General features: G+C 62.6%; 57 protein-coding genes and 3 tRNA genes (2 of these 60 running past the window's edge). 13 read left to right on the top strand and 47 right to left on the bottom strand.

Features of this window, described 5'->3' with window-relative positions:
- On the top strand, positions 1-610 hold the 3' portion of the coding sequence (locus tag WFM45_RS19735; RefSeq protein ID WP_311265688.1) for a zinc-binding alcohol dehydrogenase family protein. It extends 392 nt beyond the left edge of the window; only the last 610 of its 1,002 coding nucleotides appear in the window; the start codon falls outside the window, past its left edge; its stop codon occupies positions 608-610.
- A 31-nt stretch (positions 611-641) separates the two neighbouring features.
- Here the strand turns inward: WFM45_RS19735 and WFM45_RS19730 are convergent, their stop codons facing one another.
- The 4 genes from WFM45_RS19730 to serB all read right to left on the bottom strand — a co-directional run bounded on the left by WFM45_RS19730 (position 642) and on the right by serB (position 5,924).
- Positions 642-2,075 (bottom strand): glycosyltransferase family 39 protein, encoded by a 1,434-nt coding sequence (locus WFM45_RS19730; RefSeq protein ID WP_033631746.1) that lies wholly within the window; start codon positions 2,073-2,075, stop codon positions 642-644.
- Positions 2,076-2,208: 133 nt separating this feature from the next.
- Entirely contained in the window at positions 2,209-3,483 is a 1,275-nt protein-coding gene (nadR, locus tag WFM45_RS19725; protein ID WP_015376596.1) for a multifunctional transcriptional regulator/nicotinamide-nucleotide adenylyltransferase/ribosylnicotinamide kinase NadR, read from the bottom strand.
- A gap of 58 nt (positions 3,484-3,541) precedes the next feature.
- Entirely contained in the window at positions 3,542-4,927 is a 1,386-nt protein-coding gene (radA, locus tag WFM45_RS19720) for a DNA repair protein RadA (RefSeq protein ID WP_025159617.1), read from the bottom strand.
- 19 nt (positions 4,928-4,946) lie between these two features.
- Positions 4,947-5,924 (bottom strand): phosphoserine phosphatase, encoded by a 978-nt coding sequence (gene serB, locus WFM45_RS19715; protein ID WP_004933052.1) that lies wholly within the window; start codon positions 5,922-5,924, stop codon positions 4,947-4,949.
- A 110-nt stretch (positions 5,925-6,034) separates the two neighbouring features.
- On the opposite strand from serB, the gene WFM45_RS19710 reads away from it, so the two are divergent.
- Positions 6,035-6,715: a YtjB family periplasmic protein gene (locus WFM45_RS19710; RefSeq protein WP_033631744.1), complete on the top strand. Its 681-nt coding sequence runs from the start codon at positions 6,035-6,037 to the stop codon at positions 6,713-6,715.
- 1 nt (position 6,716) lies between these two features.
- On the opposite strand, the gene yjjJ is transcribed toward WFM45_RS19710, so the two are convergent.
- The 14 genes from yjjJ to WFM45_RS19640 form a co-directional block, all read right to left on the bottom strand.
- Entirely contained in the window at positions 6,717-8,060 is a 1,344-nt protein-coding gene (gene yjjJ, locus WFM45_RS19705; protein ID WP_085337461.1) for a type II toxin-antitoxin system HipA family toxin YjjJ, read from the bottom strand.
- A gap of 137 nt (positions 8,061-8,197) precedes the next feature.
- Positions 8,198-8,929, bottom strand: a complete 732-nt coding sequence (deoD, locus tag WFM45_RS19700; protein WP_004933059.1) for a purine-nucleoside phosphorylase — start codon at positions 8,927-8,929, stop codon at positions 8,198-8,200.
- A 96-nt stretch (positions 8,930-9,025) separates the two neighbouring features.
- Positions 9,026-10,249 carry a phosphopentomutase gene (gene deoB, locus WFM45_RS19695; RefSeq protein ID WP_004933063.1) on the bottom strand — a complete coding sequence of 408 codons (1,224 nt, stop codon included), beginning with the start codon at positions 10,247-10,249 and terminating at the stop codon, positions 9,026-9,028.
- A 70-nt stretch (positions 10,250-10,319) separates the two neighbouring features.
- Positions 10,320-11,642, bottom strand: a complete 1,323-nt coding sequence (deoA, locus tag WFM45_RS19690; RefSeq protein WP_004933068.1) for a thymidine phosphorylase — start codon at positions 11,640-11,642, stop codon at positions 10,320-10,322.
- Positions 11,643-11,708: 66 nt separating this feature from the next.
- Positions 11,709-12,488: a deoxyribose-phosphate aldolase gene (deoC, locus tag WFM45_RS19685; protein WP_004933072.1), complete on the bottom strand. Its 780-nt coding sequence runs from the start codon at positions 12,486-12,488 to the stop codon at positions 11,709-11,711.
- Positions 12,489-12,858: 370 nt separating this feature from the next.
- Complete coding sequence (locus tag WFM45_RS19680) at positions 12,859-14,136, bottom strand: NupC/NupG family nucleoside CNT transporter (RefSeq protein WP_019454990.1); 1,278 nt, start codon at positions 14,134-14,136, stop codon at positions 12,859-12,861.
- A 183-nt stretch (positions 14,137-14,319) separates the two neighbouring features.
- Positions 14,320-15,102 (bottom strand): TatD family hydrolase, encoded by a 783-nt coding sequence (locus WFM45_RS19675; RefSeq protein WP_033631742.1) that lies wholly within the window; start codon positions 15,100-15,102, stop codon positions 14,320-14,322.
- Complete coding sequence (locus tag WFM45_RS19670) at positions 15,099-16,217, bottom strand: patatin-like phospholipase family protein (RefSeq protein WP_033631741.1); 1,119 nt, start codon at positions 16,215-16,217, stop codon at positions 15,099-15,101. Before WFM45_RS19670 ends, WFM45_RS19675 begins: the two co-directional genes overlap by 4 nt.
- Before the next feature lie 10 nt (positions 16,218-16,227).
- Entirely contained in the window at positions 16,228-16,413 is a 186-nt protein-coding gene (locus tag WFM45_RS19665; protein WP_004933086.1) for a CsbD family protein, read from the bottom strand.
- A 68-nt stretch (positions 16,414-16,481) separates the two neighbouring features.
- The gene (locus WFM45_RS19660) at positions 16,482-16,643 is read right to left on the bottom strand and encodes a DUF1328 domain-containing protein (protein WP_004933089.1); all 162 of its coding nucleotides are present in this window, start codon (positions 16,641-16,643) and stop codon (positions 16,482-16,484) included.
- 160 nt (positions 16,644-16,803) lie between these two features.
- Entirely contained in the window at positions 16,804-17,418 is a 615-nt protein-coding gene (gene osmY, locus WFM45_RS19655; RefSeq protein WP_004933091.1) for a molecular chaperone OsmY, read from the bottom strand.
- Between the two features lie 515 nt (positions 17,419-17,933).
- The gene (gene prfC / locus WFM45_RS19650; RefSeq protein WP_004933094.1) at positions 17,934-19,523 is read right to left on the bottom strand and encodes a peptide chain release factor 3; all 1,590 of its coding nucleotides are present in this window, start codon (positions 19,521-19,523) and stop codon (positions 17,934-17,936) included.
- A gap of 151 nt (positions 19,524-19,674) precedes the next feature.
- Positions 19,675-20,118: a ribosomal protein S18-alanine N-acetyltransferase gene (gene rimI, locus WFM45_RS19645; RefSeq protein WP_033631740.1), complete on the bottom strand. Its 444-nt coding sequence runs from the start codon at positions 20,116-20,118 to the stop codon at positions 19,675-19,677.
- Entirely contained in the window at positions 20,063-20,500 is a 438-nt protein-coding gene (locus WFM45_RS19640) for a DNA polymerase III subunit psi (protein ID WP_085337463.1), read from the bottom strand. Before WFM45_RS19640 ends, rimI begins: the two co-directional genes overlap by 56 nt.
- A gap of 146 nt (positions 20,501-20,646) precedes the next feature.
- Here WFM45_RS19640 and rsmC point away from each other — a divergent pair, with 146 nt between their 5' ends.
- Positions 20,647-21,687 carry a 16S rRNA (guanine(1207)-N(2))-methyltransferase RsmC gene (gene rsmC, locus WFM45_RS19635; protein ID WP_336956969.1) on the top strand — a complete coding sequence of 347 codons (1,041 nt, stop codon included), beginning with the start codon at positions 20,647-20,649 and terminating at the stop codon, positions 21,685-21,687.
- Positions 21,688-21,738: 51 nt separating this feature from the next.
- Here rsmC and WFM45_RS19630 read toward each other — a convergent pair whose 3' ends face one another.
- Entirely contained in the window at positions 21,739-22,731 is a 993-nt protein-coding gene (locus tag WFM45_RS19630; protein ID WP_033631738.1) for an aldo/keto reductase, read from the bottom strand.
- 118 nt (positions 22,732-22,849) lie between these two features.
- On the opposite strand from WFM45_RS19630, the gene WFM45_RS19625 reads away from it, so the two are divergent.
- The 4 genes from WFM45_RS19625 to WFM45_RS19610 all read left to right on the top strand — a co-directional run bounded on the left by WFM45_RS19625 (position 22,850) and on the right by WFM45_RS19610 (position 24,205).
- Complete coding sequence (locus WFM45_RS19625; protein WP_048326054.1) at positions 22,850-23,794, top strand: LysR family transcriptional regulator; 945 nt, start codon at positions 22,850-22,852, stop codon at positions 23,792-23,794.
- Between the two features lie 72 nt (positions 23,795-23,866).
- A tRNA-Leu gene (locus WFM45_RS19620) sits at positions 23,867-23,953 on the top strand.
- 36 nt (positions 23,954-23,989) lie between these two features.
- Positions 23,990-24,076: transfer RNA gene (locus WFM45_RS19615), tRNA-Leu, on the top strand.
- 42 nt (positions 24,077-24,118) lie between these two features.
- Positions 24,119-24,205: transfer RNA gene (locus WFM45_RS19610), tRNA-Leu, on the top strand.
- A gap of 89 nt (positions 24,206-24,294) precedes the next feature.
- Here the strand turns inward: WFM45_RS19610 and WFM45_RS19605 are convergent.
- Positions 24,295-24,579: a DUF1435 domain-containing protein gene (locus WFM45_RS19605; RefSeq protein ID WP_004933115.1), complete on the bottom strand. Its 285-nt coding sequence runs from the start codon at positions 24,577-24,579 to the stop codon at positions 24,295-24,297.
- Positions 24,580-24,836: 257 nt separating this feature from the next.
- Between WFM45_RS19605 and WFM45_RS19600 the strand changes: the two genes are divergently transcribed.
- Positions 24,837-25,916 (top strand): GGDEF domain-containing protein, encoded by a 1,080-nt coding sequence (locus WFM45_RS19600; protein WP_033631737.1) that lies wholly within the window; start codon positions 24,837-24,839, stop codon positions 25,914-25,916.
- 37 nt (positions 25,917-25,953) lie between these two features.
- Here WFM45_RS19600 and WFM45_RS19595 read toward each other — a convergent pair whose 3' ends face one another.
- Complete coding sequence (locus tag WFM45_RS19595) at positions 25,954-26,550, bottom strand: TetR/AcrR family transcriptional regulator (RefSeq protein WP_242141316.1); 597 nt, start codon at positions 26,548-26,550, stop codon at positions 25,954-25,956.
- Between the two features lie 137 nt (positions 26,551-26,687).
- Between WFM45_RS19595 and WFM45_RS19590 the strand changes: the two genes are divergently transcribed.
- Positions 26,688-27,884, top strand: a complete 1,197-nt coding sequence (locus WFM45_RS19590; protein WP_336956964.1) for an MFS transporter — start codon at positions 26,688-26,690, stop codon at positions 27,882-27,884.
- Positions 27,885-27,894: 10 nt separating this feature from the next.
- Here WFM45_RS19590 and WFM45_RS19585 read toward each other — a convergent pair whose 3' ends face one another.
- Positions 27,895-28,806, bottom strand: a complete 912-nt coding sequence (locus WFM45_RS19585; protein WP_060558525.1) for a LysR family transcriptional regulator — start codon at positions 28,804-28,806, stop codon at positions 27,895-27,897.
- A gap of 108 nt (positions 28,807-28,914) precedes the next feature.
- Between WFM45_RS19585 and WFM45_RS19580 the strand changes: the two genes are divergently transcribed.
- Positions 28,915-30,117: an MFS transporter gene (locus WFM45_RS19580; RefSeq protein ID WP_336956963.1), complete on the top strand. Its 1,203-nt coding sequence runs from the start codon at positions 28,915-28,917 to the stop codon at positions 30,115-30,117.
- Position 30,118: 1 nt separating this feature from the next.
- Here the strand turns inward: WFM45_RS19580 and fucP are convergent, their stop codons facing one another.
- The 7 genes from fucP to WFM45_RS19545 are packed head-to-tail and all read right to left on the bottom strand — an operon-like array spanning position 30,119 to position 36,280.
- Positions 30,119-31,348 carry an L-fucose:H+ symporter permease gene (fucP, locus tag WFM45_RS19575; RefSeq protein WP_135637767.1) on the bottom strand — a complete coding sequence of 410 codons (1,230 nt, stop codon included), beginning with the start codon at positions 31,346-31,348 and terminating at the stop codon, positions 30,119-30,121.
- Between the two features lie 40 nt (positions 31,349-31,388).
- The gene (locus WFM45_RS19570) at positions 31,389-31,748 is read right to left on the bottom strand and encodes an L-rhamnose mutarotase (protein WP_015376547.1); all 360 of its coding nucleotides are present in this window, start codon (positions 31,746-31,748) and stop codon (positions 31,389-31,391) included.
- On the bottom strand, positions 31,745-32,521 hold the full coding sequence (locus WFM45_RS19565; RefSeq protein WP_044029740.1) for an SDR family oxidoreductase: 777 nt from the start codon (positions 32,519-32,521) through the stop codon (positions 31,745-31,747). Before WFM45_RS19565 ends, WFM45_RS19570 begins: the two co-directional genes overlap by 4 nt.
- Complete coding sequence (locus WFM45_RS19560; RefSeq protein WP_099982018.1) at positions 32,499-33,362, bottom strand: amidohydrolase family protein; 864 nt, start codon at positions 33,360-33,362, stop codon at positions 32,499-32,501. Before WFM45_RS19560 ends, WFM45_RS19565 begins: the two co-directional genes overlap by 23 nt.
- A gap of 14 nt (positions 33,363-33,376) precedes the next feature.
- Positions 33,377-34,654, bottom strand: a complete 1,278-nt coding sequence (locus WFM45_RS19555; RefSeq protein ID WP_033631729.1) for an L-fuconate dehydratase — start codon at positions 34,652-34,654, stop codon at positions 33,377-33,379.
- Between the two features lie 14 nt (positions 34,655-34,668).
- Positions 34,669-35,514, bottom strand: coding sequence for a fumarylacetoacetate hydrolase family protein (locus WFM45_RS19550; RefSeq protein WP_336956958.1), 846 nt, complete (start codon positions 35,512-35,514; stop codon positions 34,669-34,671).
- Positions 35,515-35,539: 25 nt separating this feature from the next.
- Positions 35,540-36,280 carry an SDR family oxidoreductase gene (locus tag WFM45_RS19545; protein WP_015376542.1) on the bottom strand — a complete coding sequence of 247 codons (741 nt, stop codon included), beginning with the start codon at positions 36,278-36,280 and terminating at the stop codon, positions 35,540-35,542.
- A 236-nt stretch (positions 36,281-36,516) separates the two neighbouring features.
- On the opposite strand from WFM45_RS19545, the gene WFM45_RS19540 reads away from it, so the two are divergent.
- Together WFM45_RS19540 and ampH are read left to right on the top strand one after the other, a co-directional pair.
- Entirely contained in the window at positions 36,517-37,275 is a 759-nt protein-coding gene (locus WFM45_RS19540) for a FadR/GntR family transcriptional regulator (RefSeq protein WP_033631726.1), read from the top strand.
- A 126-nt stretch (positions 37,276-37,401) separates the two neighbouring features.
- Positions 37,402-38,544 (top strand): D-alanyl-D-alanine-carboxypeptidase/endopeptidase AmpH, encoded by a 1,143-nt coding sequence (gene ampH, locus WFM45_RS19535; protein ID WP_015376541.1) that lies wholly within the window; start codon positions 37,402-37,404, stop codon positions 38,542-38,544.
- Positions 38,545-38,577: 33 nt separating this feature from the next.
- Here ampH and hpaC read toward each other — a convergent pair whose 3' ends face one another.
- The 11 genes from hpaC to WFM45_RS19480 form a co-directional block, all read right to left on the bottom strand.
- Entirely contained in the window at positions 38,578-39,093 is a 516-nt protein-coding gene (gene hpaC, locus WFM45_RS19530) for a 4-hydroxyphenylacetate 3-monooxygenase, reductase component (protein WP_004933156.1), read from the bottom strand.
- 16 nt (positions 39,094-39,109) lie between these two features.
- Positions 39,110-40,672: a 4-hydroxyphenylacetate 3-monooxygenase, oxygenase component gene (gene hpaB / locus WFM45_RS19525; protein WP_004933158.1), complete on the bottom strand. Its 1,563-nt coding sequence runs from the start codon at positions 40,670-40,672 to the stop codon at positions 39,110-39,112.
- 178 nt (positions 40,673-40,850) lie between these two features.
- Positions 40,851-41,747 (bottom strand): 4-hydroxyphenylacetate catabolism regulatory protein HpaA, encoded by an 897-nt coding sequence (hpaA, locus tag WFM45_RS19520; protein WP_004933161.1) that lies wholly within the window; start codon positions 41,745-41,747, stop codon positions 40,851-40,853.
- Positions 41,748-41,781: 34 nt separating this feature from the next.
- Positions 41,782-43,152 carry a 4-hydroxyphenylacetate permease gene (gene hpaX, locus WFM45_RS19515; RefSeq protein ID WP_033631725.1) on the bottom strand — a complete coding sequence of 457 codons (1,371 nt, stop codon included), beginning with the start codon at positions 43,150-43,152 and terminating at the stop codon, positions 41,782-41,784.
- A gap of 3 nt (positions 43,153-43,155) precedes the next feature.
- A complete protein-coding gene (gene hpaI, locus WFM45_RS19510; protein ID WP_033631724.1) occupies positions 43,156-43,950 on the bottom strand; it encodes a 4-hydroxy-2-oxoheptanedioate aldolase in 795 nt (264 codons plus the stop codon).
- 76 nt (positions 43,951-44,026) lie between these two features.
- A complete protein-coding gene (gene hpaH, locus WFM45_RS19505; RefSeq protein WP_004933170.1) occupies positions 44,027-44,830 on the bottom strand; it encodes a 2-oxo-hept-4-ene-1,7-dioate hydratase in 804 nt (267 codons plus the stop codon).
- A gap of 14 nt (positions 44,831-44,844) precedes the next feature.
- Entirely contained in the window at positions 44,845-45,231 is a 387-nt protein-coding gene (locus tag WFM45_RS19500) for a 5-carboxymethyl-2-hydroxymuconate Delta-isomerase (RefSeq protein ID WP_004933172.1), read from the bottom strand.
- A gap of 50 nt (positions 45,232-45,281) precedes the next feature.
- Positions 45,282-46,355, bottom strand: coding sequence for a 3,4-dihydroxyphenylacetate 2,3-dioxygenase (gene hpaD, locus WFM45_RS19495; RefSeq protein WP_099032679.1), 1,074 nt, complete (start codon positions 46,353-46,355; stop codon positions 45,282-45,284).
- Between the two features lie 37 nt (positions 46,356-46,392).
- Positions 46,393-47,847: a 5-carboxymethyl-2-hydroxymuconate semialdehyde dehydrogenase gene (gene hpaE / locus WFM45_RS19490; protein ID WP_033631722.1), complete on the bottom strand. Its 1,455-nt coding sequence runs from the start codon at positions 47,845-47,847 to the stop codon at positions 46,393-46,395.
- Positions 47,844-48,608: a fumarylacetoacetate hydrolase family protein gene (locus tag WFM45_RS19485; protein WP_004933177.1), complete on the bottom strand. Its 765-nt coding sequence runs from the start codon at positions 48,606-48,608 to the stop codon at positions 47,844-47,846. Before WFM45_RS19485 ends, hpaE begins: the two co-directional genes overlap by 4 nt.
- Positions 48,605-49,237 (bottom strand): fumarylacetoacetate hydrolase family protein, encoded by a 633-nt coding sequence (locus WFM45_RS19480; RefSeq protein WP_336956950.1) that lies wholly within the window; start codon positions 49,235-49,237, stop codon positions 48,605-48,607. Before WFM45_RS19480 ends, WFM45_RS19485 begins: the two co-directional genes overlap by 4 nt.
- 326 nt (positions 49,238-49,563) lie before the next feature.
- Between WFM45_RS19480 and hpaR the strand changes: the two genes are divergently transcribed.
- Positions 49,564-50,016: a homoprotocatechuate degradation operon regulator HpaR gene (gene hpaR, locus WFM45_RS19475; protein ID WP_046898065.1), complete on the top strand. Its 453-nt coding sequence runs from the start codon at positions 49,564-49,566 to the stop codon at positions 50,014-50,016.
- A gap of 93 nt (positions 50,017-50,109) precedes the next feature.
- On the opposite strand, the gene WFM45_RS19470 is transcribed toward hpaR, so the two are convergent.
- The 7 genes from WFM45_RS19470 to WFM45_RS19440 all read right to left on the bottom strand — a co-directional run.
- Positions 50,110-50,901 (bottom strand): SDR family oxidoreductase, encoded by a 792-nt coding sequence (locus WFM45_RS19470; RefSeq protein WP_242141308.1) that lies wholly within the window; start codon positions 50,899-50,901, stop codon positions 50,110-50,112.
- Positions 50,902-50,905: 4 nt separating this feature from the next.
- Positions 50,906-51,703 (bottom strand): molybdenum cofactor biosynthesis F family protein, encoded by a 798-nt coding sequence (locus WFM45_RS19465; protein ID WP_085337473.1) that lies wholly within the window; start codon positions 51,701-51,703, stop codon positions 50,906-50,908.
- Positions 51,704-51,714: 11 nt separating this feature from the next.
- Complete coding sequence (locus WFM45_RS19460; protein ID WP_033631717.1) at positions 51,715-52,497, bottom strand: SDR family NAD(P)-dependent oxidoreductase; 783 nt, start codon at positions 52,495-52,497, stop codon at positions 51,715-51,717.
- Positions 52,490-53,080 carry a DUF3156 family protein gene (locus WFM45_RS19455; protein ID WP_021505405.1) on the bottom strand — a complete coding sequence of 197 codons (591 nt, stop codon included), beginning with the start codon at positions 53,078-53,080 and terminating at the stop codon, positions 52,490-52,492. Before WFM45_RS19455 ends, WFM45_RS19460 begins: the two co-directional genes overlap by 8 nt.
- A complete protein-coding gene (locus WFM45_RS19450) occupies positions 53,055-54,548 on the bottom strand; it encodes an APC family permease (RefSeq protein WP_082997226.1) in 1,494 nt (497 codons plus the stop codon). Before WFM45_RS19450 ends, WFM45_RS19455 begins: the two co-directional genes overlap by 26 nt.
- 129 nt (positions 54,549-54,677) lie before the next feature.
- Complete coding sequence (locus tag WFM45_RS19445; RefSeq protein ID WP_336956945.1) at positions 54,678-55,862, bottom strand: anaerobic sulfatase maturase; 1,185 nt, start codon at positions 55,860-55,862, stop codon at positions 54,678-54,680.
- Positions 55,859-55,888 carry the 3' end of an arylsulfatase gene (locus WFM45_RS19440; RefSeq protein ID WP_274851535.1) on the bottom strand. It continues 1,683 nt past the right edge of the window, so the window shows 30 of its 1,713 coding nt (coding positions 1,684-1,713); the start codon falls outside the window, past its right edge — the gene reads right to left on this strand; its stop codon occupies positions 55,859-55,861. Before WFM45_RS19440 ends, WFM45_RS19445 begins: the two co-directional genes overlap by 4 nt.

Raw genomic sequence — 55,888 nt, 5'->3', positions numbered from 1 at the left:
CTGGGAGGCGCTGTTCGAACACCTGAACATTCAGGACGCGCCGGAGCACAAGACGCTGCTGATCATCGGCGGCGCCGGCGGGGTCGGCTCGCTGGCCATTCCGCTGGCCGCACTGCGCAGCAAGGTGAAAGTGATCGCCACCGCATCAAGACCGGAATCCGCCGCCTGGTGCCGTGAGCGCGGCGCCGATCTGGTGGTGGACTACCGCAATCTGAAAGGTAACCTGGCGCAGCAGGGCATCGAGCAGGTGGATTACATCCTGTGTCTGAACGATACCGACGGCCACTGGCCGGCGATGGCCGAACTGATCGCGCCGCTCGGCCATATCTGCACCATCGTCGAGAACGCGCAGCCGTTGGATCAAAACGCGTTGAAGCTGAAAAGCGCCGCGCTGCACTGGGAATTCATGTTCACCCGCAGCATGTTCACCACCCCGGACATCGCGCAGCAGGGCAAGATCCTGCAGCAGGTGGCGCAGCTGCTGGACGAGGGCAAGCTGAGCACCACACTGAGCGAAACCCTGCACGGGCTGTCGGTAGACACGCTGACCGCCGCGCATCAACAGCTGCTCGGCGGCCATATGCAAGGCAAGCTGGTTATCGCTTACTGAGCCTGAATCGCGGCGGCGCGCCGCGCCGCCGTTACTGCGGACGAACGAAGCCGACGCACAGCGTCTGCTCGTCGCTATGCGGATCGGCGCGGAACGTCAGCGTCTGCTGCCAATCGAGGCGCATCTTCGGCCAGTGGGCCAACTCGCCGCCGAAGTCGCTGCGCGCGCAGTCCTCACCCAACCGCCCGAACAGGGCAACGCCGTGCTGCGCAATCTGCGGATAGCTGATGTTGACGTTGTAGATATTCGGCCGCGTATGATTGGACCAACGCGTAATGGTTCGCGGCCGGGAACCGGCGTACACCGTCATCCACTGCGACAGGTATTCGCCGCCGACGTAGCGCAGTTCAACGCCATACCGCTCCTGCCACTGCCGCTCCACCTCGGCGCTGAACGTCTTGATACCCACCATTTTCTGGCCGGCGTTGCGCACGTTGCCCAGCATCACCGCGGCATACCCCAGGTAGACCGCCAGCGCCGCGCACATCAGACCAATGGTCGCCGCGCGCAGCGAACGCACCGGCGGCTGGCGCACGCAACCGACCAACAGCGCAGGCGCCAGCATGAAGAACGGCTGCAACCATTCGGTCAGCCGGCCGCCGACGTTGAAAGAGAACCAGAAGGTAATGATGCCGAGCGGCAACAGGTAGACCCACAGCAACACCCGCATCGGCAACGCCGATGGCCAGGCCAGCACCGCCCCGCTGCGCCGCAGGATCCCCCACAGCACCAGCGACGGATAGAACACCAGCAGCAGCGACTGCAGCATGTCGAGATTGAGCTGCATCTTGATCTGCGAATCCACCCACTTGAAGGCGGCGAAATCGTGGTTCCACAACCAGAACACGTTCGGCAACACCAGCGCCAACCAGATCGCCACCGCCAGATAGAACTGCGGCTGGCGATAACAGCGGCGGATCTGCGGTACGAACAGCGTCGACAGCGCGGCGAAATAGACGAAGGCGAAAGTCGAGTACTTCGCCATCATCGCCAAACCGGCCGTCAGCGCGAAGGCCGGCCACCAGTTGGCCGAACGCGAAATAGCCAGGTGGAAAAACAGCGCCATCCACGGCCACAGCATCACCAACAGGTAATTGTCGTTGTAGGGAATGATGTCGAAATTGATGATGCCGGACAGGTTGAGCGTCAACAGCGCCATCCAGGCCAGCGAGGTGCTGCCGCTCAGCCGGCGCGCCAACAGCCAGACGCCCAACATGCCGATGGCGATGGCGATGAAGTGCCCGCCATACCAGTACAGGTTCAGCGGCAGCCACGAGAACCCGATCGCCGGCTGCATCGCCGCCCCGACCAGCCACGGGTTTTTCGGTGAGCCCCATTCGCCGTTGAGACCCCAGTTGAGCGCCTCGACGGCGTCGTAAGGCAGGGTAGGATCGAGATGAACAGTCAGCAGCGTCCAGGCTGCGGCATAGCAGACCAACCAAAGAGCGAGCAAGCGATAAGACATGTCTTCTTCTAAGCGTTATTGTAAAGAAAAGCTTAACGTAGTCGCTGTCGAATGAACCATGTTTAAACAAGCCGTTAAATGTGCGCCAGGGCGGCCGTTTCTGCCGCGCGATCGCACATTACGCTAATTTTGCTCAGCCTGCGGCGTGATGCTGGGCGGGCGCGTTCGCCAACCGGCCGGCGTCCGCCGCCAGCAGCTGTTGCACCAGCTCGACGCAGCGCAGGAAGCGCTCCTCGTAATCGCTGGACTCAACGTGCACATACTCGATATTGTTGGCGCGCAGCATCTCCTCCAGCAGGCGCTGGAACGCCAGCCGATCGGCGGTACTGCCCAGGCTGCGCAGGCCGTCCGCCACCCACGGCGTGTTGTTTTCCAGCAGGATCACCAGATCGAAACGGTATTCGTCGATCAGCGCCTGCACGAAGGGGTGTTCACGCCCCTCATACTTTTTGCAAAACGCCTGGGTGGTGACGAAATCGGTATCGATAAATGCCACCTTGTTGGCGTACTTGACCGCGAAATCCACGTATTGCGCCTGCCCGAGGGCAATTTTGTCGTAGTCGGAGTACTGCAGCGCCATCTCGTCGCCGCCCAGGTGCGAGAACACGTAATCGCGGCCATATTCCCAGGCGCTGGTGGTGTTGAAGATGTTGGCCAGCTTGTTGACCAGCGTCGATTTGCCGCTCGACTCGCCGCCGAGGATCGCCACGGTGCGCACGAAGAACGGCTTCACCTCGGTCGGGATGTAATCCCAGTAGCGGAACGGATCCTGGCGGATCTGATTGCCGCTGATGTTCATGAACGAACGCTCGGGGTCGACCAGAATGGTTTCGATGCCCAGATGCTCGCGGTAACGCGGCGCATCCTGCGCTTCGCTGGAATAGATAAAGCTCGGCACGATGCCTTTCTGTTCCATAAAGGCCTTCATGCCGTCGCTCCACACGTTCCAGCCGTGCGGGTAGGGCTCGATGCCCTGCTCGTCGAACGAGTGGATATGGATGTTTTTCTGGTACTTGAAGGTCTGCAGCAGCCAGCGCAGGCGATCGCTGACCGTCGGCTGTTGCGACATCGAACTGTTCTCGAACAGTTCGCGGTCGCGCGGCTCGTCGTGGCACAAAATGACGTGCAGCTCATCCACCTGGCTGCAGGCGCGCTGGATCAGGTAGATGTGGCCGGTGTGCAGCGGGTAAAATTTACCAAACACCACGCCGACTTTAACCTCTTTACGCGGGAACTCCAGCCCGAGAAAACGGTGCAGCGCTTCCAGCTTTTGCGCGCTCGGGCTTTTGATCTTGTCGTTCAACAGCTGGCTCAGATAGCCCTTGGTCATGCCGCTGGCATCCGCCACCTGCTGCAACGTGCAGCCTTTTTGCTTGATGGACGTCTTCAGGTAATCAAATTGCGGCATGGCCACCTCCGTTTAGTATGCTAAACAAAATAGCATATCTTGCTCGCCGTCGGCGACATTAATAAAACTCTTCCAGCACGTCCAGCGCGTCCGCCAGCTTCTTGACCCCGAACACCTGCATGTTGGCCGGCGGCTTTTTCGGCATATTGCCGTGCGGCACGATGGCGCGCTTGAAGCCGTGCTTGGCCGCTTCGGAGATCCGCTCCTGGCCGCTCGGCACCGGGCGAATTTCCCCCGCCAGCCCCACTTCGCCGAACACCACCAGATCGTTCGGCAGCGGCCGATCGCGCAGGCTCGAGACCAGCGACATCAGCAACGCCAGATCGGCGCTGGTCTCACTGACTTTCACCCCGCCGACCACGTTGACGAACACGTCCTGATCCGACATCTGCAGCCCGCCGTGCCGGTGCAGCACCGCCAGCAGGATCGCCAACCGGTTCTGCTCCAGGCCCACCGCCACGCGGCGCGGGTTGGACATCATCGAGTGATCCACCAGCGCCTGGATCTCCACCAGCAGCGGACGGGTGCCTTCCCACACCACCATCACCGAGCTGCCGGAAGTGACTTCATCGCCGCGGCTGAGGAAGATCGCCGACGGGTTGCTGACTTCGCGCAGCCCCTGTTCGGTCATGGCGAACACCCCCAGCTCGTTGACCGCGCCGAAGCGGTTCTTGTGGCTGCGCAGGGTACGGAAGCGGGAATCGGCGTCGCCGTCCAGCAGCACCGAACAGTCGATACAGTGTTCCAGCACTTTTGGCCCGGCCAGCGAGCCGTCTTTGGTGACGTGGCCGACCATCACGATCGCCACGCCGCGCGTCTTGGCGAAGCGCGTCAGGTAGGCGGCGGTTTCCCGCACCTGCGCCACGCTGCCCGGCGAAGACTGAATGTCCGCCATGTGCATCACCTGAATCGAGTCGATCACCATCAGCTTCGGCTGTTCCTGCTCGGCGATCAGGCAGATCTGCTCGATGCTGGTTTCCGACAGCATGTTCAGGCCGCCGGTCGGCAGCCCCAGACGGTGAGCGCGCATCGCCACCTGCTGCAGCGACTCCTCACCGGTGACGTACAGGGTTTTCATCTGTTCAGACAGCTTGCACAACACCTGCAGCAACAGGGTGCTCTTGCCGGCGCCGGGGTTGCCGCCGATCAGAATCGCGCTGCCGGGCACCACGCCGCCGCCCAGCACGCGGTCGAACTCGAGAAAGCCGGTAGTGAAGCGCGGCAGCGCCTCCAGGCTGATTTCCGACAGTTTCTGCACCTTGCTGACGCCGGCGTCGCCGGCATAGCCGCTGAGGCGATCGTTGCGCGCCGCGGCGGGCGACGCGGCCAAACGCACTTCCGTGATGGTGTTCCAGGCATGACAGGCGCTGCACTGCCCCTGCCAACGCGGATAGTCCGCCCCGCACTCATTGCACACAAATGCCCGTTTTGCCGCTTTTGCCACGTCTTACCTCAATCTTTCGTTATCGCACTTCGTGTTTCAGGCTGCCGGTGAGAATACACAGCACGCCCATCAAATCCGCATGCCGGATCGATACCTGCGCTTTTTCATACACTTTCGGCTTGGCGTGGTAGGCGATGCCCAACCCCGCCGCCTGCATCATTTTCAAATCGTTGGCGCCGTCGCCGATAGCCACGGTTTGCGCCAGCGGGATCTCCAGCTTCTCCGCCAGCCGCAGCAGCGTGTCGGCTTTAAACTGCGCGTCCACCACCGGCCCCAGCACTTCGCCGGTCAGCTTGCCGTCGCGGATCTCCAGCTCATTGGCCGCCGCCGCCACCAGCCGCAGCCGGTTGCGCAGGTATTCGGCGTAGTAGGTGAAGCCGCCGGAGGCGATCGCCACATGCCAGCCCATCGCCTGCAGCTTGCCCACCAGGCTGGTCAGCCCCGGCATCAACGGCAGCTCGTCGCGCACCTGCTTGAGGATGTTGGCGTCGGCTCCTTTCAGCGTGCCGACGCGCTGGCGCAGGCTGGCGGTAAAGTCCAGCTCGCCGCGCATCGCGCGTTCGGTGACTTCCGCCACCTGTTCGCCGACGCCCGCCAATTTGGCGATCTCATCGATGCATTCGATCTCGATCGCCGTTGAATCCATGTCCATCACCAGCAGCCCCGGCGTGCGCAGGTGCGGGATCTTGCCGAGCGGCGCCACGTCAAGCCCGCTCTCCGCCGCCAACAGCTTGGCGCGCGGCGTCAAGGTGCCCGCCAGGCGCACCACCTGATAGTCGTCCACGCCCCAGGCGGTGACGATCACCATCGCCGCGCCCAGCTTGCGTTGGAATTGGGTAATGCGCGCCTTGTCCAGCTTCCTGCCGTATAACAGCCACCCGGTATTGCCCGCCCGGTAGTCCAGCGGCATCACTTCGTCGCCGCTGAGCGAAAGGGGAAGACCCGGCCATTGAGAGATCTCCGCCGGAAGATCGCAATAGGTCAGACTGTTTGACATCATTGACTCCTGAATGGACAAAAACGCTGCATGATAAAACGACGCATCAAGCTATCCTATCGCCAGCGGTTCTGGCAACATAAAGTGTCCCCGATGCCCAAGGAACCTGCATGGCTCGCGCTAAACTGAAATTTCGCCTGCACCGCACCGCTATTATCCTGATTTGCCTGGCTTTGCTGGTGCTACTGATGCAGGGCGCCTCTTATTTTAGCCTGAGTCACCAAATGGCGCGATCCGAGCAGGTGGAAGAGCTGGCGCAGACGCTGACCAAACAGGTCGCCTACAGCCTGGCGCCGCTGCTGGACGACGACGGCAACAACCCGCGCATCGACGCCATCCTCAAGCAGCTCACCGATCACAGCCGCATTCTCGACGTCAGCGTGTATCAGTTGGACGGCACGCTGGTCTCCCACGCCGGGGAGCAGATAAGTATACGCGATCGCCTGTCGCTCGACGGCAAACGCGCCGGCAGCTACTTCAACCACCAGTTGGTCGAATCCATTCAGGGCAAAGACGGCCCGATCGGCTTTATCCGCATCACCCTCGACACCCACGTGCTGGCGACCGAATCCAAACAGGTGGACAACACCACCAACCTGCTGCGCCTGATGATCCTGCTGGCGCTGGCGATCGGCATCATTCTGGCGCGCACCCTGCTGCAGCACCGCCGCAGCCGCTGGCAGCAGTCGCCGTACCTGTTGACCGCCAACACGCCACTGGAAGAAGGCAATACGGTGGAAGACGACGAGGATGCGCCGGAGACAAAGCAGGAAGCGCCGAAGAAGGAGTAACTCAGGCCAGGCGTTGAATGCGTTCGTGCAGCTTCTGCAGTTGCGCCAGCATTTGCTCGGCAATCGCGCGGAAGGCTTCGCTGATGTCGTCATGTTGCGCCGTGCGCCGCCAGAACTCGAGAGCCAATAGCTCCGCTTGCCGCCAGACGGCGCCGCTCACCTCATTGCTCAAACGGATCTCCACCGCGTCATGGCGCAGATTGCCGCTGCTTGCCGGGGCAAAAGCCATCGGCAGCATATCGTACAAAGGCGCCAACATGACCGGCCGCTGCGTTGGCCGCAAGAACGACAGATTACCCTGGTGCATATCGCTATTGGCGATCAAGCGGCCAAAGGCCCAATACAGGGCAATCCGTTGGCAGGCAGAGCGATCGATCGCGCCTTGCTGCAATAACCGATTAGCCGCCACAACCCAGTTGGCATGGCCGCTGCCGCTGAACTCGGCATCCAGCGCCTCCAGTGACACCATCGCCACCCGCCCTTCTTCGCCGATGCGATCAAAGCGCTCTACCTCTAAAAAGCATTGTCGATCGGCGCCAAACAGGATTTGCGCCGTTGCGGCAGGCAATCCCGCAGCGGCGACCGTCTGCAACGCCAGCGACTCGGCGATCAGCAAATCGCTCCAGCGCTGTGCAATGGCATGCGTCGGCGCCAGACTGAACTTCACCAAAACATGCGCACGATGCCCAGGCGTCAGCTCAGCATAGGCGACAAATTTGGGTTGTTCGCCACCGGCGGAGGAACCCACCAGTTCCCCGGCCAGCGCCTGGACAGACAATGCGGCGTAACGCTCGGTTTTATCTTCCGCCGCGATAGCGACGGCAGTCTCCCGCATCAACCAACGCTGATAGCTGTCGGCGCCAGGCAGCAAATCGCCGGTCATGTCTTCGCCATAACGGCAGAGCGCCAACAGACGTTGGCCCTCATCCCATCGCCGCACATCCTCCGGCAAATTCAACTCGTGGGCCGCCGCTTTGCCCCAGGCTCGCCCAAGAAAGCCAATCGGCCTCAGGTCATTCAGATACCATGGCAGGCCGTCATAGAGCTGCCACTCTCCGCTGCGCTCATCGCACACCGCACAGTTATCGGCAGGATACAGCGGGCAAAGCGTGGCAAACAGGTGCGCCTTACCCCGTTCATCAACCCGATACAGCGGAAACTGCCTCTCACCGCCGATCCCGCGCCGCAATACATAGCGCGTCGCCTTACCTTTACCGAGGATCACTACGGCGCCCGCCAGTTCGCGGATACGGCGCGATAGCGTCGGCTGGCTGATGCCCAACGCTTCTGTCAGTTGACGAGCCGTGGCCGGCCCATGACGCAAAACTTGTTCAACGGTGAGCATCGGATGAATAGATTGGTGAATAGATTGATAGAGGAAGTAATAGCGTTAAATGGCAGGAAGGTAAAGCGTTAGCCAAAAACGGCCGTGCGGAGTGAATAGATTGACGGGCGGGCGCCATGACGACGCCCGCCGCGGTATTACGCTTTGTCGCCCAGCAGCACGGATTCCAGCGCGATAACGATCATTTCGTTAAAGGTGGTCTGGCGTTCCGCCGCCGTGGTCGCTTCGTGACGCAGGATGTGGTCGGACACGGTGCAGATGGTCAGCGCTTTACAGCCGAACTCTTCGTACAGCTCCGCCGCCACGCCGTAGATGCCGGCCGCTTCCATTTCCACGCCCAGGATGCCGTACTTCTTCATCACCTGGAACATGTCCGGATCCGGGGTGTAGAACAGATCGGCGGAGAAGATGTTGCCCACGCGCGCCGGGATGCCCTGCGCCGCCGCGGCGTCGACCGCGTTGCGCACCATGTCGAAGTCGGCGATCGCCGCGTAGTCGTTGTCCTTGAAGCGCAGACGGTTCACCTTGGAGTCGGTGCACGCGCCCATGCCGATCACCACGTCGCGCAGTTTGATATCGTCACGCACCGCGCCGCAGGAACCCACGCGAATGATCTTCTTCACGCCGAACTCGGCGATCAGCTCGCGCGCATAGATCGAGCAGGACGGGATGCCCATGCCGTGGCCCATTACGGAGATGCGGCGGCCTTTGTAGGTGCCGGTGAAGCCCAACATGCCGCGCACGTTGTTCACTTCCACCGCGCCTTCCAGGAAGGTTTCGGCGATGTATTTTGCGCGCAGCGGATCGCCCGGCATCAGTACTACGTCAGCGAAATCACCCATCTCAGCATTAATGTGCGGCGTAGCCATAATTCTCTTCCTTTAAATCGTATTAAATAGCGTTAAACGTATAAGCCGTGGTATGTCAGACGGCGGCCAACTGCGCCACCGCCTTAAACTCACGAATTAAAACAGGGTCTTACCATAATCCATCGGCGACAGGCCAAAATAATTGGCGACGGTCTGGCCGATGTCGGCGAAGGTCTCGCGGTGGCCCAGCGAGCCCGGTTTCACTTTCGGGCCGTAGACCAGCACCGGGATGTGCTCACGGGTGTGATCGGTGCCCGGCCAGGTCGGGTCGCAGCCGTGGTCGGCGGTGAAGATGATGATGTCTTCGTCTTTCACCAGCTTCAGCAGCTCCGGCAGGCGGCGGTCGAACAGCTCCAGCGCGGCGGCGTAGCCCGCCACGTCGCGGCGGTGGCCGTAAGAGGAGTCGAAGTCCACGAAGTTGGTGAACACGATGGTGTTGTCGCCGGCCTTTTCCATTTCAATCAGGGTCGCGTCGAACAGCGCGTCGATGCCGGTTGCCTTCACCTTCTTGGTGATGCCGACGTTGGCATAGATGTCGGCGATTTTACCGATCGACACCACTTCGCCGCCCTTCTCGTCCACCAGCTTTTTCAGCACGGTCGGCGCCGGCGGCTCTACCGCCAGATCGTGGCGGTTGCCGGTGCGCTGGAAGTGGCCCGGCTTGTCGCCGACGAACGGACGCGCGATCACGCGGCCGATGTTGTAACCGCCTTCGGTTAGCTCTTCACGCGCGATTTCGCACAGCTCGTACAGGCGATCCAGGCCGAAGGTTTCTTCATGGCAGGCGATCTGGAACACCGAGTCGGCGGAGGTGTAGAAAATCGGCTTGCCGGTTTTCATGTGCTCTTCGCCCAGTTGATCGAGGATCACGGTGCCGGATGAGTGACAGTTGCCCAGGTAGCCCGGCAGGTTGGCGCGCTCCACCAGCTTATCCAGCAGCGCCTGCGGGAAGCTGTTGTGCTCGTCCTTGAAGTAGCCCCAGTCGAACAGTACCGGCACGCCGGCGATTTCCCAGTGGCCCGACGGCGTGTCTTTACCGGAAGAGAGCTCGCTGGCGTATGCATAAGCGCCGATGATATCGGCATTGCGATCCAGCCCCTGCGGGAAGTTGCCGGTGGACTCTTCCGCCGCTTTGCCGAGCCCCAGGCGGCTCAGGTTAGGCAGCGTCAGCGGGCCCTGGCGGCCCACATTGGCTTCACCGCGCGCGCAAACTTCGGCGATGTGGCCCAGAGTGTCGGAACCCTGGTCGCCAAAACGTTCGGCGTCTTCGCTGGCACCGATGCCGAAGGAGTCCAATACCATAATAAATGTGCGTTTCATCTGTGCTCTCCTGCGTGTTCTCACGCTTTGGACGGCCGCGAAAAAGCCGCGGCCGTTCCTGATTCTTGGGTTATTCCGTGACGCGCTTATACACCACCGGCGTCGCCTCCGGCGCCTTGTCGCTCAGCGTCATTGCGCTACGCACCGCATCGGCCGCCTGCTGCCAGCTCTCTTCATCGTTGGCGTGGATCATCGCCAGCGGCTGCTGGGCATCCACCTTATCACCCAGGCGCGCCACCTCGGTCAGACCGACGCTGTAATCGATGGCGTCGCTCGCCCGGCGGCGGCCGCCGCCCAACGAAACCACCGCCATGCCCAGCGCGCGGGTATCCATGGCGCTGATGATGCCCGGATTTTCAGCATACACCGGCTTGCTCAGCGTTGCCGCCGGCAGATAGCTATCATAACGTTCGACGAAGTCTATCGGCCCTTGCTGCGCCGCCACCATGCGGCCAAACACTTCCGCCGCCTTGCCGTTGTCCAGTACCGCCTGCAGTTTGGCGCGCGCATCGGCCTCGTCATTCGCCAGGCCGCCGGACAGCAGCATCTCCACGCACAGCGCCAGCGTCACTTCCAGCAGGCGCGGGTTGCGGTATTCACCGGTCAGGAAACGCACCGCTTCGCGCACTTCCACCGCATTGCCGGCGCTGGAGGCCAGCACCTGGTTCATGTCGGTCAGCAGTGCAGTGGTCTTGCAGCCCGCGCCGTTGGCCACGCCGACGATCGCCTGCGCCAAATCTTGCGACAGGGCATAGGTCGGCATAAAGGCGCCGGAACCGACCTTCACGTCCATCACCAGCGCATCCAACCCTTCCGCCAGTTTCTTGGCCAGAATGGAGGCAGTGATCAGCGGGATAGAATCCACGGTGGCGGTGATGTCGCGGGTGGCGTAAAAACGTTTGTCCGCCGGCGCCAGCGAGCTGGTCTGGCCGATGATCGCCACGCCGACGTCCTGAATAATTTTGCGGAAGGCGTTATCGTCCGGGAAAATATTGAAGCCCGGAATGGCTTCCAGCTTGTCCAGCGTGCCGCCGGTATGCCCCAGGCCGCGGCCGGAGATCATCGGCACATAGCCGCCGCAGGCCGCCACCATCGGGCCGAGCATCAGCGAGGTCACGTCGCCCACGCCGCCGGTCGAATGCTTGTCGACGATCGGGCCGTTCAGCGCCAAACTCTTCCAGTCCAGCACGGTGCCGGAATCGCGCATCGCCATGGTGAGCGCCACGCGCTCCGGCATGCTCATGTCATGGAAATAAATGGTCATCGCCAGCGCGGCGATCTGCCCTTCCGACACCACATTGTCGCGAATACCGTTGATGAAAAAGCGGATTTCCGCTTCGCTTAACGGCTGGCCGTCGCGTTTCTTACGAATAATTTCTTGAGCCAGGAACAAGGCATCCCCCTGTGTCGCCGAGAGTCGGTGCAGACGGGCGCGCCTGGCGCCCGCCAACGAAATCGATCAGTAGCCGCCGCCGGCGGTCTGGGTCTGGTGGCCCAGCGCGGTCAGCAAGCTGGCCAGCAGGCTGGAAGCGCCAAAGCGGAAATGCCGCGCATCGGCCCACCCCTCGCCCAGAATACGATCGGCAAGTTGCAGATAATGCAGCGCGTCTTCCGCGGTGCGCACGCCGCCGGCCGGCTTGAAGCCCACCGTCTTTGCCACGCCCAGATCGCGGATCACCGACATCATCAGCTCGGCGCTCTCCAGGGTGGCGTTGACAGGCACCTTGCCGGTGGAGGTCTTGATAAAGTCAGCCCCGGCCTTGATGGCGATCTCGGACGCCTTGCGGATCAAATCGGCCTGTTTCAGCTCACCGGTTTCGATGATCACTTTCAGCAGCACGTTGGCCGCCTGGCAAGCCTGCTTGCACTGTTTCACCAGCTCGAAGCCGACCTGTTCGTTGCCGGCGATCAGCGCACGGTATGGGAACACCACGTCCACTTCATCCGCGCCATAGGCGATCGCCGCGCGGGTTTCCGCCAGCGCGATGTCGATATCGTCATTGCCATGCGGGAAGTTGGTCACGGTGGCGATGCGGATGTCCGGCGTGCCTTGCTCGCGCAGCGCCTTACGCGCCACCGGGATAAAACGCGGGTAGATGCAGATGGCCGCCGTGTGGCCGGCCGGGCTGTTGGCCTGACGACAGAGCGCGATCACTTTCTCGTCGGTGTCATCATCATTCAGCGTGGTTAAATCCATCAGGTTCAGCGCACGTTGCGCTGCTGCGGTTAATTCGGTCATAAAACTCTCCAACTGAGTACCTGGGTGTTGGCGAGCGGACTTGGTTCCATGAAGATAGCGCTGGGGAACGGCGTTCCCGCGGCGGCAACTGAGATCCTTCTCACCGCACATGGCCACCCGCCTTGCGGCCGGCCAGTAATAGCTATTTGAACACGAATGCCGGAGGCGATTCGCGTTCATCGTCACACTATATGAAATAGCACTGTAACAGACCGGAATTATATGTGAAGAGCATCACAAAATAACGCGATATCGTTCACAAATTCGCTAAAGAAGCGGCTGAAGATCGCGGGTGCGGCAAACACCCGCGTTGCTTAGAGTATAGGCGGAGTCCCGCGATCGGTCGCGCCGTCGCGGGCTCCGTGATGACTTACAGCGCCAGGAAGAAGCCGGCGATGGTGGCACTCATCAGGTTGGACAGCGTGCCGGCCGCCACGGCCTTCAGACCGAAGCGCGCGATGTCGTGGCGACGGTTGGGCGCCATGCTGCCCAGACCGCCCAGCAAGATCGCCACCGAGGAGAGGTTGGCGAAGCCGCACAGCGCAAAGGAGATGATCGCCTTGGTGTGCGCCGACAGCACCTGCAGGCCTTCCGCCGCCACTACGTCATCCGGGCGCAGATAGGCGCCGAAGTTCATGTAGGCGACGAATTCGTTGACGATGATCTTCTGGCCGATGAACGAACCGGCGGTCATCGCCTCGCTCCACGGCACGCCGATCAGGAAAGCGATCGGCGAGAACACCCAGCCGAGGATCAGTTCAAGCGACAGCTGCGGATAATCGAACCAGCCGCCGATACCGCCGAGAATACCGTTAAGCAAAGCGATCAGCGCGATAAACGCCAGCAGCATCGCACCGACGTTCAGCGCCAGCTGCATGCCGGAAGCCGCGCCGGAAGCCGCCGCATCGATCACGTTGGCCGGACGATCCTCTTCGGCGATCAGCTTCATCGCATCGTCTTTATCGTGGGTCTGCTCGGTTTCCGGCACCATCAGCTTGGCGAACAGCAGCCCGCCCGGCGCGGCCATGAAGGACGCGGCGATCAGATATTCCAGCGGCACGCCCATCTGCGCGTACCCCGCCAACACCGAACCGGCTACCGAGGCCAGGCCGCCGCACATCACGGCGAACAGTTCTGACTGGCTCATGGTGGCGATATAGGGGCGTACCACCAGCGGCGCTTCGGTCTGGCCAACGAAAATGTTGGCGGTCGCCGACAGCGATTCGGTGCGCGAGGTGCCCAGCAGCTTGTGCAGGCCGCCGCCCAACACGCGGATCACCAACTGCATGATGCCGAGGTAGTACAGCACCGCAATCAGCGAGGAGAAGAACACGATCACCGGCAGGACGCGCAGCGCGAATACGAAGCCGCCGCCGCCGAACACCTCGAACATCTTGTCGGACACCAGCCCGCCGAAGATGAACGAAATGCCCTGATTGCCGTAGGCGATAACGTTTGCCACGCCGTTAGACATACTGCCGAGAATGCTGCGGCCCAGCGGCACGTACAGCACCAGCGCGCCGATGCCGACCTGAATGATGAACGCCCACACCACGGTGCGCAATTTGATGGCCCGACGGTTGCTGGAGAGCAGCACCGCAATGGCGATCAGCACCGCCATACCGACCAGACTCATGATGAGTTGCATGCAAAGTTTCCCTGTTGCAAAAAATAAAATACATCCCTGCTCATGAAGAGAGGTCTGCTATTGGATAGTTTCGGGGGGATTATACTGAGCGAGGTCACCCTCGCACCGATTTATGTCACAAATGTATACAACGAGACGCAAATGAAAATCCTATAACGTGACACAAGTCACGTTATAAGCTCGTCAATCCGGCATGGCAAACAGTGACTGGGTATTGCGTTGCAGATGAGCGGCGATCTCGTCGGCCGGTTCCGGCCGCAGCTCGCACAGCGCGTGAAACACCTCGGCGGCGCGCTCGGGGCGATTCGGCTGCCCCTGATAACCGGCCAGCGGCATGTCCGGCGCATCCGTCTCCAGCAGCAGCGCCTCAAGCGGCAGCTGCGCCATCACGCCGCGCGTTTTCTGCGCCCGCTCATAGGTGATGGTGCCGCCCACGCCGATGTAATAGCCGAGGCGGATAAACGCCTGCGCCTGCGACAGGCTGCCGGCGAAGCCGTGCACCACGCCGCGACGCGGCAGCTGCATGCGCCGCAGCGCCGCGGCCAGCTGATCGTGGGTACGCCGCGAGTGCAGGATCACCGGCAGGTCATGCTGTTTCGCCAGCCTCAGTTGGGCCAGCAGCACGCTTTGCTGGCGCTCGAACTGCGGGTTGTCCATATACAGATCGAGCCCGATCTCCCCCACCGCCACCAGCTTGCGCGGCCGTTCGGCCAACAGCGCCGCCAGCTGTTCCAGCTGCGGCTCATGATGCTGCGCGATATACAGCGGGTGCAGCCCCAACGCGGCGAACAGCGGCGCGTGATCCTGCGCCAGCCGCAGCACCCGCGTGAAGCGATCGGCGGTGACCGTCGGGACGATGATGCGCTGCACGCCGGCGCTTGCCGCCCGCGTCAGGCTCTCGGCCTCATGTCCGGTAAAGGGCGGGAAATCGAAATGGCAGTGGGTGTCGGTAAAGGCGTAGCTCACAGCGCGCCCCCTTCACCCGGCGGCAGATCGCCCGGCAGAATGAGCTTCGGCGCCGCCACCGCAGCCTCCGGCTGCGCCGTGAGATCGGGCGACATGGCGATGTCGGTCACGATCGGCGAAGGCATTCTGACGTTCTCCGGCTGGATAAGGCGGCGCGACAACGATTTTTGCACCTTGATACCGTCCGGTTCCTGCTGCGCCATCCACTGGCCGACGGTGGCCAGGAAGTAGCGGCCGCAGCGGCGCCCCAGGTGATAATCCTGATTGAGCGCCCCCAGTCGGCTGCCCAGCGCATTGCTGGCCAGCGGCTTAGGCGGGAAGATCTCGAAGATGCGCAGCTTGCCCGGCGGCTTCTCGATAAAGCGCTGGATGCGGTGATAGCTTTGCTCATGATGCTGCAGGATGCGCACCATCTGCTGCAGGCTGCTGTCGCTCAGCCAGTGCTCCATGCGCTTCATCCACTGCGGGGTGTAGTACATTTGCGAAGGCACGGTGCGGATCACCACGATGGTGTCGGCGCCGCGGCGGTAGGCCTCTTCCACCGGGATCGCATCGCTGATGCCGCCGTCCTGATAGCTGACGCCGTCCAACTCCACGCCCTGACGGTAAAAGCCGGGAATGGCGCTGGACGCCTTGATGGCCGGCAGCCAGCGTTCACGCTGCGCCGGCAGATAGGCCGGTTCGAAATCGTCGCTGCGGCAGGCGCACAGCAGGAATTCGCGTCCGTCGATAAAATGCTGTTCCGCCACGTCCATCGCCAGCGGCATCTGCGCCGCCGCCGTATCAACCAGCCAATCGAGATCGATCAGATGCCCGCCGCGCACGAAGCGCAGCGGATTGAAGAACTGGGCCGAGGTGGTGTAACGGGTGATCACCCGGCGCGCGTAGCCCATCTGCCCGCAGATATAGGCGGACAGATTTTGCGCGCCGGCCGACGTGCCAATCAGCAGATCGAAAGGGTTAAAGCCCGCGCGCTGAAACTCGTCCAGCACGCCGGCGGTGAAAATGCCGCGCTGGCCGCCGCCTTCGCAGACCAACGCCATTTTTCCTGGTCGAAAAGGTTTAGACGCCAGCGGTTCTATATTGCCGAGCGTGATGGGTATTCTGTATCCCAACTTGGCATCCTCAGTGAGACGTTTTCTCCGAGGATACCGCGTCTCGCTCTCTTCCGTAATCCTCTTGCAGCACGCCGACGAGGAAATCATTGCTGCCGGCCAACCAGGCACCATCGCTGCCGGACCATTCGGCCCACGCCTGCCATACCTGACCTTTCAGCTGTTTCCAGCGCCCGACGATGATGTCGCTGTTCATGGCCGGCCCTCCCCGAGGTGAGAAAAGGAATTAAGCTTTGTTACAGTTTGCAGGAAAGTGCCGGCCGGCTAAGGGCGCCGACGGCCGGTGAACAGGCTGACCAGGAACAGGATGATGCCGACAACGAACACGACTTTGGCGGCCCAGGCGGCGGTGCCCGCCAGCGAACCGAACCCCAGTGCCGCAGCGATAAGCGCGATGACTAAAAAGATAATGCCCCAACGAAACATAAGCTTCTCCTTACCATTGTGAAAAAATTCGCTGCCGTCTACCGCCCCGACACCGGACGTCGACGGCAAATCAGTTTCTTTTTTTGGTGGTACACGTCGGGCCGCCTTGACGGCCCGACAGATGCGGCTTGTTGTTACTTGTTACGGGCGCCTGGCGGGATTACGGCTTGACCACCAGGTCGTTTTTCACGCTTTTCACGCCGTCGATAGCCTTGGCGATGCTTTCGGCACGCTCAGACTGCGCCTGCGTTTTCACCTCACCGGAAAGCTGCACCACGCCATCGGTGGTTTCCACTTTCACATTGCGCGACGGCACGATGTCATCGGCCAGCAGCTTGGCTTTCAGCTCGCTGGTGGTGGCGGTGTCGCCGGCATACGATTTGATCGACTGGTTGGCTTCATCTTTCACGTGCAGCTTGTCGCTGACGGTTTTGACGCCTTCCACCTTACCGGCAACCGCAACCGCATGCTCCGCCTGCGCCTGGCTGCCGACAAACCCGCTCAGGATCACGGTGCCTTTTTCGGTTTTCACCGAAATGTCAGTGCTTTTGATGGTTTTATCGTCCACCAACGCACTTTTAACTTTAGCCGTTATCGCGCTGTCATCCATGTAACCGTCAACTTTTTTCATGGAGCTATCGATTTTGGCACCGGCACTGTCCGCGGCGTTAGACGCCTTGTTGAGCAGACTGTCTTCGGCCAGCGCAGTGCCGCTCACCAAAGCAGAACCCAAAACAACAGCCATCAGCGAGTGTGCAAATTTGGTCTTTTTCATCGATCTCTTCCTTTTGTTGGGGGCCCCAGCGCCAGAGCGCCGGAACCCTTCAGCCGCCTTCACGCGGCCTCTCGGTAAATACTTCATCATCGCTATACGATTAAGCGTTCACGACAGGAATATTGCAACCGCCGTGCCAACTACATAAACACCTTAAAAATCAAACAAAAAAAGCATTGAGTCGGATTTTTAATCAAAAAACTGTCACCTATTGACGACAGACTAAGTGACACGAAACGGTAAAACAGTCATCTCATTGATATTTAAGGAAACAGACTGTCTCCTATCAGCAACACATCAGAATAACTCACCAAACAATCAGCGTATTACAGTGATTTACTCTCAAGCAATGTGCGGACATCTCGTTAAAGATAGACCATGCGGCGGAAAACGCAGGCCTAACGAACGCTGCCTGGCGATATCGGTTTGCGGCATAAAAGGTGAGGAAGTTTTATTAATTAGCGGAGTGAGGATGAGGGAGATTGGCAGGGCGCACCGGGCGCCCTGCCGATTTATCAGTGTTCGCGGGTTTTGCGGAAGGTCACGTCAGGATAGCGTTCCTGCGTCAGGTTGAGGTTCACCATGGTCGGCGCGATGTAGGACAGGTTGTCCCCACCGTCCAGCGCCAGGTTGATCTCGTTCTTGCGCTTGAACTCTTCGAACTTCTTCACGTCGTCGCACTCGACCCAGCGCGCGGTCGACACGTTGACCGACTCATACAGCGCTTCCACGTTGTACTCGCTCTTCAAGCGCGCCACCACCACGTCGAACTGCAGCACGCCGACCGCGCCGACGATCAGATCGTTGTTGGCGATCGGGCGGAACACCTGCACCGCGCCCTCTTCGGACAGCTGCACCAGCCCCTTCAGCAACTGTTTCTGCTTCAGCGGATCGCGCAGGCGAATGCGGCGGAACAGTTCCGGCGCGAAGTTCGGAATGCCGGTGAACTTCATGTCTTCACCCTGGGTGAAGGTATCGCCGATCTGAATGGTGCCATGGTTGTGCAGACCAATGATGTCGCCCGGGTAGGCTTCTTCCACGTGCGAACGGTCGCCGGCCATAAAGGTCAGCGCGTCGGAGATCACCACGTCTTTGCCAGTGCGCACCTGGCGCAGCTTCATGCCCTTCTCATAACGGCCGGACACCACGCGCATAAAGGCCACGCGGTCGCGGTGCTTCGGATCCATGTTGGCCTGGATCTTGAACACGAAGCCGGTGAATTTCTCTTCCGCCGCCGTCACTTCGCGGGTGTCGGTTTTGCGCGGCATCGGTGCCGGCGCCCAGGCCACCAGGCCGTCCAGCATATGATCCACGCCGAAGTTGCCGAGTGCGGTACCGAAGAACACCGGCGTCAGCTCGCCGCTCAGGAAAGCTTCCTGATCGAACTCGTGAGAAGCGCCCTGCACCAGTTCCAGCTCATCGCGCAGCTGCGCCGCCAGATCTTCGCCCACCGCCGCATCCAGCTCTGGGTTGTTCAGGCCCTTGACGATGCGCACTTCCTGAATGGTGTGGCCTTTACCGGTCTGGTACAGGTAGGTTTCATCCTTGTACAGGTGGTAAACGCCCTTGAACAGCTTGCCGCAGCCGATCGGCCAGGTGATGGGCGAGCAGGCGATCTTCAGTTCGCGCTCAACTTCATCCATCACTTCCATCGGATCGCGAATGTCGCGGTCCAGCTTGTTCATGAAGGTCAGGATCGGCGTGTCGCGCAGGCGGGTGACTTCCATCAGCTTGCGGGTGCGATCCTCTACGCCCTTGGCGGCGTCGATCACCATCAGACAGCAGTCGACCGCGGTCAGGGTGCGATACGTATCTTCGGAGAAGTCTTCGTGCCCCGGGGTATCCAGCAGGTTGACCAGGCTGTCACGGTACGGGAACTGCATCACCGAGGTGGTGATCGAGATCCCGCGCTGCTTTTCCATTTCCATCCAGTCGGATTTGGCGTGCTGGCTGGAGCCGCGGCCTTTTACCGTACCGGCGGTCTGGATCGCCTGTCCGAACAGCAGCACTTTTTCGGTAATGGTGGTTTTACCGGCATCGGGGTGCGAGATGATGGCGAAAGTTCTTCTTTTGGAGACTTCGCGGGCAAATTCACTAGGAGACATGGTTTTCAGGTTCTACGGTTAGTCCGCCCTGCGACATCATCAGAACGCGCCGATCGCGGCGCCGGGCAAAGCGGTGAATAAAAGATAACAGCCGGGCATTTTCGCCGATTTGCCAACCGGTGACAATCAATGCTTTTTCCGGCCGGGCTGATTACGCCAGCGGCAGCGCCATCACGATCGCGTCTTCGCGGCCGTGGGCGCTCGGGTAATAATTGCGGCGCACGGTGACTTCGTTGAAACCGAGATCTTCATACAGCGCGATCGCCGCCTGGTTGGAGGCGCGCACCTCCAGCCACAGCGTGACCACGCCGCGGCTCTCCAGCTGTTCGATCAACGCGTTGAGCAGCAGGCGGCCAAAGCCCCGGCGCTGGTGCTGCGGATGAATGGCGATGTTGAACAGCGTGGCTTCGTCCAGCACGATCTGCGTGATGGCGAATCCCGCCATCTCCCCATCGGCGCTCAGCTTCAGGTTAAGGTAGCGATCGCCCTGATTGCTGGCGAAGGTGGTTTCCGTCCAGGGGAAAGCGTGGCTGGCTTGCTCAATGTTGAAGGCCGTGGCCAGGTCGGCCGCCGTCAGGGTAGAAATCGTGTTCATGATGACAAATCTGCTGCCAGAGGGCGCGTTTGGCCCCCGCGTCTTGGGAAAGCTCGGCCAGCGCCGGGCTGTGTAGCTGCGCGCCGGCGACCGCGAGCGGTTCCGCCACGCCCAGCCGCCAACTGTTGCATGCGGTCTCTTCAGGCAGCATCGCCACCTGTTCCGGCGTCAGGCTGTAGGTTTGCGCCGGCGTCAGCCCCAGGCTGCGCAGCACGTCGCAAAACAGCGGATCGTCGGGCGCGGGCAGCGTCTGCGCCACCACCAGCAGGCGCGTCTCGGGCGGCAGACTGACCGCCACTTCGCCCTGCAACACGCCCGGGCGGCGCAATGTCCACTGCGTAATACCCAGTTGTTGTAACAGCCAGTCGCGTTTTGATGCCATGCCGATTCCTACCCGTTGTGGTGCGCCATGCCTGCCATGCGCCGCGCTATGCTAACAAACCCGCGCAGCCCGCGCCAACAAACCCGTCGAACATATCGCCACAAAGCTCTATAATCCCCGGTCTCATTTCCAGGAGCCAATATCTGATGTCTGCATTAACCCCCGCCAGTGAAATCATGCTGCGCCACAGTGATGAATTTATCGAACGCCGCGTGCTGTTTGCCGGCGACCTGCAGGACAGCCTGCCGGCCCAATTCGAGGCCGCGGACGTGCGCGTCCACACTCAGCAATACCATCACTGGCAGTTACTGAACCGGACGATGGGCGATAACGTGCAGTTCGGTTTGACCGTCGATCCCGCTTTCGTCGCCGACTGCGACACGCTGGTTTACTACTGGCCGAAGAGCAAGCAGGAAGCGCAATTCCAGCTGTGCAACCTGCTGGCGCTGCTGCCGGTGGGCGCGGACGTGTTCGTGGTCGGTGAAAACCGCAGCGGCGTGCGCAGCGCCGAGCCAACGCTGGAAGGCCACGTCACGCTGGTGAAAATCGACAGCGCGCGCCGCTGCGGCCTGTATCACGGCCGCCTGGACGCGCAGACCGAGTTCGACCTGAACGAGTGGTGGGACAGCTATCAGCTGCACGATCTGGAAGTGAAAACGCTGCCGGGCGTGTTCAGCCGCGACGCCCTGGACGTCGGCAGCTCGCTGCTGCTGTCGACGCTGGAAAAACACATGAAAGGCAAGGTGCTGGACATCGGCTGCGGCGCCGGCGTCATGGCCTCGGTGATGGCCAAGCTGTCGCCGAAGGTGAAACTGACCCTCAGCGACGTCAATGCCGCCGCGGTGGAATCCAGCCGCGCAACGCTGGCCGCCAACGGCATCGAAGGCGAAGTGATCGTCAGCAACGTTTACTCCGATATCACCGGCCGTTTCGACATGATCATCTCCAACCCGCCGTTCCACGACGGGCTGCAGACCAGCCTGACCGCTGCCGAAACGCTGATCCGCGGCGCGGTGAAACACCTGCCGATCGGGGGTCAACTGCGCATCGTCGCCAACGCCTTCCTGCCCTACCCGGACATTCTGGACGCCACCTTCGGCAGCCACGAAGTGCTGGCGCAAAACGGCCGCTTCAAGGTGTACCAGGCGACCGTCGGCCGCCCGCCGCGCGCGCCGAAGAAAAAATAAGTTTCCGTTGGCGGAAAACGACAGAGCGCGGCCCGAGGCCGCGCTTTTTTTTTAGCCGTTGATATAGGTCATCGACTCCGCGCCGTAGCGATCGCCGGCCGCCGCGCTCAGCGGAAACACCGCTTCTATCGCCGCCAGTTCAGCCGCGCTCAGCGCGATCTCCGCCGCGGCGACGTTCTCTTCCAGATAGCGACGGCGTTTGGTGCCGGGGATCGGCACAATGTGTTCGCCCTGCGCCAATACCCAGGCCAGCGCCAACTGAGAAGGCTTGACGCCCTTCTGCGCCGCCAGCTCGCTCACCTTCGCCACCAGCGCCAGGTTACGGGCGAAGTTTTCCCCCTGGAAGCGCGGGTTACTGCGGCGGAAATCGTCCTCGGCCAGATCCTCCGGCCGCCGGATAGCGCCGGTGAGGAAACCGCGCCCTAACGGGCTGTAGGGCACAAAACCGATGCCCAGGCGCTCGCAGGCCGCCAGCACGCCCTGCTCGGCGTCGCGCGTCCACAGCGAATATTCGGTCTGCAGCGCGGTGATCGGATGCACCTTGTGCGCCCGCTCCAGCGTGGCGACCGACGCCTCGCTCAGGCCGATGTGGCGGATCTTGCCTTCGCGGATCAGATCCGCCATCGTGCCGACGACGTCTTCGATCGGCACTTGCGGATCGACCCGGTGCTGATAATAGAGATCGATCTCCTCCACGCCCAAGCGCCGCAGGCTACCCTCTACGGAGCGCCGGATATACTCGGGCCGGCTGCTGACGCCGCGCGCCGAAGGATCCGCCGGATCGCGCAGGATGCCGAACTTGGTGGCCAGGAACACCTGTTGCCGCTTGCCCCTGATCGCCTCCCCCACCAGCTCTTCGTTGGTGTGCGGCCCGTACATGTCGGCGGTGTCGAGCAGCGTGACGCCCAACTCCAGCGCCCGGTGCAGCGTGGCGATGGCTTCCTGCCGATCGGCGCCGGTGGAATAGAAGTCGCTCATGCCCATGCATCCCAGCCCCAGGGCGGAGACGACGGGACCGTTGGAGCCGAGTTTACGTTGTTGCATTGTGCTGCCCTCATGCGGTGAATGGATAACGCAGCAAAGTCTGGTTGTTTACACGACAAAGATAAATAATGCAGATTGCACATCACTGTTCAAAAATCACCAACAATCCGGAGTGGACATGGATCAGGTTCAAGCCATGCGCATTTTTACCCGCATCGTCGAACTGGGCAGCTTCAGCCGGGCGGCCGAACGTCTGCAGCTGCCGCGCGCCACGGTCAGCAACGCGCTGAAACGGCTGGAACAGCGGCTGGGTGTGCGCCTGCTGATCCGCACCACCCGCCAGGTGCAGGTGACCAGCGAAGGCAGCCTCTATTACCAGCGCTGCGTGCAGCTGCTGGGGGCGCTGGAAGAGGCGGACACGCTGTTCAGCCAGCATAAGCTGCAGCCGTCCGGCAAGGTGCGCATCGATATGCCCCATTCGCTGGCGCGCGAGGTGGTGATTCCGGCGCTGGACGACTTTTATCGGCGGTATCCCGACATCACGCTGGCGCTGGGCGCCAACGACACCCACGTCGATCTGTTGCGCGAAGGCGTGGACTGCGTGCTGCGCGCCTGGGAAACCGAAGACGACGGCCTGGCGGCGCGGCGCATCGCCCAGCTGCCGCAGGTCACCTGCGCTTCCCCCGCTTATCTGCAGGCCCACGGCACGCCGCTTGACATCGATAGCCTGGAGCCGCATCGCGCGGTGGGGTATTTTTCACTGGCCAGCAACCGCGATTACCCGCTGGAATTCTGCCGCGGCGGCAAGCTGGAACTGCGCGAGCTGCCCGCCCGGCTCAGCGTCAACGGCGCCGACGCCTACATCGCCGGCGCACGCGCCGGCATGGGATTGATTCAGGCGGCGCGCTATTCGCTGGCGCCCTGGCTGAAACAGGGAGAGCTGGTGGAAGTGTTGGCGGACACGCCGCCTCCGCCGATGCCGATTTACATCATGTATCCGCCCGGCCGTTTCCTGGCGCCGCGGGTCAGGGTGTTGATTGATTGGCTGATTTGGCTGTTTGACCAGCAGAAAAGCGGCGATATGGCTGTTTTTCCAGCAAACGCCCGCAAAGCGGGGAAATAACTGTTGACGTGCCCGCCAAAATCTCTAGAATTCGCCTCCGTGGTAACGTTACTCCGGTAATGTTTCTGGTACGCGAAGGTGGCGGAATTGGTAGACGCGCTAGCTTCAGGTGTTAGTGTCCTTACGGACGTGAGGGTTCAAGTCCCTCTCTTCGCACCAAATAACCACATGATTTATATTGCACTCAGCATCGATGCGAAGGTGGCGGAATTGGTAGACGCGCTAGCTTCAGGTGTTAGTGTTCTTACGGACGTGAGGGTTCAAGTCCCTCTCTTCGCACCAAGCTGGCGACGTAATATAAATCAAAGCAACAACATCGACTGTGCGAAGGTGGCGGAATTGGTAGACGCGCTAGCTTCAGGTGTTAGTGTCCTTACGGACGTGAGGGTTCAAGTCCCTCTCTTCGCACCAATTGATGATCTCTCCGGTAGTTCCTTCGAAAAAATCCCAACGCATTGATGATAAACACGCTTAAGCGTGGTTTTGCCGTTTCTGGCGTTTCACCCAAAGCTGAAGTTGAGGCTGACTGCCGCCAGGCCGCCCGCCAGCGCCATGCAGGAAGGCAGCAGCAGATAGTGGCGCAGCCGGCTATTGAACAGCATCACCAGCGTGGCCAACATCGCTATCACGATCAGGGTGCGCAACTGCAGCATATCCAGGTTGATCAAGGCCAGCAGCGGCATCAACGCACAAGGTAGCAAAACGCCCCAGGCGCTGGCCAGGCGATCCCCGAGGCACCAACTGACGCCCCACAGCCCGCACGCGGCAATCATGGCAGTGAGCATGACCCCTCCTTAAGTGATAATGATAACCAATATCATATAACACTTTTTTGGCCGCTGCATCATTTTCACTGCGCTGACCAAACTCAGATGACACCAGCAGGAAAAAATGATAATTTGACATAAGAAAATTCCTAGTCCTGTTTGCATGATAATAATCACAATCCTCAACCATGCAATTCAAGTGGATATTCGCGCCAAAGGAATGCTTCTCAACCTTAATTATTCGACAGAACGACTTTGCAAAGAGTGACCTCCGTATGAACGCCCGTTCTTATCAGGAATTACTGAACAGCAAGCAGCGCCTGGCATTATTTCTTTTTCTGATAATGAATGCCGCCTCTTCCGTATTTACATTATTGTTCCCTTTTAGGGATACGCCCGCATTTACCCTACCTTTATTATGTATACCGCTATTTTGTCTGGTAGCGGCGCTATTTTCCCTGCAAACACCACGTAACTATTTGTGCAAACTCAACCTGTTCGCCAGCGTACTCGGCCTGCTCTGGGCCGCACATATTTACGTTAAAAGTCAATATTGCCTACCGAATAACCAAGATTTTTTATTAATTAGTTTGTTTAGCATCTTTTTTATCAGCGCTATTTCTCTGACGGATAACTTTACCGCCTTTTGTTTACACGCCGTACCTTCCGCAATGATGATCCTGGCTTTAGACGGCATGCATAATACCCTGCGGATATTATTCACCACGCTATTACCTATTATCGCTTTCTCCATTCATCACCTGATGTTGAAACGCAGTGAAATCTTTACCCACGCGCTGGTGGCCAACCTGTATAACGAGCGGGACAAATTCAATAATTTGAGCATGCTCGATCCCCTGACCGGCCTTTATAACCGACGTGGGCTGGAGAATAAGATCACTATGCTGCTGGAACCGCAAACCGGCCACCATTACGTGCTATTGCTGGATATCGACCACTTCAAGGTCTACAACGACAGCTACGGCCACGCCATGGGCGATCGGGCTTTGGTGCAGGTGGCGGTCGCCATCCGCGATGCGGTGCGTTCGCGCGATATCGTGGTGCGTTACGGCGGGGAAGAGTTTTTGGTGCTGCTGACCAACGTGCACGAAGGCTACGCGGCGCAGCTGGCCGAGCGGGTGCGCCAACGCGTGGCGGAACTGAACATCCCGCACGGCGCCAGCCCGCAGCACAGCGGCACGCTGACGCTTAGCGCCGGCATCTCCGCGCTGGAAAAACTGGACATCGAATCGGCGATAGGCGCAGCCGACGCCGCGCTCTATCTGGCGAAACACAGCGGCCGCAACAATATCCAGCTGGCGCAAAACGTCCAGCCCGTCGTCATTCACCCTTAAGCCGCCGCCGAAACGGCGCGGCGGCCGTCAGTAAAACTTAAGCAAAGGTGGAACGAAGCCCGTTCAACAACAGGTTCAAACTGGCCAAGGCCTGCTCCAGCGCCACGTCTTTTTCCGGCTGATGGGCGACCCACAGCGCAGCATCCATCAGGCCGCCATTGATTAAATGCGCCAGCGCTTCCGGTTCGGCGGTAGCGATACGCCGCTGCGCCATCAACGCCTGTAAGGCCCCCGTCATCCAGGTGATGCAACCCAGCTTGCTGGCCTGCAGATAGTCGGCTCCCAGCACCGAGGGCGAATCGCGTAACAGAATGCGCTGCGATTGCGGCTCCGTCATCATGATCAGATAACCGCGGCAACGCCCCGCGAAGGCCTCCCAGTCATCTGGCGTGCTGGCGGTAATGTCGGCGAGGCGCGCATCCATTTCGGCGTCGATTTCCTGCACGACGGCCAAAAACAATCCCTTCTTGTCGCCAAAATGGTGATAGAGCGCACCGCGCGTCATACCGGCTTGCGCAGTAAGCTCATCCATCACCGTCTCGGCATACCCCACGCCGCCGAACTGCTGACGGGCGGCCGCCACCAGCTTACGCCGGGTTTCTTCAATCATTTCTGTGCGCGCTTTACGTGCCATGGATTCACTCCCGTCTCGCCATTGATGACGTTATAATTGACATACGCCATGTATGTCAATTAACGTAACATACGTGGCGTATGTCAATGATGGGCATTGCGCGAATACCGAGCCGCCAACATTCAGGAGCCCTATTCATGGCTAATCCTTATTTCACACTGTTCAGCGCACCGGGCAGCAAGGCGTTTTCCTCTGCCGGGTTGATCGCGCGCCTGCCGATCTCAATGACCGGTATCGGCATCATCACCATGCTTTCGCAGGTACGCGGCTCCTATTGGCTGGCGGGTGCGGTGGCGGCGACATTCGCCTTTTCCATGGCGCTGCTCGCGCCGCAAATCGCACGCGCGGCGGACCGCTACGGCCAAAACCGCGTGCTGCCCTACGCCACCGGGGTCAGCGCACTCGCCCTGTTGCTGCTGCTGATCTGCACCCACTATCGGGCGCCGGACTGGACGCTGTTCGTCTTCGCCGCGCTCGCGGGCGGCATGCCCAGCATCTCCGCGATGGTCAGAGCCCGCTGGAGCGAAATTTATCGCGGCACGCCGCAGCTGCACACAGCGTTTTCATTCGAGTCGGTGTTGGACGAAGTGGCCTTTATCGTCGGCCCGCCGATCGCCGTGGGGCTCAGCGTTGCGCTCTTCCCTGAGGCCGGCCCTCTGGTGGCCGCGCTGCTTCTGGTGGCGGGCGTTTCGGCATTCGCCTGGCAAAAAAGCACTCAGCCCCCGGTTTATCCCCGCAATAACCAGCGGCAGCGCGCCATCCTGGCCATGCCGTCGATGCAGATCCTGGTGCTGGCGCTGATCGCGCTGGGCACCATCGTCGGCACCGTGGACGTCATCAGCGTGGCCTTCGCCGAGCAGCAGGGGCAGCCGGCCGCCGCCAGCATCGTGCTGTCGGTTTACGCAGGCGGCTCCTGCCTCGCCGGGCTGATTTTCGGCGCAATAAAGCTGCCGTCCCCATTGCCTCGGCAGTTCTTATACGCCGCCTTCGCCACCGCACTCACCACGCTGCCGCTGCTGTGGGTGCACAATGTCTTAACGCTGGCGGCGGCGATGTTTGTCGCCGGACTGTTTTTCGCGCCGACCATGATCGTCGCCATGGGGTTGGTTGAACGCCTCGTGCCGCCTTCACGTTTGACGGAAGGATTGACCTGGATGGTGACCGGCCTGGGGGTTGGCGTGGCGCTCGGCGCCGCCTTGGCGGGGCTGGCGATCGATGCGGTGGGGATCAAGGCCGGCTTTGGCGTCACGCTCACGGCCGGCCTGGTCGTACTGCTGGTGGCGGCCGGCGGCTATCGCTTAATGCGGCGAACGCTGGCCGTGCAAGCGGCATGAACCGCTCGCGCTAGGCGCTTTCCCAAATCGCCTTGCCCTGCCAGCGCCGTTCGATCGCCGCCAGAAACAGTTTCACCTTGGGGGAAAGGTGGCGCCGGCTGGGATAGACGGCGCAGATCGGCGGCCCCGGGCGACAATAGCGCTCCAGTATCGGCACCAGCGTGCCGGCCGCAATCTGCTCACCGACCAGAAACGCCCCTACCTGACACAGACCGGCCCCGGCGACGGCCGCATCCCGCAATGCCTCGACGTTGTTGAAACGCATCCGGCCGCGCACCGGCTGTTCGTGCAGTTGACCGTTAACCCGATAGCGCCAGGGCGCCGGCAATCCCTGGTGGCTGAAGACCAGCGTCTCGTGATCGCCCAACGCCTCCGGTTTCGCAGGCGTACCGTGCCGCGCCAGATAGTCCGGCGCCGCGCAGGTGATCAGGCGATGCGGCGCGAGCACCCGCCGCACCAGTCGGCTGTCGTCGCTGCCGCCGACGCGGATCGCCACGTCGATGCCGTCGCGCACCAAATCGCTGTAATCGTCGGAGAAGCTGACGTCGGCGTCCACCTCCGGCCACTGCGCCAAAAATTCCCGCAGAATCGGCAAAATATGCAACCGCCCCAACGAGACCGGCACATCCAGCCGCAGCCGCCCGCGCGGGGTTTGCCGCCGCGTATTGAGCGCCGTTTCCGCCTCTTCGGCCTGCGACAGGATGCGCTGCGCATACTCGTAAAATACCGCGCCGTCTTCGGTCAGGCTGACGCTGCGCGTGGTGCGCTGCAGCAGCCGGGTCGCCAATCGCGCCTCCAATCGGGTCACGCATTTGCCCGCCGCCGAACGGGAGATGCCCAGCCTCTCGGCCGCCAGCGTGAAGCTGCAGGCATCGGCGACGCGAATGAATACCAGCAGGTCGGTCAGGTTATCCAACGGCATAGACGGTAAATTAGCCACGATTTGTCCCCAATATTGCGCATTCAGGCCAGTTTATCAGCCATTTTGGCGCGGATACACTGAGGTTCTTCATCTGTTGGGAGAGTCATTATGAGTGCCTTACACGCCGACGGCGGCGCAAAAGCGTGGCTGGCGACCCTCACGGTCGGCCTGTCCACCTTTACCGTCGTCACCGCAGAAATGCTGCCCGTCGGGCTGCTGACCCCGATCGTCAATACCCTGAACGCGACGATCGGCCTCGCCGGGCTGCTGATTTCCCTGCCGGCCCTGTTCGCCGCGCTGTTCGCCCCGCTGGTGGTGCTGGGCGCCCGGCGCACGGACCGCCGCAGCCTGTTGGCAGGCTTTCTGCTGCTGCTGATCGCCGCTAACCTGCTGGCCGCCGCCGCCACCTCCCTGGCGCTGCTGTTCGCTGCGCGCATTCTGCTGGGCTTTTGCATCGGCGGTATCTGGGCCATCGCCGGCGGGCTGGCGGAACGCCTGGTGCCGCCGGTCTCCGTCGGATTGGCGCTGTCCATCATCTTCGGCGGCGTAGCGGCGGCCTCGGTGTTCGGCGTGCCGCTCGGGGTATTCCTCGGCGAAGCGCTGGGCTGGCGCATGGCGTTTCTGGCGGTCGCCGTTCTGGCGGCGCTGACCCTGCTGCTGCTGGTGTGCGTGCTGCCGCCGCTGCCGGTCACGCAGGCGATCGGCTGGCGGTCGTTCACCGCGCAGCGCGCGAATCGCCGGCTGCTGACCGGGCTGCTGCTGACGTTTCTGCTGGTCGCCGGTCACTTTATGGCTTACACCTTTGTCCGTCCGCTGCTGCAGACGGTCTCCGGCATCGAGAGCCGCTGGGTGGGGCCGCTGCTGTTCGCCTACGGCGTCACCGGCCTCGTCGGGAATTTCATCGCCGGCCAGGCCGCCGCCAAACGGCTGCGCCGCACCCTGGCGCTGATCGCCCTCGGGCTGGCGCTCGCCGTCCTGCTGCTGCCGCTGCTGGGCCACGCGCCGCTGAGCGGCGGTGCCTTCCTCCTGCTGTGGGGCATCGCCTACGGCGGCGTTTCCGTTGCGCTGATGGCGTGGATGCTCAAGGCGGTGCCCGATGCGGTCGAGGTCGCCTCTTCGCTGTATATCGCGCTGTTTAATCTGGCGATTTCCTGCGGTTCGCTGGCGGGCGGGCTGGTGGTGGATGCCGGAGGCTTGACGATAAACGGCGCGCTGTCCGGCATGGTGCTGCTGCTGGCGTTGGCCATCCTGATGGGAACCCGGCGGCGGATGCCAAAAGCGGCGGCGAAGGCCGATTCGCCGCCGGGTTGAATCAGCCGCGGCGCTGCCGCAGGCCGTAAACCAGCACCACCGCGAAGCACAGCAGCGGCAGCAGATAAGAGAGCGCGGTGCTGTAACGGTCGGCCAGCGCTCCCATAAAGTACGGCATGATGGCGCCGCCGACGATCGCCATGATCATGAACGAGCTGGCGCGCTTGGTGTGCTTGCCCAGATTTTTCACCCCCAGGGCGAAAATGGTCGGGAACATGATCGACATAAAGAAGAACACCGCGATCAGCGCCACTACCGACACCCCGTCGACGCTCAGCATCACCACGCCGCACAGCGCGATGTTGATCAGCGCATAGGCCGCCAGCAGCGTCGCCGGTTTGACCCGCCCCATCAGCCAGGTGCTGAAGAAGCGCCCGACCATAAAGCAGATCATGGCAATCGACAGCAGGTAAGAGGCGTTCTGGTTAGACACCTCGCGCCAGTGCTCGGTGGCGTAGTTGATGAAGAACGCCCCGACGCCCACCTGCGCCGCCACGTAGAAGAACTGTGTGATAACCCCGCCGACGAAATGCGGATGCTGCCACAATCCCTGCGCTATCACGCCTTGCACCGGTTTTTCCTCTTCGCGGATCGCCGGCAGCCGGGTGCGGCTGAACAACAGCGCGATCAGCAGCACCAGCGCGGCGATCGCCACATAGGTCATCTTCACCGCGCTCTGATCGCCGTCGCCGGCGGACTGGCCGGCGGAGAAGAACAGCGTGCCGCCGATCAGCGGGCCGATAAACTGCCCGAGGCCGTTGAACGACTGCGCCAGGTTGAGCCGCCGTTCGGCGCCCTGCGCGTCGCCCAGCACCGTGGCGTACGGGTTGGCCGCCGTTTCCAGGCACCCCAGGCCGCTGGCGATAACGAACAGCGCAAACAGGAATACGCCGAAGCTGTTGGCCGACGCCGCCGGCACGAACAGCAGCGCCCCCAGCGCGTACAGGCACAGCCCGACCAGAATCCCCGCCTTATAACCCTTGCGATCCATAAAGTACCCGGCGGGCAGCGCCACCAGGAAATAGGCGCCGAAGTAGGCCGCCTGCAGCAACCCCGACTGCGCCTTGGTGACGTGCAACGTCTCCTGAAAATGTTTGTTCAATACGTCCAGCAGGCCGTAGGACAGCCCCCACATGAAGAACAGGCTGGTGACCAGGATAAAGGCCCAGCGCAGATTGGCGGTCACGGGGACGCCCGGCTGCGCGGAGGCCGCACTTTTTTCAGCAAGCATGGTGATACCCTCGTATCGTCTGGCGATGATGATGTTGGCGTTATTGCTGTTGCAGAGAGAAAATCCGCGCCATTTCCACCCATTTTTCACCCTGCGGCGTCCAGGGGGTGGCGGCCTGGTAGTGCCACATCAGCGCTTCCCATCGCTGTACTTCGGGGTTGTTCAGGCTGGCGGCGTCAAAGCGCGCGGCGTCGAAATCGGCGCTGACCTCCACGATCATGAACAGCCGGGTGCCCAACCGGTAAATTTCCATGTCCAGAATGCCGTGCTCGCGCAAATGCGCGGCGATGCCCGGCCAAATGCGCTGATGATGCTGCTGGTACTCCGCAATCAGCGCCGGTGAGTCAATCAGATCGAGCGCCTGGCAGAAACGGCGCCGCCCTGCCGCCGCGCCGCTCACGTCAGCGCCCGATCGAGATGCAGGTAGCCGCCATCCACCGACAGCCACTGCCCGGTGGTGTGCGATGACCGCGACGACAGCAGAAACGCCACGGTGTCGGCGATCTCCTGCGGCGTGGTCATGCGCTGCCCGAGCGGAATGCGCGCAGTGATCTTCTCCATCTGCCGCTGCGGCTCGGCGAAGGTGTTGAGCCAGCGCTGGTACTGCGGGGTGATCACCTCCGCCGGCACCACCGCGTTCACCCGCACCCCGTCATGACGGAGCGATACCGCCCATTCGCGCGTCAGCGCCAGCACCGCGCCCTTGGCGGCGGTGTAACCGCTGGTGCCCCCCTGGCCGCTGAGCGCGGTCTTGGAGGCGATGTTGACGATGGCGCCCCGGCTCTCCCGCAGCGCCGCCTGGCACAGGTGCGCCATCAGGTAGTAGTGCACCAGGTTCTTTTCCAGCGAACCGACGAACGCTTCACGCCCCGCCTCCAGCCCGACGCCGTCATTGACCCCGGCGTTATTCACCAGTCCGTCGATGCGGCCGAAGGTCGCCAGCGTCTGGCTGACCGCCCGGCGGCAGGCCGCCTCGTCGCACAGTTCGGTGAGGATCACCCCGGTGCGCGGCTGCAGCCGCTGCAAATCGGCCAGCAGCGCCGCCTCCGGCGCGGCGTTAGTGACCAGCACCGGGATCGCCCCTTCCTCGGCCAGCACATGAGAAATCGCCGCGCCAATGCCGGAACCGCCGCCGGTAACCAACACCACCTTATCTTGCAGATACAGATCCATAACCAGACTCCGTTAAACCGTAAATTCGCCAGGCGGTGCCGCCCCAAATCGCCGCCTGTTCGGCGGCTCCCAGCGTCGACAGCGCCTGTTCGCACAGTTGCACCACCTGGCGGTAGTCGCCGGCCAACAGGCACACCGGCCAGTCGGAGCCGAACATCAGCCGCTGCGGGCCGAACGCCTCCAGCGCGGCGTCGAAGAACGGCAGCAGCTCCTCCGCCCGCCACCGCCCGCCCGGCGCCTCGGTGATCAGTCCCGAGAGCTTGCAGGCCACGTGCGGCAATGCCGCCAGCGGCCGGATTTGCTGCGCCCAGTGCCGCGCACCGCGCGCCACGTCCGGCTTGCCGAGATGATCCAGCACCAGCCAGTGTTGGTCGTGGCGGGCGGCAAACGCCGCCGCGGCCGCCAGATGCCGGTGCGTCACCAGGATCTCGTACACATACCCGGCGCGCTGCAGCGTTTGCATGCCGCGTTCCACCTCCGGCCGCGCCAACCAGGCCGCCGGATCCGCTTCGTCCTGCACCTGATGGCGCACCCCGCACAGCGCGCGATAAGGCCGCAAAGTTTCCAGACGCTGCGCCAGCTGTGGCGAAGCGATATCCAGCCACCCCACTACGCCGCATACGCCCTCGCTCTGCTCAGCCAGCGCCAGCAGGGCCAGCGTCTCTTCCTCGCTGGGGCGCGCCTGCACCGCCAGCGCGCCGTCGAAACCGTGTTCCTGCAACAGCGGCCGCAGCCGGGGCGGATCGAAATCCTGCCGCAGCACGCGCATCCGCTCGTCGATCCACGGGTAGTGCTGCGGGTGGTAGCGCCAGTAGTGCTGGTGAGCGTCGATGCGCGGCATGCGATCCTCCCGCTTCACCCGCGGAACCGATATTGCTCGATCGACGACGGATGCATCTCGATCGAGTAACCGGGCCGGCTCGGCGGCATGTAGGCCGCGCCCTTGATCACGCAGGGATCGACAAAGTGTTCATGCAAATGATCGACGTACTCGATCACCCGGCCCTCGTGGGTGCCGGCAATGCACAGGAAGTCGATCATCGACAGGTGCTGCACGTATTCGCACAGCCCGACGCCGCCGGCGTGCGGGCAGACCGGCAACTGGTATTTGGCCGCCATCAGCATCACCGCCAACACTTCGTTGACGCCACCGAGGCGACAGGCGTCGATCTGCACCACGTCCACCGCGCCGCGCATGATGAACTGCTTGAACATGATGCGGTTCTGGCACATCTCGCCGGTAGCCACCTTGACCGGCGCTACCCCTTCGCGGATGCGGCGATGCCCTTCCACGTCGTCCGGGCTGGTCGGCTCTTCGATAAACCAGGGTTTGGCGAACGCCAGATGCTTCACCCACGGAATGGCTTCATCGACTTCCCACACCTGGTTGGCGTCGATCATCAGCCGGCGATCCGGGCCGATCACCTCACGCGCGATGCGCACCCGGCGAATGTCGTCTTCCAGATCGCGCCCAACCTTCAGCTTCAGGTAGGAGAAACCGGCGTCGACCGCCTCCTGGCACAGGCGGCGCAGCTTGTCGTCCGGATAACCCAGCCACCCTGCCGAGGTGGTGTAGCAGGGATACCCTTCCTGCAGCAGCCGCTCCAGGCGGCGTTCTTTGCCCTCGGCCCGCTGTTTCAGCAGCGCCAGCGCTTCCTGCGGCGTGATGCAGTCGGTGATGTAACGGAAGTCGATGCAGCGCACCAGCTCCTCCGGCGTCATCTCTGCCACCAGCCGCCACACCGGTTTGCCGACCGATTTGGCCCACAGATCCCACACCGCGTTGACCACCGCGCCGGTCGCCAGGTGAATGGCGCCCTTGTCCGGCCCGATCCAGCGCAGCTGGCTGTCGCTGGTGAAGCGCCGCCAGAAGGCGCCCATGTCAGCGGCGATATCCTCCAGCCGCTCGCCGACGATCTGATGCTCCAGCGCGCGGATCGCCGCGCAGCAGATCTCGTTGCCGCGCCCGATGGTGAACGTCAGCCCGTGGCCGCTGAGATCCGCGCGATCGGTCTCCAGGATCACGTAGGCGGCGGAATAGTCGGGATCCGGATTCATGGCGTCGGATCCGTCCAGCCCCAGCGACGTGGGGAAACGAATGTCTTCAACCCGCAGTGCGGTAATGGTGGTCATGGCGGCGCTCCCAGTTAAGCCTGTACGGTTTGCTGGCGCTGTTCGCCCAGCCCTTCGATACCCAGACGCATCGTCTGGCCCGCCCGCAGGTAGATGGGCTGCGGTTTCTGCCCCATGCCGACGCCCGGCGGCGTGCCGGTGGAGATCACGTCGCCCGGCTGCAGGCTCATGAAGCGGCTGAGGTAACTGACGATCTGCGGAATGCGGAAGATCATGGTGCTGGTGTTGCCGTCCTGATAGCGCTTGCCGTCCACCTCCAGCCACAGGTTCAGGCTGTGCGGATCGGCGATCTCGTCGGCGGTCACCAGCCAGGGCCCGATCGGCCCGAAGGTGTCGCAGCCTTTGCCCTTGTCCCAGGTGCCGCCACGCTCAATTTGATATTCGCGTTCTGAGACGTCGTTGATCACGCAATAACCGGCGACGTGGCGCATCGCGTCCGTTTCGCTGATGTAGCGCCCGCCCAGGCCGATCACCACGCCCAGCTCCACTTCCCAGTCGGTTTTCTGCGAGCCGCGTGGGATCTCCACCCGGTCGTAGGGGCCGACCACCGCGCTGGTCCATTTGTTGAACACCACCGGTTCTTCAGGAATGGCCGCGCCGGTTTCCGCCGCGTGATCGGCGTAGTTCAGGCCGATGCAGATGAACTTGCCGATGCCGCCGACGCAGGCGCCGAGGCGCGGCTGCCCCTCGACCAGCGGCAATGCGGCGCTGTCCAGCGCGCGCAGTTTGGCGAGCGACGCCGGCGATAACTCGGCGCCGCCCACGTCGGCAATATGCTGCGACAGATCGCGCAGGCGGCCCTGTGCATCCAACATGCCGGGGCGCTCTTGCCCAGGTTGCCCGTAACGTAAAAGTTTCATGCCTTCCTCTCTCAAAAATGGCGGCTCAATTGCTCCAGCCGCCGTCGATGATCTGCACCGTGCCGGTGGTGTACGAACTGGCGTCGGAGGCCAGATACAGCGCCAACTGGGCGATCTCCTCGGTGGTGCCGATGCGCCCGATCGGCTGACGGGCGACGAACGCCTGATACACCTCTTGCTCGCTGCGCCCCTGTTCGCGCGCCTGCTCATTGATGCGCTGGCGCAGCGACGGCGATTCCACCGTGCCGGGGCAAATGGCGTTGCAGCGGATGCCCTGGGTAACGTAATCCGCCGCCACCGAGCGCGTCAGGCCGATCACCGCCGCCTTGCTGGCGCCGTAGGCGAAGCGGTTCGGCACCCCTTTCACGCTCGAGGCCACCGAAGACATGTTGATGATCGAGCCTTTGCCGCGCGCCAACATGCCCGGCAGGAAGGCGCGGATCATGCGGAACATCGCGGTCACGTTGAGATCGAGCGCGAACGCCCACTGATCTTCGCTGCAATCGAGGATCGATCCGCTGTGCACCACGCCGGCGCAGTTGAACAGCACATCGATCGGGCCGATCGCTTCCGCCGCCGCCGCGATGGCGGCCGGATCGGTGACGTTCAGCGCCAGCGCGCGGATCCCGGCGCAGCCCTGCAGGCGCTCGAGGTTGATGTCGCTGGCGATCACCTCGGCGCCGGCGGCGGCGAACAGCCTGGCGGTGGTGAATCCGATCCCTTGCCCGGCGGCGGTGATCAGTACGCGTTTCCCGGTTAAATCCATCTTGACTCCTCGGCCTAAAGGTCTAATGGTCAGGCCACTAAGGGCGGTTAAAGGTCAGGCCTCTAACATGACAAAAGACGCTTTACGCGTTATCGTTGGGGGAAGAAGTTAATAAAACAGCCTTGAAACCACATTTCAATTAACCATTTTTTTTACACTTGAATAACGATTACTCAAGCGCCTTGTCGCATAATTGTGCGCCAAATCACTGAACGCCGAATCGTCAAAGGTCAAAAATGCCGATTACCCGACTGGAAAACCCAAGGATTTACAGACAGATAGCCGACCAGCTCAAACGTCTTATCGAGAATAACGAATTTCCGCCTGGCAGCCGCCTGCCCTCGGAGCGCGATCTTGCCCAGCAGTTGCAGGTCAGCCGCGCGTCGGTGCGCGAGGCGCTGATCGCGTTGGAAGTGATCGGCCTGGTGGACGTCAAGGTGGGCAACGGGGTGATCGTGCGTTCGCAAACGCCGCCGCCAACGTCGCAGGAATCGGTGATGGCCCAGGCCGGCCGCAACCAGTGGGCGGAGATCGACGACGAACTGAATATCGAGCTGGATTTCAACGCCGAGCTGCCGCCGTTTTCACTGCTGCAAACCCGCCTGCTGATTGAACCGGAGACCGCCGCGCTGGCCGCGCGCCACGCCACCGACGAGGAGCTGGCGGGCATCCGCGCCGCCTATGAGCAGAACTGCCGCGATAACCGCGCCGGCTCCGCCACCCACCCCGGCGATCGGCTGTTCCACATCCGCATCGCCCAAGCCAGCGGCAACCCGGCTTACGCGTTCATCATCGGCCATCTGCTCGGCCACCGCTACGGCAGCATGTTCCGCGTGCTGCAGCGCCACTATACGCCGGACGACATGCCGCACCGCTCCGAGCTGGAACACCGGGCGATCCTGGCGGCGATCGAAGCGCGCGACGTGCGCGGCGCCCGCAAAGCGATGAAGGCGCACCTGGATGAAGTGATCGCCATTTTCGCCCGCGCGCAGTAAGCCGCCGGCGGTTAAAAAATTTTATCGCCACCGCTCTTTTTTCTACATGCAGCGGGGGGGCGGGCGCATTACACTGGGCGATGGATTACGCCCTTTCCCGCTGCATTGTTAAATGGATAACGACCGTTGAAGAACTCTGTCTCCGCTTTATTGCTGGCGCTGGGCCTGTGCGCCGCGCCGCTGGCCGTGCAGGCCGCCCCCCCGCAGCTGGCTTCGCAAATCGTCGACCAGTATGCCGAACATATTTTCTACAACAGCGGCGCCACCGGCATGGCGCTGGTGGTGATCGACGGCAATCAGGTGGTTAACCGCAGCTTCGGCGACACCAAGCCCGGCAACAACCTGCGCCCGCGCCCGGATTCGCTGATCCGCATCGCCTCGATCACCAAGCTGATGACCAGCGAAGTGATGGTGAAAATGGCGGCGGCAGGCCAGGTCAAGCTGACCGACCCGCTGCGCAAGTACGCTCCCAAGGGCGCCTATGTGCCGTCTTACAACGCCGGCCAGCCGATCACGTTATTGAACCTGGCCACCCACACCAGCGCGCTGCCGCGCGAGCAGCCGGGCAAGAAGCCGCCGAAAACGCCGGTGTTCACCTGGCCGACCAAGGCTCAGCGCTGGCAGTGGCTGGCGCATGCCAACGTCACGGTGCCGCCGGGCGTGCGCGCCGCGTATTCCAACCTGGCGTACGATCTGCTGGCCGACGCGCTGTCGCGCGCCGCGGGCAAGCCTTACAGCGCGCTGCTGAAAGAGAAAATCACCGCGCCGCTCGGCATGGTCGACACCACGTTGACGCCGAGCCCCGAACAATGCTCGCGCCTGATGGTGGCGGCGGCCGGCCCGAGCGCCTGTCGCGACACCACCGCCGCGGCCGGCAGCGGCGGCGTCTACTCCACCCCGCGCGACATGCAGCGCTGGATGCAGCAGTTCCTCTCCTCCAGCGCCAGCGGCCCGCGCAAAGCCACCGCCGCCAGCGAGCAAACCATGTACTTCCAGCGCCACGATCTGGTGTCGCTGAAGGGCATGGACGTGCCGGGGCAAGCGGATGCATTGGGATTGGGCTGGGTGTATATGGCGCCGAAGGACGGGCTGCCGGGCATCATTCAGAAGACCGGCGGCGGCGGCGGATTCATTACCTACATGGCGATGATCCCGGCGAAAAACGTCGGGGTGTTCGTGGTGGTGACCCGCTCGGAGCTGAGCAAGTTCACCAACATGAGCGATCCGGTCAACCGTCTGGTGAGCGATCTGGCGGCCAACAAGAGTTGAGATGAGGGGCGCCGCCAACTGCGCCCCCACGCCTCAGGCCGGCACCGCCATCTGGTGGATCACCGAATGGAAGTTGCGCTTGAAGTAGATCAGGCCGTTGCCGGCTTCGCTCAGTGCGATCTGCTTGATCTGCACCAGGTACATCTGGTGGGTGCCGATGCTCTGGATCTGCTCGATCTCCCCTTCCAGGCTGGCCAGGGTATTGCGCAATACAGGCTGCCCCAGCGCGCCAAGCTGCCACTCTTCCAGCCGGAAACGATCTTCCATGCTGACGCCGGTCATGCCGGCGAAGTGGCGCGCCATCAGTTCCTGTTCGTGGTTGAGCACGTTGACGCACAGCCTGCGATTTTCCTGAAATACCGGGTTCATCGCGCTGTTGCGGTTGATGCACACCAGCAGCGTCGGCGGCGTATCGGTCACCGAGCACACCGCCGTGGCGGTGATGCCGCAGCGCCCCGCCGGGCCATCGGTGGTGACGATATTCACCGCCGCCGACAGGCTGGCCATCGCGTCACGAAAGCGCAACCGCTGTTCATTTTCCTGAGACATACAACCTCCTCCTGAATTACTTCAGCAGATTATCCAACTGATTAATATCGTCATTGTTCCGCAGGTGCGGCACCTTCCAGCCGTGCTGATCGTAATCGGCCAGGCACTTGTCGACCATCTGCATCATGCGATCCATGTTGCCGGATCCCTGCGCGTGGCGCAGGCACTGCAGGCGGATCTCATCCTGGCTGCCGGCGTAGTTGATCTCATACAGCTCGTGACGGCCGCCGAATTCGCTGCCGATCGCATCCCACATCAGCTTGAGGATCTTGATGCGTTCGACGTGATCCATGCCGTCCGATCCGCGCACGTAGCGCGCCAGGTACTTGTCGATCTCCGGGTTGTTCATGTCGCGCACGCTGGACGGCAGGTAGATCAGGCCGCTGGTGACGTTCTTCTCGATGATGTGTTTCACCTTGGTGTAGGCCATCGGCGCCATCACGCGGTAGGTCTGCAGCGCGGCGGAATCCGGCAGGTAGGCGCCGTTTTCCCATTGAGTGGCTTCGGCGCACATTGCGTCGCTCAGCGACCAGAACAGGTTGCGCCAGGCCACCACTTCGCCCAGATCGGCCTGCACGCCGCGGAACTCCAGCACGCCGGTGCACGAGAGGCTCTTTTGCAGCAGCGCGGTGATGAAATCCATCTTCACCGCCAGGCGCACGCAGGCCTGCAGCGGGAACAGCCGGGCGAAACCGCCCTGGGTGCTCCAGCGGCGACAGCGGTCGAAATCGCGGTAGATCAGCACGTTTTCCCACGGGATCAGCACATGATCCATGATCAGGATCGCGTCGTTCTCGTCGAAGCGGCTGGTCAGCGGGTAGTCGAACGGCGAACCGGTCGCGCCGGCCACCAGCTCGTAGGAGGCGCGCGAAATCAGCTTCACCCCTTCGGCGTCCATCGGCGCCACGAACATCAGCGCGAAGTCCGGGTTATCGCCCATCACCTGCGCCGAACCGAAGCCGATGAAGTTGTAGTGGGTCAACGCCGAGTTGGTGGCCACCACTTTGGCGCCGCTGACGATGATGCCGGCGTCGGTCTCTTTCTCCACCTGAATGTAGACGTCCTTCACCTCGTTGACCGGCTTATGGCGGTCGATCGGCGGATTGACGATGGCGTGGTTGAAATAGAGCCCGGTTTCCTGAATGCGTTTGTACCAGTGGCGCGCGTTGTCGGCGAACTGGCCGTAGAACTCCGGATAAGCGCCCAGCGCGCAGCCGAAGGCCGCCTTGTAGTCCGGCGTACGCCCCATCCAGCCATAGCTTTGGCGCGACCAGTCGGCGATGGCGTCGCGCTGCTGACGCATCTCTTCCGGGCTGCGGGCATAGCGGAAGAATTTGTGGGTGTAGCCGCCGTTGCCGGTGTCGGTATTCCAGCACAGGCGATCCTGGCTGGCCGGATCGTGCAGCGCGTCATACAGCTGGCCGACAGACGCCGCCGCGTTGCGGAACGCCGGGTGGGTGGTGACGTCTTTCACGCGCTCGCCGTAAATGTAAATTTCGCGGCTGTCCTGCAAACTTTTCAGGTACTCGGCGCCGGTGAACGGGCGTTTGCTGTCGGCACGAAAGTCTTCTGGTTTCATCGGGTCTTCCTCGTCATCGGCATTTTTCAGGCCGTGGAGTCGGCCATTTGTTAAAATAATGTTTTCTTTTGGTTGCTTAATTGAAGCTGCCAAAGCCGGTTTCGAGAAGAGACTTTTGCGGCAATCGCCGGTACTTTTCAGGTCAGTTTGCCGCTTTCGCGGCAAACTGTGATCGCGGTTACGAAAGGGCGTGTTGCGCCGCGCGGTAGGTCGAAGGGGAACAGCCTTCCAGCCGATTGAAAAACCGGGCGAAATAGGCCGGATCCTTGAAGCCGAGGCTGTAGGCGGTTTCATGCACCGTGCAGGCGCTGAACAGCAGCATGCGTTTGGCCTCGCGCAGCAGCCGATCGAAGATCAGCCGCTTGGGCGGCCGATTGGCGAAGCGCCGACACAGGTCGTTGAGCCGCGATTCGGTCACCCCCAACGCCTGCGCATACTCCGGCACCGGCAGGTGCTCGCGAAAACGCTCGTCCACCATCTTGTTGAAGCGCTGGAACAGCTGCAGTTCGCCACGCACGCCGCTGTTGGCGCTGTCTTCCAGCGCGGTGTTGCGCAGCAGCAGCGTGAACACCGCCTGCGCCAGCAGCGCCAGCGTCTGTTCGCGCCCGGCCAGGTTCTGCGCGAACTCGCGGCGGATCAGCGCCCAATAGTGGCTGAGCGCCGTCAGCTCCTGCGGCGCGTCGGCCAGCGACAGGCAGATGCCCGGCATGTCCAGCGCCAGGTTGCTGCCGGGGTACAGGCGCTCCAGCAGCGGCCAAATCAACTCCTGACGCACCGTCAGCACGTGGCCGTCGCTGTCCGGTTCAGTGAAGAACGCATGCGGCACCGACGGCGGCGTGAGGATGAACAGCGGCGCCTGCACCGAATAGTGCTGATCGTCGAGCTGCAGCTCTATCTTGCCGGTCTCCAGAAAATGCACCTGGAAGAAGCAGTCGTGCCAGTGCACCTGCATGTCGCGGCCGAAGAACGCCGCCAGCCCGGCGAAGGTTTCGTAATGCACCTCGTCGGCGGCGTAGCGCGCGTCATACTCTTTGCAAATATCGATGTTGGCGATAAAACCGGTACTTTTCCGCACCTCATTACCTCCTGCAATCCTGCCTGTCTGCGTATCAAGGCGTCGCTCTCGGGCGCGAATCCTTCATCGGGATGCGCCACACCAGCACGGCGCCGACGATCAACAGCGCCGAGACGAAATACAGCCCGGAGTTGAAGCTGCCGGTCAGATCCTTGAACCAGCCGATCAGCAGCGGGCTGAGCGCCGATCCGATGTTGCCGGTGGCGTTGATCACCGCGATCCCCACCGCTCGCGCTTCCAGACTGATCGACTGATCCGGCGTGGTCCAGAAGATCGCCATGGCGGTAAAGGAACCGACCGACGCCATCACGATCCCCAGCAGCTGGATCAGGCTGTGATCGGTGGCGGACGCCAGCAGCCAGCCGGCGGCGGCGAACAGGTACGGCAGCGCGGTGTGATGCTTGCGCTCCTGCAGCCTGTCGGATCGTTTGCTCCACCACACCATGCCGGCGATGGTGCAGATCTGCGGGATCGCCGCCAGGATGCCGATCGTCACGTTGCTGCTGCCCTGGTTGAAGCTCTGCAGGATCTGCGGCGTCCAGATATTGATCGCGCTCAGGGTGTTGGTCAGGCAGAAATAGGCCAGCGTGTACATCAGCACGATCGGCGTGAAAATCTCGCGCCACAGGCTACGCTGCTGCAGCGCGCGGTGGCTGCTCGGCCCGTTGGGTTGCACCAGCTGCAGCTTGTCGGCCTCCATCATCGCCTTCAGGCTGGCTTTTTCCTCGTCGGTCAGCCACTTGGCCTTGGCCGGCGTATCGTCGAGATAGAACCACACCACCACGCCCAGCAGCACCGACGGAATGCCTTCCAGCAGGAACAGCCACTGCCAGCCCTTCAGGTTCATCACCCCGTCCAGCGCCAGAATATAGCCGGAGACCAGCGAACCGATCGCCATGGTCACCGGCATGGCAATCATGAACAAGGCGTTGGCGCGGGCGCGGTAGAACGCCGGGAACCAGTAGGTGAGGTACACCAGAATGCCCGGCAGAAAGCCGGCCTCGGTGATGCCGACGATCATGCGCAGCACGTACAGGCTGGTGGGTCCGGTGGCAAACATGGTGCAGGTGGAGGCGATGCCCCACAGCACCATGATGGTGGCGATCCAGCGCCGCGCGCCGACCCGGCTCAGCATCATGTTGCTGGGAATGCCGAAGATCACGTAGGTGACATAGAACAACGTCGCCGCCAGCCCGAACATGGTCGAGCTGAGGCCGAGATCTTTGCCCATCGTCAGCCCGGCGAAGCCGATGTTGATGCGGTCGAGGAAAGAGAAAACAAACAACACGAACAGGAAAATGATCAGGCGCCGAAACAACTTTTTAATCACCGATTGCTCGGCGGCGGTTAACGCTTTATGTTGCTGCGCCGGGTTGGCCGGCGGCAGCGAATCGACGTGGTTCATGGTTCAGTAGACTCCCGATGAAGGCGCTTGCGCCCCGCCCTGTTTGAACTCGTCCGCCAGGGCTTCCGCCGCCCGCGCCAGCAGGGTGGTATCCACCCCTACCGCGACGAACAGCGCGCCGGCTTCCAGATAGCGCTGCGCCAGCGCCTTGTTGGCCATCAAAATGCCCGGCGCCTTGCCGGCGGCTCGGATGCGCGCGATGGCGTCATCGATGGTGCGCTGCACCTCCGGGTGCTGCGGATTGCCGGCGAAGCCCATGTCGGCGCTGAGATCCGCCGGGCCGATGAACACGCCGTCCACCCCTTCCACCTGCAGAATGGCGTCGAGGTTTTTCACCGCCTCGCGGGTTTCAATCTGCACCAGCACGCACATCTGCTCATCGGCCTGCTGCAGGTAATCGGGCACCCGGTTCCAGCGCGAAGCGCGCGCCAGGGCGCTGCCGACGCCGCGCACGCCGTGCGGCGGATAGCGCGTGGCGCGCACCGCGTCGCGCGCCTGTTCGGCGTTCTGAATCATCGGGATCAATAAGGTTTGCGCGCCGACGTCCAGCAGTTGCTTGATGATCACCGCGTCGTTCCACGGCGGCCGCACCACCGGCTGGCTGGGGTAAGGGGCGACCGCCTGCAGCTGCCCCAGCACCGTCTGCACGTTGTTGGGCGCATGTTCGCCGTCGATCAGCAGCCAGTCGAAACCGGCGCCGGCCAACAGTTCGGCGCTGTAGCTGCTGCACAGCCCGAGCCACAGCCCGATCTGCGGGCGTTTTTCCTGCAGCGCCCGCTTGAAGTGGTTGGTTAACATCGCATTCTCCCTGACAAGCGGGCGCGGCGCGTGGCCCCCGCCCGGTTATTGCGGCCCGGTTCGCCGAGCCTGCTTATTAGACGAAGCGGCAGCTGATGCAGCCCATCGGGCCGTAATCGACGTGGAAAGTATCGCCGCGCCGCGCCGGCACCGGCCGGGTGAAGGAACCGCCGAGGATCACCTGCCCCGCTTCCAGCTCCACCTCATACGGCGCCAGCTTGTTGGCCAGCCAGGCCACGCCGTTGGCCGGGTGGTTGAGCACCGCCGCCGCCACGCCGGACTCTTCAATCACGCCGTTGCGGTACAGCAGCGCGGAGATCCAGCGCAGATCCAGCGCATCCGGCTTGATCGGCCGCCCACCCATCACCACCCCGGCGTTGGCGGCGTTGTCGGAGATGGTGTCGAACACCTTGCGCGGCCGCTGCGTCTCGGGATCGACGTTGTGGCTGCGCGCATCGATGATCTCCAGCGCCGGAATGACGTAGTCGGTGGCGTTGTAGACGTCGAACAGCGTACAGTTCGGCCCGCGCAGCGGCTTGGCCAGCACGAACGCCAGCTCCACTTCCACCCGCGGCACGATAAAGCGATCGATCGGAATGTCGCTGCCGTCGTTGAAGAACATGTCGTCCAGCAGCGCGCCGTAGTCCGGTTCGGTGATCTGCGAGCTCACCTGCATGGCGCGCGAGGTCAGGCCGATCTTGTGGCCTTTGAGCGTGCGCCCCTCGGCGATCTTCAGTTCTACCCACTGCCGCTGAATGGCATAGGCGTCTTCAATGGTGATCTCGGGATGATCGAGCGACAGCGCGCGGATCTGCTCACGGCTCTTTTCCGCCTGATGCAGACGCTGCACGGCGCGGTTAACCTGCTCTTTATCCAGCATTTACGACCCCTTATTCACGCCTTGTTGAACAGCGCGTGGACATTGTTCTGTTTGTAATTCAGCACCGGATCCAGCTCTTCCATGGTGAAAGAGAGCGCCAGGTAACGCTGCGCCATCAGCGCGGCGAAGTGTTCCTTGATCAGCGCAAACAGCATCTCGCCCACCTGCTGACGGCTTTCCAGACTGCGGCCGTGGCCGATCTTCAGCGTCATGTGCACGAAGGCGTAATCCTGCTTGCCGTCGGCCATTTGCCAGGTATCAAGCCAGATGGCGCGGCTGCGCACGCCGGCCAGCGGGAAGATGCCGGTCGCCGCCAGCGCCTCGTTGACCTTGGCGAACAGGGTGGGCAAATCCGCCTCGCGGCGGATGTTGTCGGTACATTCAGCGTAAAAATGGGGCATAGCGTTCTCCACACGGCGCATAGGCGCGGGCGAAGCCCGCGCAGCGGCATTTACAGCGTATTGCCAAGTTTGAAACCTTTTTCCGTATCGCCCTCGCGGGTATAGGAAAAACCGTCTGCGCCGATGGTGACGGCCATTTCGCTGGGCGCGCTGCGTTCGATCACCGGCTGCGGCTGCCCATCGAGATCCAACACCAGCGATCCTTCGGTGTACCAGCTCGGCACCACCGGATTGCCCCACCAATCGCGGCGCTGGTTGTCATGCACGTCCCAGGTCACGGTCGGGTTGTCCGGATCGCCGGTGTAGTAATCCTGCGTGTAGATTTCCACGCGGTGGCCATCGGGATCGCGCAGGTAGAGATAGAACGCGTTGGAGACGCCGTGACGGCCAGGGCCGCGTTCGATCACATCGGATTTGCGCAGCGCGCCGAGCTTGTCGCAGATGGCCAAAATATTGTGTTTTTCATGGGTGGCGAAGGCGATGTGGTGCATGCGCGGCCCGGCGCCGCCGGTCATCGCGGTATCGTGCACCGTCGCCTTGCGGCGCATCCAGGCGGCGTAAACCACGCCGTCTTCATCGCGGATGTCTTCCGTCACGCGGAAACCCAGCCCCTGGATATATTCCACGGCGCGCGGCACATCAGGGGTGATTTGGTTAAAGTGGTCGAGGCGCACCAACGCGCCCGGCGTATACAGATCGTAACGCCAGGCCAGACGCTCGACGTGCTGCACATCGTAGAAAAACTCATACGGGAAACCGAGCGGATCTTCTACCCGCACCGCATCGCCGATGCCTTTGGCGAACCCGTTCACCCGCCGCTCGGTGCGGCAGCCAAGCGCCTTGAAATACGCTTCGGCGCGATCGACGTCTTCCGGCGTGCGCACGCGGAAAGCAAACGCCGCCACGGCGGCGACCGGGCCTTCGCGCAGCACCAGGTTATGGTGAATGAACTCCTCCATCGAACGCAGGTAGAGGGTTTTGTCATCTTCGGCGGTCACGACCAGGCCGAGGATATCGACGTAAAATTCGCGTGCGGCTTTAAGGTTCGTGACCTGAATCTCCATGTAGGCACAGCGCACGACGTCGGGAGCAGGGACAGCATTAGTGGTCAGTTTTGTCGTCATTGTTCTCATCTCTTTCGTTATTATTGTGGCCTGAGGCTCAGACGCCCCATTTCGGGATCGGGTGGTCGCCCATGGAAATGCACACGTTCTTCATTTCGGCGAACACTTCGAAGCTGTATTCCCCGCCTTCGCGGCCGGTGCCGGAGGCTTTCACGCCGCCGAACGGTTGGCGCAGATCGCGCACGTTTTGGGTGTTGACGAAAACCATGCCCGCTTCGATGCCGCGGGCCAGGCGCAGAACCTTGCTCACATCCTGCGTCCAGATGTACGACGCCAGGCCGTACTCCACGTCGTTGGCCATGCGCAGGCCGTCTTCTTCTGATTTGAACGGCAGCAGGCAGGCCACCGGCCCGAAGATCTCCTCCTGCGCCACGCGCATCCGGTTGTCGACATCCGCCAGCACCGTCGGGCGCAGGAAGTTGCCGTGGCTCAAGCCGGCCGGTTTATCCGGGCCGCCGGCCAACAGGGTCGCCCCTTCCTCCACCCCGAGGCGGATATAGCCGGAGACTTTTTCCCAGTGCTGCGGGCTGATCAGCGCCCCTACCTGGGTGTTGGGATCTTGCGGATCGCCGACGCGCAGACGGTTGGCGCGCTCGGCGAAACGTTTGACGAATTCCGGGTAGATGCTCTCCTGAATGAAGATGCGCGAACCGGCGGTGCAGCGTTCGCCGTTGATCGAGAAGATGGTGAACAGCGCGGCGTCGAGCGCCCGCTCGATGTCGGCGTCTTCAAAGATCAGCACCGGCGACTTGCCGCCGAGCTCCATGGAGAATTTCTTCAGCCCGGCGCTTTCGATGATGCGCCGGCCGGTGGCGGTGCCGCCGGTGAAAGAGACCGCGCGCACGTCTTTATGGCGCACCAATGCGTCGCCGGCGGTGGCGCCGTAGCCCTGCACCACGTTCAGCACCCCGGCCGGAATGCCGGCCTCCAGCGCCAGCTCGCCCAGGCGATCGGCGCTCAGCGGCGACAGTTCGGACATCTTCAGCACCGCCGTGTTGCCCAGCGCCAGGCAAGGCGCAGTTTTCCAGGTGGCGGTCATGAACGGCACGTTCCACGGCGACACCAGCGCGCAGACCCCCACCGGCTGCACCAGCGTGTAGTTGAGCATCTTGTCGTCCACCGGGTAGGTCTTGCCGTTCATCTGCTGGCACACCTCGGCGAAGAATTCGAAGTTGTGCGAGGCGCGCGGGATCAGCACGTTTTTGGTCTGATGGATCGGCAGACCGGTGTCGGCGGTTTCCATTTCGGCGATCTGCGGCACGTTCTGGTCGATCAGTTCACCCAAACGGCGCATCAGGCGCGCGCGCTCTTTCATCGGCGTATTCGCCCATTTGGGGAAAGCCTCTTTCGCGGCCGCCACCGCCTGGTCGATCTCCAGCTGGCCGCCAGAGGCCACCTCCGCCAGCACCTCGCCGTTCGCCGGGTTGGTGGTGGTGAAATACTCTTTGCTGGCGACGTTCTTGCCGTTGATCCAGTGGTTGATGGTTTTCATCGCAGGCTCTCCTCGTAATCTTTTTCACTGATAATGTGGTTAACCAAACGGCCGATGCCTTCGATCTCCACCACCACTTCGTCGCCCGGCCGCACGTCGGCCAGCCCTTTCGGCGTGCCGGTGGCGATCATGTCGCCCGGCTGCAGCGTCATGAATTCGCTCAGGTAGGCGATCAGGAACGGAATGTCGAAAATCATGTCGGCGGTGCTGCCGCGCTGGCGCAGCTCGCCGTTGACGTAGGTGCTGAGCGCCAGCCGGTGCGGATCGGCGACGTCGTCGCGATCGACGATGTACGGCCCGATCGGCGTCAGGGTATCGCGGCTCTTCACCCGCAGATTCGGCCGGTAGTAGTTTTCCAGGTAGTCGCGGATGGCGTAGTCGTTGCACAGGGTGTAACCCGCCACATACTCCATGGCGCGCTCACGGCTGACGTTGCGTGCGGTCTTGCCGATCACCGCCACCAGCTCGGCTTCGTAATGCATGTACTCCACGTCGGCCGGACGCACCGATACCTGACGATGGCCGGTCAGAGTGTTCGGCGCCTTGAGGAACACCAGCGGCTCTTCCGGCGCCTTGAATTCCAGCTCGCTGGCGTGGTCGGCATAGTTCAGCCCCAGGGCGAACACCGTGCCCTGCGCCGGCGGCAGCCATTCCACTTCGCGCTCCTGCAGCACCTCGCCGTTCGGCAACGTGACGCGCAGCTGGTCGTCCACCTGAACGTTGACGATCTGGCCATGATGGCGAATACGGGCATGTTTCATGATGCGGCTCCTGCCTGGGTGACGCGGTTGCTCAGAGTGGGCAGGCCGGCGGCGCGCACCGTCACCTCATCCCCCGGTTTGATCGCCACCCGCTGGTGCGGGGTGCCGATCAGCACCGCATCGCCCGGCTGCAGGGTGATGAAATCGCTGATGGCGGCGATCAGCTCCGGCACCGAGCGCACCAGATCGGCGGTGGACCAGCGATCCTGCTCCACGCCGTTGATCTCGGTGACGATCTCCAGCCGATCGGCATTCTCCAGTTGGCCCATCTCTCCCAGCGGGCAGAAGCCGTCGCGGCATTTGGCCTTGATCGCCGGGCGATAGAAGCTGCTCTCCGGCAGGCTGACGTCGTTGGCCAACGCGTAACCGGCCAGATAACGGCTCACCTGCGCCGCCGGCACCTTGCGAACGGTGTCGCCGATGATCACCGCCAGCGTGCCGCCGCTCTGCACGGTTTCACCGGCCGGAAACGGGATCGCCCCGCCGTTGGCGAGGTGGGTGTTGCGCGGTTTGATAAACCACACCGGGGTTTTGGGCGGGGTCTGGTACGGCGGCTGGTGAAACGCCTGATCCCAGGCGTCCAGTTGGCTGCGGTGGTTCAGCGCAACGGAAAATACGGTGCCTTTCATGCGAACTCCTCCAATGGCAAAACATGACAACCGGCATTCATTAATATGTTAATGATTACTTTTATACGCTGCGCAGCTTTTACGCAACGCGCTTGGAATGATTTGTGATCGTGATAACAAAATATTCACAAACAACAAACATTGGCGTGATTATTCAACGCATTAATCATTTTTCTCGCCATTTTTCGCTGCGCCACGCATTTTTGCTTTATCCCTGCGGGTAACTTTGGCTACTATTAAGTTATTAACAAATCGGGCTTTGCGGGGCAGGCGCCCCCATGACGAGCGCCGTAACAGCGAACACCTTGATAGCTAAGGCCAAACTTATGCATGAATCGTTAACCATCGCCCTACTGCAGGCGCGTGAAACCGCCATGGGGTTCTTCCGCCCGATCCTGAAAAGCCACAATCTCACCGAGCAGCAGTGGCGCATCATCCGCGTGCTGGCCAACAGCCGTTCGATCGAATTCCACGAACTGGCGGCGGAAACCTGCATCCTGCGTCCCAGCCTGACCGGCATTCTGTCGCGCATGGAGCGCGATAAGCTGATCTTCCGCCTTAAACCGGTCAACGATCAGCGCAAGCTGTACGTGTCGCTGACCCAGCAGGGTCAGGAGCTATATGAAGTGGCGCGCCATCAGGTGGAGCAAGGCTACGCCGAGATTGAAGCCGCCTTTTCGCGGCAAAAAATGGACCAGCTGATGACGTTGCTGGACGAGCTGATCACCCTGGGCGACAGCCTGCCCGCCAACGTCACCGCGCATCCCGCCAAGCAGTGATTTAACCCACCGGAATTCTCACATTAATTGGTGTTGCCAAGGCGTAAATCCCCAGTCGCTTACTCAAGTAAGCGACTGGGGTGCGCGGCTGCATCAAACAAGCGGAGCATTCGTTTCCGGCAACAGCGCGCCGCCGTCCACCACCAGCGTCTGGCCGGTGATATAGGCCGCCGCCGGCGAGGCGAGAAACACCATCGCCGCGGCGATGTCTTCCGGTTCCCCCAGCCGCCCGAGCGGCACCGCGGCGGCGATCGCCTGATTCACCTGCGCGTCGCCCAGGTTGGCCATCGCCGGCGTGCGGATCATCCCCGGCTCCACGCCGTTGACGCGAATGTTCTCCGCCGCCAGCTCCAGCGCCGCCGCACGAATAAACCCGTTCACCCCGGCCTTGGAAGCGGCGTAGTGCGCCAGCCCCGGGTAGGCCACCCGCGGGCCGGTCACCGACGAGGTCACCAGCAGGCTGCCGCCGCCGGCGCGGCGCATCCACGGCAGCGCCGCCTGCGCCAGAAAGAACGGCGCCATCAGATTGACGCTCAGCGTGCGTTGCAGCAGGGCCGCGTCGATGGCGGCGAACGGCGTCAGCGGAAAGTAAGCTGCGTTGTGGATCACCACGTCCAGCCGTTGATGCCGCTCACCCACCATCGCCACCAACTCGGCGACCGGCCCCGGCTCGGCCAGATCGCAAGCCAGCGCCTGCACGCTCAGCCCTTCGTCCCGCAGCATTTGCGCCGCCGCCTGCGCCTGCGGCAGCTGCACGTCCGCGATCGTCACCTCGGCGCCCAGCCGGGCGAAGGCGCTGACGATCGCCAGCCCGATGCCCTGCGCGCCGCCGGTCACCAGCACCGCCTGCCCGGCGAAGGCGTCGGCCGCATAGGTTGCGCTCATCGGCCTATCCTCGCGGGTGGCGCGTGGTGTTCAGCACCTGCGCGTGGGCGCCCACCGCAAAGTTGCTCAGCGCGCTGAAATCGCTGCCCTGATAACCGAGGATCTTGCCGTCGGTGCGCATGCCCTGCAGATCGATCATCACCACGCCCAGCGTCGGAATGATCTTCTCGCGCCAGACGAACAGATAAAGCTGCTCCGCCACCTTCACGTAGTGGCAGCGATCGACGTCCGCCAACCCCTTCTCCACCCCGTCCAGACACTGCCAGGCGTAGAAGTTGTCGTTCAGGTAGATGTGCTCGTAGCGCTCGGTCGGGCTGTAGGTGTACATGTTGCGCATGCCGATCAGCTCATCGGTAAAGCCCGGCGGCGCCGCGTCGGCGTCATCCAGCGTGCCGAAGCGGAATTCGGCCTCGACCGCGGTCAGCGGCAGCCCCTGCTCCACCCGGCTAAAGGCGTCGAGCCGCGCCTGCGCTTCGTCCGGCAGCTGGCCGTATACCGCGGTAAAGTTGCCCTGATTGCGGTCGCATACCAGCGTAATGCTGGCGTTGGCGCGGGCGGGATCGAGAAAATCGATGAACAGCACGCCGGGGCGAATGCTGGTGGCGCGATAGGCGATACCGCGCCGCTCCCCCCACTCCAGCGTCTGCGCGTCGCTGAACCGGCAACGTTGCGTCGCGCCGTCGCTGAAACGCAGCGTCAGCGTGGTGCCCGCCAGACCGTGCTGGCGTTCCAGCGTATTGCTGTGCGGCGCAAAGCCTTCCGCCAGCGCGCCAACCTGAATGAATACCGCTTCTGAACTCATGGAAATGCTCCTTACAGGGAAGTGAAAGCCAATGTCGGCACATCGACGATGGTAGAGCCGCCGTCGGCCACCAGCGCAGCGCCGGTAATGATTGAAGCCTCGCTGGAACAGAGGAAACGACAGATACGGGCGATTTCCTCGGCGCTGGCCGGCCGCCGCAGCGGCACGTCACGGCAGACCATCTGGTAGGCCTGCTCCAGCGAGATCTGATGGGCGTCCATCAGCAGCTGCATCTCTTCGTCCGCCATCGGCGTGGTCACCCAGCCGGGGCACACCGCGTTGGCGCGCACGCCCAGCGGGCCATAGTCGCGGGCGATGGAGCGCATCAGCCCGATCAGCGCGTGCTTGGCAGTGACATAACCGCAGACCTCCGGCCCGGCGGCCAGCGAGGCGATCGAGGCGACGAACAGCAGATTGCCGCCGCTCTTGATCAGCTCCGGCAGGCAGGCGCGCGCGCTGGCGAAAGCGCTGTTGAGGTTGCTGTCCATCGCCCCTTGCCACTGCTCGTCGGTCATCTCGGTAATGCGCTTGAAGCCCATGCCACCGGCGCTGCCGATCAGGCAGTCGATGCGCCCGGCGTCGCGCAGAATGGCCGGCAACAACGTGTGGGCCCAGCTCTCGCCGCTGGCGGCGTCGCCCACCAGCGCCTGCGCGCCGATCTCATGCGCCAGCGCCGCCAGCGGTTCCGGGCGGCGGCCAATGATGAACACCCGATCGCCCTGCGCCGCCAGCAGACGGGCGCAGGCGGCGCCGACGCCGGTGCCGCCGCCGGTAATCACAACCACTCTATTCATGATTCAGCTTCTCCATCAGTTGGCCGATCATCAGCAGGCTGCTCAACAGCAGCCGCCGCTGTTCGGCGTCCAGCCGCAGATAGCGGCGGCCGGCCGGCAAACGGCTGACCACCTCCGACGCGGCGAAATGCTCGATATCCACCTGCCAGCGCCCGTCGTTCACCGTCAGCCGCACGCGGCGAAAATCCAGCTGCGCCAGCGTCTCGCCGATCTGCGGGTAGCGCAGCAGGCCAGCCAGCACCCGCTGCGCGGCCGCATGGCGCTGGCGCAGCAGATAGCGCACGCCGCGCCGCCGCAGCCAGCCGCCGGTCACCACGTCCAGCGTCAGCGGGGGCTGCGCTGCGCACGCGCCCTGTAACCGAAAGCGGTGGCTGACGATATGCGCCATAAACAGCCCCTGCACCTGTTCGCTGACCTCGATCTGCGGCCCCTGCGGCAGCGTCAGCCGCAGCAGGCCCGGCGCCAGGCGTTCGCACGCGTAGGGTTCCAGGTTGCGCGCCAGACGATCCAGCGCGGCGCCCGGCCGATAGCCCGACGGCGCTCGCCGCCAGGCGCGATTAAGTGAGGGAAGTAAGCCGATCAAACTGCGCCTCCTCGTTTTCGCCCTTGGCGAACGCGTTCTCCAGCACCTGCTCGACCGGCACCGGCTTGAACGGATTCACTTTCTGCACGCACAGCGTCCAGAACAGCGCATAGGCGGCGGTCAGGCCGATCATCCAGCCGAAGGGAATGTAGACGTCGCGCGGGTTCATCCCCGGCGGCGTGATGTAGACGATGGCCAGCACGATGCCGACGCTGGAGACGATCTGCGGCAGCGGGAACCACGGCGATTTATAGGCGCGCGGCAGATCGGGGCGGCGCAGGCGCAGGATCACCACCGAGCAGGTCACCAGCAGGTAGGCCACGCCCCAGGCGCACACCGCCGCCAGCACCAGCGGAATGATCCTATCGAGGTTGCCCTGAATGGCGAAGGCATGTACGCAGGGGATCAAGACCGCCACCAGAATGCCGACCACCGGCGTCTTAAAGCGCGGATGCAGATAGGCGAACATGCGCGGCAGCGCGCCATCCAGCGCCATGCCGTACAGAATGCGCGGCACCGCCGCCATCAGCGTATTGATGGTCGCCGCGCCCGCCAGCAGCAGGCCGACGCCCAGCCAGTATTTGCCGAACTGGCCCATCACCTGGCCGGCGAACGCCGGGATGGCCATCGGCGTTTCCAGCAGACGCGTGCCGCTGGCGGCGTCGATCACCACGTTTTCCACCTGGTGGCTGAGCGCCGCGCCGTACAGCGCCATGCACACCGCCACGCCGCACAGCCCGAGCGCCATCGCCCGCGGGATCACCCGATCGCAGCGTTTGATCTCCGGCGCCATCGGCGTCACCAGCTCACAGCCGACGAACATGAACATCGCCATGCCGATCAGGCTGAATACCGCGAAGGGATCGTTCAGATCGAGCGTGCTGCCGAACCAGCCCTCGAGCGGCACCGCATGCGGCGACAGCAGCCCGACGATGCCGAAAATCACCAGCGTGCTCCACATGGCGAAGGTCAGCACGATCTCCGCCTTGCCGAAGGCCTCGATGCCGAACGCGTTGAGCAGGCCGAACACGACGACCAGCCCGACGCCAACCATCCAGGAGGCGTTATGGCTTTCCATCAGGGTGTTGAGATGCTCGAAGTTCACCAGCGCCATGATGCCGGAGAGAATGGTCTCGGCGGTGCCGGCGAAGATGTGCACGATCAGGTAGGCCGACAGCGCGCCGGTGATGGCGAAAAAGCGCCCCATGCCGCAGGAGATGTAGTCGTAAACCGAACCGGAGGTCGGCAGCAGCGCCGCCGCTTCGGAGAAGGTGGTGAGCTGCGCCTGCATCATGACGAAAGCGATCAGCATCGCCAGCGCAAAGGTGTCGCCGCCGATGCCGAAGCCGCTGGTGACCGTCAGGATCACCGGGCTGGCCATGATCACCCCGACCGAACTGGCCAAGGTGGTGGGAAAGCCGACCTTGCCTCGAGCCAGGTGGGCGTGCAACCGCGACGACAGGTTCATGGTTATTTCCTCTTATAGTTTTGGCCTGATGCATGCAGGTGCTTGCAGGTTTTTCACCGCCAGCGGCGGTCATCTCACTATAGAGAGGAAAGGAAAATGCTGACTATCGTCCTTAAGGACGAGACGCTTTCAACCTGCGGCGGCGCTCACGGCGGCGCGCCACTGCATCGCCCCCTGCGGACTGCGCGGATAGGCGAGCAGCGGCGCCAGCAGCGCGGAAAAGAAGGCGTAATAGCCGGCGCACAACCGGTTGTAGCGATCTTCGCCCACATGCGCCGGGCAGCCGCCCTGGCAGACGCTTTTCACGCTGCAGCGTTGGCACTCGCGACGCAGGCTTTTGTTCCTGCCGAACGGCATCTCCGCCGCCCTTGCCGCCAGGGTGGCGAGCGGCGTCTGCCGATCGGCATGGCCGAGCAGGTGCTGCGCATTGATCAGATGATCGCAGGCGTAAAGCCGCCCGTCCGGCTCCATCACCAGATTGCCGCCGCAGCGTTCGGCGTGCACGCAGCTGGGGCTGACGTGGGTGAAATACTGCGCGTAGACCTGTTCGATGTTCATCACAAACACCTGACCGACGTGCCCGCGGCTGCGCCAGCGGCGGTACACCGCCAGCATGAAACGCCCCCAGTTGGCGGCGCTCAGCCCATAGCCGGCGGCGGGCGCATCCCCTTCCAGCATCAGCGGCTGAAACTGCAGATAGCGCGCCCCGATCGCCACCGCATGATCGTAGATCGCCTCGGCGCGATCCGCGACGCCGTCGTGCACCACCATCAGCAGGTTGAAGTCGATCTGATGGCGCTGCAGCAGCGCGATGCCGCGCAGCGCGGCGTCATAGCTGGCGCCGCCGCGCTTGTCCGGCCGATGGGCGTCCTGCACCTCGCGATCGCCGTCCAGGCTGACGCCGATGATAAATTGATGCTGCCGGAACAGCCGGCACCAGGCATCGTTCAGCAGGGTGCCGTTGGTCTGCAGGCTGTTGCTGATCCGCACGCCCGGCGGCGCGTAGCGGCGCTGCAACGCCAGCGCCCGCTTGTAAAAACCGATCCCCGCCAGCAGCGGCTCACCGCCCTGCCAGACGAAGTTGATCTCGCGGCTGTAGCGCGGCTGGGCGGCGATGTAGCCGCGGATAAACTCCGCCAGCAGGTCGTCGTCCATCTTGCGCGTCCGCTCTTGCTGGCGCTGCGGATAGTAGCAATAGCGGCAGCCCAGGTTGCAACCGGCGCCGATCGGCTTCACCAGCAAATGAAAAGGCGCCGCCGCGCGCGGTTCGCTCTCTACCGGGATCTGCTGCGCGCGCAGCTGGGCCAGGTTCATGGCGCCGCCTGCGGCAACGGTTTGTG

Origin of the sequence: Serratia sp. KG1D, assembly GCF_037150675.1 — a bacterium.
GTDB classification, from domain to species: Bacteria; Pseudomonadota; Gammaproteobacteria; order Enterobacterales; family Enterobacteriaceae; genus Serratia; species Serratia nematodiphila.
The sequence above is the reverse complement of the archived record's forward strand: the minus strand, read 5'-3'. Positions and strand labels throughout refer to the sequence as shown.

Bases quoted from the DNA above. Each gene is read 5' to 3' on its own strand.
- WFM45_RS19730 (WP_033631746.1), bottom strand. From the start codon at position 2,075: ATGTCTTATCGCTTGCTCGCTCTTTGGTTGGTCTGCTATGCCGCAGCC.
- nadR (WP_015376596.1), bottom strand. From the start codon at position 3,483: ATGCCGCAATTTGATTACCTGAAGACGTCCATCAAGCAAAAAGGCTGC.
- serB (WP_004933052.1), bottom strand. From the start codon at position 5,924: ATGTCAAACAGTCTGACCTATTGCGATCTTCCGGCGGAGATCTCTCAA.
- WFM45_RS19710 (WP_033631744.1), top strand. From the start codon at position 6,035: ATGGCTCGCGCTAAACTGAAATTTCGCCTGCACCGCACCGCTATTATC.
- yjjJ (WP_085337461.1), bottom strand. From the start codon at position 8,060: ATGCTCACCGTTGAACAAGTTTTGCGTCATGGGCCGGCCACGGCTCGT.
- deoD (WP_004933059.1), bottom strand. From the start codon at position 8,929: ATGGCTACGCCGCACATTAATGCTGAGATGGGTGATTTCGCTGACGTA.
- deoB (WP_004933063.1), bottom strand. From the start codon at position 10,249: ATGAAACGCACATTTATTATGGTATTGGACTCCTTCGGCATCGGTGCC.
- deoC (WP_004933072.1), bottom strand. From the start codon at position 12,488: ATGACCGAATTAACCGCAGCAGCGCAACGTGCGCTGAACCTGATGGAT.
- WFM45_RS19680 (WP_019454990.1), bottom strand. From the start codon at position 14,136: ATGCAACTCATCATGAGTCTGGTCGGTATGGCGGTGCTGATCGCCATT.
- WFM45_RS19665 (WP_004933086.1), bottom strand. From the start codon at position 16,413: ATGAACAGCGACATCATCGTCGGGCGCTGGAAACAGCTGAAAGGTCAG.
- WFM45_RS19660 (WP_004933089.1), bottom strand. From the start codon at position 16,643: ATGTTTCGTTGGGGCATTATCTTTTTAGTCATCGCGCTTATCGCTGCG.
- osmY (WP_004933091.1), bottom strand. From the start codon at position 17,418: ATGAAAAAGACCAAATTTGCACACTCGCTGATGGCTGTTGTTTTGGGT.
- prfC (WP_004933094.1), bottom strand. From the start codon at position 19,523: ATGTCTCCTAGTGAATTTGCCCGCGAAGTCTCCAAAAGAAGAACTTTC.
- rimI (WP_033631740.1), bottom strand. From the start codon at position 20,118: ATGAACACGATTTCTACCCTGACGGCGGCCGACCTGGCCACGGCCTTC.
- WFM45_RS19640 (WP_085337463.1), bottom strand. From the start codon at position 20,500: ATGGCATCAAAACGCGACTGGCTGTTACAACAACTGGGTATTACGCAG.
- rsmC (WP_336956969.1), top strand. From the start codon at position 20,647: ATGTCTGCATTAACCCCCGCCAGTGAAATCATGCTGCGCCACAGTGAT.
- WFM45_RS19630 (WP_033631738.1), bottom strand. From the start codon at position 22,731: ATGCAACAACGTAAACTCGGCTCCAACGGTCCCGTCGTCTCCGCCCTG.
- WFM45_RS19625 (WP_048326054.1), top strand. From the start codon at position 22,850: ATGGATCAGGTTCAAGCCATGCGCATTTTTACCCGCATCGTCGAACTG.
- WFM45_RS19605 (WP_004933115.1), bottom strand. From the start codon at position 24,579: ATGCTCACTGCCATGATTGCCGCGTGCGGGCTGTGGGGCGTCAGTTGG.
- WFM45_RS19600 (WP_033631737.1), top strand. From the start codon at position 24,837: ATGAACGCCCGTTCTTATCAGGAATTACTGAACAGCAAGCAGCGCCTG.
- WFM45_RS19595 (WP_242141316.1), bottom strand. From the start codon at position 26,550: ATGGCACGTAAAGCGCGCACAGAAATGATTGAAGAAACCCGGCGTAAG.
- WFM45_RS19590 (WP_336956964.1), top strand. From the start codon at position 26,688: ATGGCTAATCCTTATTTCACACTGTTCAGCGCACCGGGCAGCAAGGCG.
- WFM45_RS19585 (WP_060558525.1), bottom strand. From the start codon at position 28,806: ATGCCGTTGGATAACCTGACCGACCTGCTGGTATTCATTCGCGTCGCC.
- WFM45_RS19580 (WP_336956963.1), top strand. From the start codon at position 28,915: ATGAGTGCCTTACACGCCGACGGCGGCGCAAAAGCGTGGCTGGCGACC.
- fucP (WP_135637767.1), bottom strand. From the start codon at position 31,348: ATGCTTGCTGAAAAAAGTGCGGCCTCCGCGCAGCCGGGCGTCCCCGTG.
- WFM45_RS19565 (WP_044029740.1), bottom strand. From the start codon at position 32,521: ATGGATCTGTATCTGCAAGATAAGGTGGTGTTGGTTACCGGCGGCGGT.
- WFM45_RS19560 (WP_099982018.1), bottom strand. From the start codon at position 33,362: ATGCCGCGCATCGACGCTCACCAGCACTACTGGCGCTACCACCCGCAG.
- WFM45_RS19555 (WP_033631729.1), bottom strand. From the start codon at position 34,654: ATGACCACCATTACCGCACTGCGGGTTGAAGACATTCGTTTCCCCACG.
- WFM45_RS19550 (WP_336956958.1), bottom strand. From the start codon at position 35,514: ATGAAACTTTTACGTTACGGGCAACCTGGGCAAGAGCGCCCCGGCATG.
- WFM45_RS19545 (WP_015376542.1), bottom strand. From the start codon at position 36,280: ATGGATTTAACCGGGAAACGCGTACTGATCACCGCCGCCGGGCAAGGG.
- WFM45_RS19540 (WP_033631726.1), top strand. From the start codon at position 36,517: ATGCCGATTACCCGACTGGAAAACCCAAGGATTTACAGACAGATAGCC.
- hpaC (WP_004933156.1), bottom strand. From the start codon at position 39,093: ATGTCTCAGGAAAATGAACAGCGGTTGCGCTTTCGTGACGCGATGGCC.
- hpaB (WP_004933158.1), bottom strand. From the start codon at position 40,672: ATGAAACCAGAAGACTTTCGTGCCGACAGCAAACGCCCGTTCACCGGC.
- hpaX (WP_033631725.1), bottom strand. From the start codon at position 43,152: ATGAACCACGTCGATTCGCTGCCGCCGGCCAACCCGGCGCAGCAACAT.
- hpaI (WP_033631724.1), bottom strand. From the start codon at position 43,950: ATGTTAACCAACCACTTCAAGCGGGCGCTGCAGGAAAAACGCCCGCAG.
- hpaH (WP_004933170.1), bottom strand. From the start codon at position 44,830: ATGCTGGATAAAGAGCAGGTTAACCGCGCCGTGCAGCGTCTGCATCAG.
- WFM45_RS19500 (WP_004933172.1), bottom strand. From the start codon at position 45,231: ATGCCCCATTTTTACGCTGAATGTACCGACAACATCCGCCGCGAGGCG.
- hpaD (WP_099032679.1), bottom strand. From the start codon at position 46,355: ATGACGACAAAACTGACCACTAATGCTGTCCCTGCTCCCGACGTCGTG.
- hpaE (WP_033631722.1), bottom strand. From the start codon at position 47,847: ATGAAAACCATCAACCACTGGATCAACGGCAAGAACGTCGCCAGCAAA.
- WFM45_RS19485 (WP_004933177.1), bottom strand. From the start codon at position 48,608: ATGAAACATGCCCGTATTCGCCATCATGGCCAGATCGTCAACGTTCAG.
- WFM45_RS19480 (WP_336956950.1), bottom strand. From the start codon at position 49,237: ATGAAAGGCACCGTATTTTCCGTTGCGCTGAACCACCGCAGCCAACTG.
- hpaR (WP_046898065.1), top strand. From the start codon at position 49,564: ATGCATGAATCGTTAACCATCGCCCTACTGCAGGCGCGTGAAACCGCC.
- WFM45_RS19470 (WP_242141308.1), bottom strand. From the start codon at position 50,901: ATGAGCGCAACCTATGCGGCCGACGCCTTCGCCGGGCAGGCGGTGCTG.
- WFM45_RS19465 (WP_085337473.1), bottom strand. From the start codon at position 51,703: ATGAGTTCAGAAGCGGTATTCATTCAGGTTGGCGCGCTGGCGGAAGGC.
- WFM45_RS19460 (WP_033631717.1), bottom strand. From the start codon at position 52,497: ATGAATAGAGTGGTTGTGATTACCGGCGGCGGCACCGGCGTCGGCGCC.
- WFM45_RS19450 (WP_082997226.1), bottom strand. From the start codon at position 54,548: ATGAACCTGTCGTCGCGGTTGCACGCCCACCTGGCTCGAGGCAAGGTC.
- WFM45_RS19445 (WP_336956945.1), bottom strand. From the start codon at position 55,862: ATGAACCTGGCCCAGCTGCGCGCGCAGCAGATCCCGGTAGAGAGCGAA.